This is a genomic window from Cupriavidus sp. 01L45 (genome assembly GCF_056399885.1).
In genome coordinates, this window is the sequence record NZ_JBFTSG010000009.1 from 56,794 (window position 1) to 108,533 (window position 51,740).

Below are 51,740 nucleotides of genomic sequence, written 5' to 3' on the forward strand. Positions count from 1 at the left end.
CGATTACGGCCGCGTGGCCATGGTGGCCAAGGGCGCCAAGCGGCCGCATTCGGCGCTGCGCCCGGTGCTTCAGCATTTTCAGCCGATCTCGCTGTCCTGGAGCGGCCGTGGCGAAGTCAAGACACTGACGCGCGCGGAGTGGGTCGGCGGCATGCTGCCGCTGGCCAGCGACGCCTTGCTCTCGGGGTTCTATCTCAACGAACTGCTGCTGCGTTTCTGCGCCCGCGAAGATGCGCACGTTGCCCTGTTCCGCCAGTACATGGCCACGCTGACCCGGCTTTCGCATGGCGAGCAGGCCGGCCTGGTGCTGCGCGGCTTCGAGCGCGTGCTGCTGCAGGAAACCGGCTTTGCGGTGGCCTTCGATGAATGCGCCAATTCGGGCGAGACGGTCGAGCCGGGGCAGGACTATGTCTACCAGCCAGAGCGTGGCGTACGCCGCGCGCAGGCCAGCGATCCGTCCTCGTGGCCGGTGGTTTCCGGGCAGACGCTGCTCGACATGTCGCAGGACGACTATCGACGGACACAAACTGTCACGCAAAGTCGTGCGCTGATGCGCTTCCTGCTGCATTATTATCTGCAAGGCGCGCCGTTGAAGACGCGCCAGATCCTGATCGATTTGCACTATCTCTGAGAATATCTCCGAGCCTTTCGAGCCCTCCCGCATGATTTTCCACGCGCATCCCGGCGTCATCGACCTTGGCGTCAATATCGACCACGTGGCCACGCTGCGCAATGCGCGCGGCACGGTCTATCCCGATCCGATCCAGGCAGCACTGCAGGCCGAGCAGGCCGGCGCCGACCTGATCACCCTGCACTTGCGCGAAGACCGCCGCCATATCCGCGACGCCGACGTGCATGCGCTGCGGCCGCTGCTGGCCACGCGCATGAACCTGGAGTGCGCGATCACCCAGGAAATGCTCGACATCGCCTGCACGATCCGTCCGCAGGATGTCTGCCTGGTGCCCGAGCGGCGCGAGGAAGTCACCACCGAGGGCGGGTTGGACGTAGCCGGGCGTTTCGAGCAGGTCAAGGCTGCCTGCCGCCAGCTTGCCGATGCGGGCATCCGCGTTTCGCTCTTCATCGATGCGCAGGCTGACCAGATCGAAGCGGCCGCCGCGTGTGGCGCGCCGGTGGTGGAACTGCACACCGGCCGCTATGCCGACGCGCATTCCGCCGGGGAGCAGGCCGCCGAGTTTCGCCGCGTCGCCGAAGGCGTCGACGCGGGCGTGCGGCTCGGGCTGGTGGTCAATGCCGGGCACGGCCTGCACTACACGAATGTGCAGCCGGTCGCGGCACTGCACGGCATCAAGGAGTTGAATATTGGCCACGCCATCGTTGCCCACGCGGTCTTTGTCGGCTGGCAGAATGCTGTGCGCGAGATGAAAGCCATCATGGTGGCGGCGCGCCTGGGCACCACCTATCCCCGTCCGGACGCCGCGGCGTGATCTACGGCCTCGGTACCGACATCATCCAGATCGACCGCGTGCAGGGCGTGATGGAGCGCACGCGCGGACGTTTTGCGGAAAAGGTGCTCGGGCCGCAGGAACTCCAGAAGTACCATGCACGCAAGGCGCGCTCCGAAAAGCGCGGGCTCGCGTTCCTGGCGACGCGCTTTGCCGCCAAGGAGGCCTTCTCCAAGGCCATCGGCCTGGGCATGCGCTGGCCGATGACCTGGCGTGCCATGGAACTGCTGAACCTGCCTTCCGGCGAGCCCTATGCGCATTGCCATGGCGAGCTCGACACCTGGTTGCGGGAACGCGGCCTCGTGGTCCGGGTCAGCGTCAGCGACGAACACGATTATGCGGTCGCCTTTGCGATCGCCGAGCCCGGCGGTGCCGACGTCCGCGCCGGCCTGCCGCTCGCCCCCAAGCCTAGCGAAGATTTCAAATGATCAAGAAGATTTCCGGCAGACGGCCGGGCCCGGTTGTACTCGATGTCAAAGGCAAGCACCTCGATGCGGACGATATCCGCCGCATTTCCCACCCGCTGACCGGTGGCGTGATCCTGTTTGCGCGCAACTTCGAGTCGCGCTCGCAATTGCAGGCGCTGACGCGCGAGATCCGTGGCGTGCGCGATGACGTGCTGATCTGCATCGATCATGAGGGCGGCCGGGTGCAGCGCTGCAGGACCGACGGCTTCACGCACCTCCCCGCAATGGCCCGGCTGGGCGCGCTGTGGGACCGCGACGTGCTGACGGCAACCAAGGCTGCCGTCAGCTGCGGCTACGTGCTGGCAGCAGAGTTGCGGGCTTGCGATATCGACCTGAGCTTCACCCCGGTGCTTGACCTGGACTACGGGCTCAGCGCTGTGATCGGCGACCGCGCCTTCCACGCCGACCCGCGCGTGGTGACGATGCTCGCCAACCACCTGACCCATGGCCTGCTGCTGGCCGGCATGGCCAATTGCGGCAAGCACTTCCCCGGCCACGGCTTTGTTGCCGCCGATTCGCATGTGGCGGTGCCGGTGGACGAGCGCGGTCTCGACGAGATTCTCGCGCAGGATGCGCGTCCTTACGAGTGGATGGGGATGGCGCTGTCCTCTGTGATGCCGGCGCATGTGATCTATCCCAAGGTGGATCCGCATCCTGCCGGTTTTTCGCGCTACTGGCTGCAGGACGTGCTACGCACCCAGCTTGGCTTCGAGGGCGTGATCTTCAGCGACGACCTGAGCATGGAAGGCGCAAGCGTCGCGGGCACGGTGACCGAAGCCGCGCGCGCGGCCCTTGGCGCCGGCTGCGACATGGTGCTGATCTGCAACCATCCTGAGCGTGCGGACCAGTTGCTCGGCGAACTCGATGTACGCATCGGCAAGGATTCGCAACGACGCATCCGCCGCTTGTTCGGACGCCGCAAGCCGCTGGACTGGAACAAGCTGATGCAGGAGCCGGAGTACGCCGCGGCACTGCGCGTGCTCAAGTCGCACGACCTGATCGCCTGATCCGCAAAAGGGGCAAGAGAATAAAAAAAAGGCAGCCTGGGCTGCCCTTTTTCGTTGCCATCCGCGTGGGGATGGCGGCGAACAAGCTGCGCTTAGTTGGCGCGGCTGCGGTATTCGCCGGTACGGGTGTCGATTTCGATCTTGTCGCCGATATTGCAGAACAGCGGCACTTGCAGTTCGAAGCCGGTGTTGATCTTGGCGCCCTTGAGCACCTTGCCCGACGAGGTATCGCCCTTGACGGCGGGTTCCGTGTAGATGATTTCGCGCACCAGCGTGGTGGGCATGTCCACCGAGATGGCCTTGTCGTTGTAGAACACCACTTCGACGTTCATGCCGTCTTCGAGGTAGTTCAGCGAGTCGCCCATGCTGTCCTGCTCGACTTCATACTGGTTGAAGTCGGTATCCATGAACACGTACATCGGGTCGGCGAAGTACGAGTAGGTGCATTCGCGGCGCTCAAGCATCACGACTTCGAACTTGTCGTCGGCCTTGAAGACGGCTTCGCCCGGGGCTTCCGTCAACAGGTTCTTGTACTTCATCTTGACCACGGCGGAGTTGCGGCCCGACTTGTTGTACTCAGCCTTCTGCACGACCATCGGGTCGGTGCCGATCATGAATACGTTGCCGACGCGGAGTTCTTGTGCGGTTTTCATCTGAACTAATTTCCTGAAAAAGAATGTCTCGGAATTYGGTATGGCGAAGGCGCGCTGCCGACGCACGGCGCTAGCGGTGTCCGTGCGCGCGACCCGTGCCCTTTACGCTAAGGCCCCGCGCCGCTCTTACCGTGGCGCATGCCAGGGCCGATCGCTTGCACAGGACGCATCCGTCTTCCGGCCCGGTCGCCATTAAATCAACCCGCTATTTTACCCGATTTTCGCAAAACGCCACCAGATTTGCCGCCAGGTCGCCAAGGTGCAGCAGGCTGCGCTGCCATTGCTCGGCGACACGGGCGAGCAATGGCAGATGCGCGCGCAGTCCGGGCCAGTCGGGTGATTCATCGTCCTTATTCCAGCTGTGCCAGAAGTTCGCAAGTGCAGCGGCCGCCTCCGGTTGGCCACTGCGTTCCATCCGTTGCACGATTAGCGTGAGGAAGGCATCGAGCTTGACCATATGCGCCGCGTCGGATTGCGGGTAGATCTGCCAGACAAAAGGCCGGCCAGCCCATTGCGCGCGCACGAATGAGTCCTCGCCTCGCACGAAGTTAAGGTCGCATAGCCACAGGAGTTCGTCGTAGTGCTCCTGGCGCAGGAAGGGCACGACTTGCACGGTCAGGCGGCCACTCCTGAAAACGGTGCCAGGCGCGCAATCGGCCTCGCCGAACCATTCGCTGGCCTGCCGCGCGGCCAGGCCCGCCGGCACCAGGCACTGGACCGGCTCCGAGCCATCGCGCCATTGGGTCAGCAGTGCGGGCAGGGCGGCATTGCGGTAGGCGAACAGGCTGACCTTCAGGGCGCCTTCGATGGGCTCGAAGCCAAGGCGGTGCCATAGCGAAGCCTGTGCGGCGGGGCTGGCGCGAAAGTGTTCCCGCTGCATGCCCAGCATGGTTTCGCGCAGCACTCCACCCGTGCCGGGCTCGAAGCCCGGGAAGAAGAAGTGCTTGACCAGCGGCAGGCGTGGATGCGGCGAGGCCATGCCGTGGTGTTCTCTCACCCAGGGCTCGGCGCTGAGGTATTCGAGGTTGAGCCATGCCGGCTTAGGCGCGCGCGCGGCCATGGCGGCAAGGAATGGCTCGGGCAGGTCGCATGCGAAGGCTTCGATGACCGCATCGTGCGGCGTGACGCCCGCAAAGCGGGCCGTGCTCTCCTGCGCGCTTTCCTGGTCCGGTCGCCGCCAGGGAAGGATCGTCACGCCGGCAAGCTCCTGCCGGGGCGCGCCTGTATCGAGGCCGGGGGCAAGGTGTGCAAAGCTGGCGAGATCATCCACCCAAAGGCGTACGGCGTGGCCATGCTCCTGTGCCAGTTGGCGCGCCAGCCGCCAGCAGACGCCGATATCGCCGAAATTGTCGATAACGGTACAGAAGATGTCCCAGGAACGGATGGCACGGTCGGGTTGGACAGGCATGGCGGCGTGAGTTGGCAAGGATTTGCTCTAAACTTGCGATTTTAGAGCCTGTTGCGCATGGCCCCGCTGGCCACGTGCGAAACGGGCCCCTCACGGCCAACTCCCTCCCGATGTCGCAGCAGGAACCCGAAACTCACGATCAAGGCGCGCCCGCCGCCGGTCAGCCCGAAGGACTGCCCGCGGCGCCGGGCGAAGCGACGCCCGAACCCGCACCCGAGGCGCTGGCGGAGGCGCCGTTCGATGCCAAGGCGGTGATCGCGCAATTGCCTGGCTTGCCAGGCGTCTATCGCTACTTCGACGCGAACGGCAATGTCCTTTACGTAGGCAAGGCACGCGACCTGAAGAAGCGTGTCGCCAGCTATTTCAACAAGACGCTGTTGTCGCCGCGCATCGCCATGATGGTGGCCAGGATCGTGCGCATCGAGACCACGGTAGTGCGCACCGAGGCCGAGGCGCTACTGCTGGAAAACAACCTCATCAAGGCGCTGGCGCCGCGCTATAACATCCTGTTCCGCGACGACAAGTCGTATCCGTTCGTCAAGCTGACCAGCCATCGCTTCCCGCGCATGGCCTATTACCGCGGCGCCACCGACCGCAAGCACCAATACTTCGGACCATTCCCGAGCGCCCATGCGGTACGGGAGAGCATGCAGATCCTGCAGCGGGTGTTCCAGTTGCGCACCTGCGAGGATACGGTCTTCACCAACCGCACGCGGCCGTGCCTGCTGCACCAGATTCATCGCTGCACCGGCCCATGCGTGGGCGCCATCAGCGAGGCGGATTACGCCCGCGACGTCAGCAACGCGGCGCGCTTCCTGCAGGGGCGGCAGAACGAGGTGCTCGAGGGCTTGCAGGCGAAAATGGAAGAGCATGCAGGGCGCCTGGAATTCGAGCAGGCGGCTGCGGTGCGGGACCAGATCGGTGCATTGTCCACCGTGCTCAAGCGGCAGGCGGTGGAGGAGGTCGGGCAGGCCAGCGACATCGACGTGCTTGCGGTAGCGGTGGAGGGCGGCCGCGCCTGCGTCAACCTGGCGATGATCCGCGGGGGGCGGCACCTGGGTGACAAGGCTTACTTCCCGGCGCACGTCGAGGAAGGCGCGATGATCGTCGAGGATGAGGACGAAGCCGCCGCGGGCGCAGCGGCCGAGGCTGGCGAAGAAAACGCGCCGGCGGCGGCCGGTCCCGCCGGTATTCCGGTCGAGCGCATTGCCGCCGAGGTGTTGTCCGCCTTCATGGCGCAGCACTATCTGGACCAGGCCGTGCCGCCGATCCTGGTGGTCAGTCACCTGCCGCCGGGCAAGGCACTGCTGGAGGCGCTGTCGATGCAGGCCGGGCGCAAGGTCACACTGGTCCGCCAGCCGCAGGGGCAGCGCCGGGCCTGGCTGGAGATGGCCCAGAAAGGTGCGGAACTGGCGCTATCCCGCCGCCTGGCGGAGCAGGGCAGCCAGCAAGCCCGTACGCGCGCGCTGGCGGACACGATCGGCATCGACATGGAGGACCTGGCGCTGCTGCGCGTTGAGTGTTTCGACATCAGCCATACCGCGGGCGAGGCGACGCAGGCTTCTTGCGTGGTCTTCCACCATCACGAGATGCAGAACGCCGAATACCGCCGCTATAACATCCAGGACATCACGCCCGGAGACGACTACGCCGCCATGCGCCAGGTGCTGACGCGGCGCTACCAGAAGCTGGTGGAGCTGATGGAGCAGGCGCAGCAGGGCGTCCCCGAAGGTCGGCAGGGCGACATGCCCGACGCGGCGGGCACGCCTGCCGCGTCGACGCTGATGCCCACTGTGGTCCTGATCGATGGCGGCAAGGGCCAGGTGGAGGTCGCGCGCCAGGTATTCGAAGAACTCGGCCTGGATATCGGCCTGCTGGTGGGCGTGGCCAAGGGCGAAGGCCGCAAGGTCGGACTGGAGACGCTGATATTTGCCGACGGCCGTCCGTCGCTGGAACTGGGGCAGGGGAGCGCGGCCCTGATGCTGGTGGCGCAGATCCGCGACGAGGCGCACCGCTTTGCCATCACCGGCATGCGTGCGCGCCGCGCCAAGGTGCGCACCACCTCGCGGCTGGAGGAGATCGAAGGCGTCGGCGCCCGCCGCAGGCAAAAGCTGCTCACCCGCTTCGGCGGCCTGCGAGGCGTCATTGCGGCTAGCATCGACGAACTGGCCAGCGTCGACGGCATTTCACATGCGCTAGCCGAGGAAATCTATCGGCAGCTGCATTGATTCGGTCAAATCCGAGGGCCGTGTGGCAGGAAATGCTCGGTTCCCGTTGAAATAGGCGACAATCTCAGGGTTGCCCATTGCCGTTGTCTCGTTTCGAGCCCCCATGCCGCTGAATATACCGATCCTGCTGACCTGGCTCCGTGTTGCCATGATTCCCCTCGTGGTGGGTGTCTACTACCTGCCCGAGGCATGGCTGCCAATGCATGCCAAGAACATGACGGCAGCAGGTTTCTTCATCATTGCAGCGGTCACCGACTGGCTGGACGGCTTCCTGGCAAGGCGCTGGAACCAGACATCGTCCTTTGGCGCTTTCCTGGATCCGGTCGCCGACAAGCTGATGGTGGCCGCGGCATTGCTGTCCCTGCTTGCACTGGGCCGGGTCGCCGACCTGATCGCGCTGGTGATCATCGGCCGCGAGATCACCATCTCGGCGCTGCGCGAATGGATGGCGCAGATCGGGGCCTCCAAGAGCGTCGCGGTGAATTTTCTCGGTAAGCTCAAGACCACTTTCCAGATGATCGCGATACCGCTGCTGCTCTTCAACGACAGTCTGCTGGGCATCGTCGACGCCTCGGTGCTGGGTGCGTGGATGATCTATGTGGCGGCTGTGCTGACCCTGTGGTCGATGTTTTATTACATGAAGCTGGCATGGCCGCAGATTCGCGAGCGCAGTGGCCTGAGTGGAGAAGCCACCGCACAAAAATGAAGATCCGGTGAAAAATATGCTTGACGAATGCTGCGGCGGTTTGCAATAATCCTGTTCTCGCTTCTGACGAAACAAACCGAACGAAGCGAAAAGCAGCAAGAACGCAGCGTGATGTGGTCAGTATCGGCGCAGAAGTAGCGTTTTAAGTAAGAAGTCAGCAGGATCCTGCGGGAGTAGCTCAGTTGGTAGAGCGCAACCTTGCCAAGGTTGAGGTCGCGAGTTCGAGCCTCGTCTCCCGCTCCAGGTTTCCGTTGCATCTGGAAATCGCGGTGCATACCGTAGGGTTCCAGATTGGCGCTCAGAGTAGTAAATGCGGGAGTAGCTCAGTTGGTAGAGCGCAACCTTGCCAAGGTTGAGGTCGCGAGTTCGAGCCTCGTCTCCCGCTCCAATCCCAAAGGGAAGCAGCGCTTCCCTTTTTGTTTGCGATAGTGGTGCGCAGGCGCGGCCCGGCAGGGTCAGGCGAATGCGGCTACAATCCCAGCAGCCGTCACCCGGCGGGGTGGCAGAGTGGTCATGCAGCGGCCTGCAAAGCCGTGTACGCCGGTTCGATTCCGACCCCCGCCTCCATACTAAAGCCCTGATTTATCAGGGCTTTTTCTTTTTCGGCCTACCTTTTGGTTTGCTCGAAAACAGTCTGAAATCCCCTCAAAACACCCTGTGCCACCCAAAAAAGGTGGCAATGCCACCCTGAATCGGCTAGGTTTGGGCGTGTACGCGAGATGTTGGTCGTGTACGCGAGTTCACCAAAACCGATCGAAGGGATAGCAAATGGCCATGGTTCGCGCCCGCGGCGCCAAGTTCGAATTGAGGGTGAAGCACCGACTTCTGCCGAAGCCATACACGGCCACATTCGAGACAGAGGCCGAGGCGCGCGAGTATGGCAACCGTCTAGAGTCGATGCTTGCCCAGGGGGTGGTGCCCCGCGAGGCCGTGGCGCTACCAAAGCGGCCCGGGACTGTGACCATCGGACGCTTGATCCGGGAATATCTCGATGCGGTTTCCGTGAGCGCTATGGACCGCGACCTTCTCGATCTGCTGACCATGTGGGTAGGGGCAAAGCGTCTCGATGACGTTCTGCAGTACAAATGGGCCGAAGAGTGGGTGCGCTCCCTGAAGATTGAGCGGAATCTCGCGCCAGGCACCATCCGCAAGCGCGTGGGTTGCCTGGCCCGGATGCTCGACTGGCACCTGAAGCGGGAGGCTGAGCATGGTGGTCAACCGCTGGCAAATCCCTTCCGCTTACTTCCGAAGAACTACTCGACCTACAACGAGCGCGAGCGCCAGTTGTTGCATGGCGACAAGAAGAAGGTGGTGAAAACGGATGTGGAGCGTGATCGACGTCTCCTTGACGGTGAGGAGACCCAGATTCTGGCCGCCATGAGTGGCGTTAAGCGAGAGGGGCGGGAGAGACCACTGCTGATGCCGGAGCGGGAGGCGATGATCGACCTCTTTCAATTGATCCTGAACACTGGGCTTCGGCTGCGGGAGGCGTATCGCTTGCGAGAGAGCCATGTGCGCCTGGACCTGCGCACCATCCACGTAGCTCAGAGCAAGACGGGTGCAGCCCGCGATGTGCCTATCGTTCCCGAGATCTACGACATGCTGGAGCGGCGACGCAAGGCGGCCCGCCTTCAGGGGCCCGCCACGCTCCTGTTTCCGTGGTGGTCTGGGCTGGACGACAGTGACGCGGAACTGAACCAGGTCACGAGCCGGCTAAGCCGCGCCTTTGGCCGGATCTTCAAGTATGCGGGCTGTGAAAACTTGACCGAGCACGACATGCGGCACGAGGCTACCTGCCGATGGGTGCTGATGCGAGATGGTGCCGGCGGGTGGATGTTCCGCGGCGAAGAGGTGATGCGCATCACGGGTCACAAGGACCCGCGAGTGTTCATGCGCTATGTGAGCCTGCGGGGCTCAGACCTTGCCGACCGGCTGTGGCTTAGTCCACAACCCGCACAGTCTGCGTGAGATCCATTGGCGGCTTTCGCCGGCCGCGGCCCTTTTGGGCGGGCTTCGTTGTCGGGATGTCCTCGTACGACTTGGGTGCAACGTTCTGCATTGCGCGTTGAGCGAGATACTCCCTCAGCGCGGAGACCGGGAAGCGCCATGAGCGGCCGTATTTGACGCCAGGTAGCTTGCCTGCAGCTGCCAGATCATTGACGTGCTGAGGCTCGCACCCGAGTGCCTCGGCCACCTGGTCGGCGGTCAGCGCCTCGATAAAGGCGATGGATGCAGTCATTGGCAGCCTCTCTGGGTCATCGCGCGGATTAGGGCAGCGCAGTGAGCCGCATAGTTTTTGTCGCTGACCACGGCATCCGAATCCCATTCGCTGGCCTGCTCGTCGCAAAGGCGCGCGGCCGTCTCGATCACCTCGGCCGCGGTGGCGGCGTCGTCGAAGACCAATGGCATTCCTCCGGCCCGCACGTGGACGGGGCCACTGCTTTTGGCTGCCGTGCCGGTGATCTCGTCGAAGAGGCTTGGACGCAGGGCAGCGTTGATCGCGGCATGCCCGTCGTGGTCGCTGCCGACCACGGCGGCGAGCTCGGCATAGGTGGGCAGGCCGCGGGTGCCGGCGCGGTACTCTTCCAGCATGGTACCTAGTGTTTGCTGTCGGGTTTGGCGGTTCACTTTGCACCTCCACGCAGGTACGCCTTGACCGCGGTTTCGAGGCGGCGCTTGGCATTGTGGGCGCCCCGCTTGGTGTGACCGACGGCCGCAAACTCGTTCTTAGTCGCGGCCATCATTGCATCCCACGCTGGCGAGTCACGCTCGATGCCAAAACCACATTCCCGCTTATGCGTGAGGTATGCCGCGTCGAGCGTGCGCTTAGCCTCGCGGACGTCATTCTCGAAGCCGTGCAGTTCGATTGCTTTGTCGGCGATAAGCAGAAGCGCTGAGATTTGGGCAGGGGTAATCATGCTGTCCTCCGATTCGGGAAGTCGATAACGGTGCCGGCGGCGCGCGGGCGTGCGCGTGGCTCGATGCGGCCGACGACCAGGTCGAGCGCTTCTAGGGCGATGCGCGGATCCTCCGCGTACGCGCCGACCACGCGCTCGCTATGTGTGCCGTCAGCATTCAAGGTGATAGTGATGCGATCGGGCTCCGTGCTGCCGGCTTCGGCCGTCGGCCGGGGCAGGGCGATGATCTTTGCTGTCTTCATGTCAGGCCCCAAGGAAGCGCCAGAAGGCGGCCACCAGGCGGCGCGCGGCTGCGCGGCGGCGGTTGTAATAGCGGGAGGCCACGAAGCCGCCCAAGGCGCTGCGGCGGATGTGCGGACGGATCATGGCTTGGCTCCGGCAAGAACGTTGGAGGCCTCGATGGCGGCCGAGTAGGCGTTGTCTTCCAGTTCGTCCAGTAGAGCGATCAACTCGGTCTGGATGCGATCGTCGAGGGCCTGGAAGTCACCCAGAAACATCAGGTTCGCCATACCAGTGACCCGTGCAACGCGGGCGCGAAGCCGGGCCGCCAGCTGCTCCTGCGCAATGGGTTTGCGCTCTTCTTCGCAGGGCAGAATGTAATTGGCAGTCATCGCGCACCTCCGGACTTCGGCTTGGTTGTGGGGTCGGGGCTGCTGCCTTCGCTCGATTGGGCCAGCAGATAACCCGCCTCTGAGCCAACGAAGACCATCGCGGCTGCATTCCGTGTGAGATTGGCGGCCGAGAACAGAAGACTGCTCACTGTGTCATCGTCGATGCCATGCGCGCCGCAGAGTCCCACGCGCGCGCCGGCGTCTGACAACAGGTCAGCGAAGCTGCGCAGCTCCACCTCGGCCTTCTCGCTCAGTCCGGTGAGCCATTGGAGATCTTCCTGACACAAACGCTTGCCTGAGACCATCCAGAGGTGGGTCAGCGCTTCCGAGCAATCAACCGCTTTGCGAGGCGTGCTCATTGCTTGCCACCCTTCCTTGCGTCGGACCCGAGGGTCATCAGCTCGAGCGCCAGCGGTTCCGTCAGGCTCAGGACGTGCGAGAGAAGGCAGCGAGTTGGTAGCTCGGCTTCATCCGCATCGTCGGGCAAAGCCACATGCAGAGTGGTGAGGATGTTATGGATTGCCCAGGCCTGCTCGGCTAGGTCGATGGTGGGTTTGGGCTCAGCCATGGCAGGCCTCCCCATCCAATTCGAAGAGGCCGGGGTAGGTCTCGCCCAAATCCTTGGCTGCCATTTTCAGCGTGACACCCATGCGTGGAGCGACATGGGGGAGGGGATGGGTCGGCGCTCGGCTGACGGTTTTTGCCTCTATGCTATTCTTCATTACGAGTGTTCCTTCTCAGGGGTTCACTTATTCGTCCGACGCCTCAACGGTTGCCGCCGTTGAGGCGTTTCCTTGTTTTGCTTGCGGCTCGCGTGGCTCACTTGGCGCAAGCATTTGCCGCCTCTTGGAGGCTGATGCCTTCCTCGATCAAGCTGCATAGGACGCTGCCAATAGCAGCAACGTCACGCTCTTCGATACTCTGCATTTCTTTGACCTGAGCCATGAACTGCGTGATGCTGCGTGCGTKGCTGAACCGCGCGGCAGCTTCGTCGCTCAGGCGCTGGAAGCCCGCGTCAGTGTTTATGCAAACCGCTGGGCTTTGGTTGAGGGGAATGGCGGTTTGTGCTGCCATGTGTTTCGCTCCGAAGTGGTGAGGTCGACGCGCTCAGTATAAACAAGAGTTTATTTGTGTCAACTATTGTTTATTTTGTTTGGTGCCGCTCTCAGAGGTCAGCCGGATATCGAACAGCGGAAGCTGTCGCGACTGGGAGGGCAATACGACGCTGCGCGCTTCCAGTCGTCGTAGCTGGGCCAGCGTAAGCGTGCCTGCCAGCACGTGCTGGACGAAGTCGACGCCGAGGGGAACGGAACTCTTCTTCATCTTGGCAAAGCTCGGGCTACCAGTTGCGGCGTTAATGTATGCGTAAGCCCGGGCAGGTGACATGCGGCACATCACCATCAACTCAATCGCTCCGTGATAAAGCGGACGACGATCAGCGACCGTGGAAATCTCCTCGCCGTCGCTAGGCAGGACGGCCTCGCGCGGCCTGAAGTAGGAGTCCTCCAGACGCTCGAAGACCTCCCATGCCTTGTCGGTTTCCAGCATCTTCGCGTGGCGGGCCGCGCCGCGCTCGGTCCAGAGGGTCAGGCTGCGGGTGTTCGCACTGACCGACTTTGGGTCGGTCAGTTGTTTAAGCTCACGCAGTGCGGCGCCTTCGAGCTTAAAAAAGTGCTTGCCATCCTCGAAGCGGTCGAGATTGCGCTCGTAGTTCTTCTGAATGTTGCTGATCTGCGTCCCATACAGCTTGGCCAGCAACTCGGTCGTGATGACCTTCGTCTGCTTCCACACGATGGGCATGAGCGTTTCCGGCGTGACCGCTCGGTCGGACGAGCGCCCGGTCATGCCTGCCCCTTTGCTGCTTTGGCCCTGTATCCGGCTGGGTTTGCCAGGAACGCGTCAATATCGCCGCGGCGCCAGCCAACGGCGCGCGGTCCGAGTTGGACGGGCGGTGGGAAGGTCTTCAGCTTGATGCGCAGGTAGATCGTGCTGCGGCTCAGCCCGGTCTCTTGTTCCACCTGCTTGCGGCGCAGGATGACGAGTGCTGCTTGGATTTGTGCGGCCATGTTTCACCTTTAGTGAATCGCCCCGGAACACACCGGAGTACATGGCCGAATTGAACGACGAGGAGTGACCCTGGGGGCAACACCCAAAGGGTTCAGGGTCGATAGTGAAAGAAACCCTCAGGGTTCCGCAAACCATTGCCTGGCTTGGATCTTAGCCCTAAGGGTTCGCCCGCGAGGGACATCCGGAGCAGCGAACCCTTAGGGTTGCCGATTTCATTTATTAGCGGCCGCGATTGACGGGGCAGGCCACCTTTTCTACCGCCCTACGCTGAGCATCGCTGGTTTCCGGRTACTCCGTGCTCAGCCAATCGAGGATGTCATCTGCCTTCGGCCATGAATCCTTTTCGCTTGGGTCCCAATTGTCGCCCCAGTACCTGCGCTGTACTGTGATGGCCATTCCCATGAGGAGGTCTGGGCGAGGAGGAACCCTAGGCAACAAGCGTTCGATTTCGCTTCTGGCGTCGACCAGTTGAGCTTGCAATTCGCCAACGCTAGCGCTCAGCGCCTTAGTGTTATCCACGCCCCTCTTGAGAATCTCATATCCAGCCTGGGTGGCTTCTCGAGCTGTCAATGCCTCATCGCGCTCCGTCTCTATCTGGCGAAGTCTAACGAGAAGCTCGGCATCGGTTGCGGGTGCAGCGGTAGGGACAGGAATCGGCCATTGGTGGCCAAGCGCGGAGCACCACGCCCTTATATCGGCGTGAGAGAGCATTTGCTCTGTCCCGCGGTTACTGCCCCAGGAACTGGCCTCGATGCTGCCGGCTTCAATTGCATCATCAAGAGTGTCCTGCCAGCCGTTGACCCAGGCTCGAGAGTCATCGTCCCAAAATCCAGATGTGTCAGTTGGATCGAACCCAGCGAGGATCTGCGCTGCATCCCTGAAGGAAATGCGGAAACGTCCAACATAAACCTTTATCCAGGCGGGTACAGGGGCGCGCCTGGATAAATATGGTGCGGGGGTTAGCAGGGAACTCGGATTCGGAAGCTCAGCGACGGCCAGATTGAATTCAAGCTTTTCCCGGAACCAGCCGAAGCTATCCGGATCGGCGTCCGGCTGGTCCAGTTCGAACCATGCGCTTTTGATGCCACCGGACTTGATTGTCTCAGTCAACAGTGCCAACAATGGGGCGCTATCGGAAATACCCCACACTGCTTGCTCAACGCCTGAGATGCAGGCGAGGTCACTCAAATGGATACCGTGGGCTATCAGGCCGGATGCGATCTCGACAAGTGAATCGCCGGTGAAAGCCGCTAGCTTATCTGCGGTTTCACGATAGCTGATGAAAGTTGCTCGCTTTGCCGCGGAGATGGCGGAGAACGAGCGAGGACTGTCTGCGCCCATAGCACTTCCCATGTGCAACCCTATGAATGAGGAGCCGCGCCATCCAGGTAGGGTGCCCGGTTTTCAATCCGTCGATCTAGGCGCGGCTTTGATTGTTGTTGGTGTAGTTCAGAACAGACCTACGCAGCCCCCTTTTCCTTTGCTACGAGGTACTCGGCGAAGCGCAGAAGTTCCAGCCTTCCGGACTGGCTCAAGGCTTCGAAGGCTGAGGCCAGTCGCCCTTGTTCCGCGTTCCCTTCCGGGCGCTCCGTGACCAACGCGCTATCCAATCCGGCTCCGATCTCGTCTGCGGAAAGCGATGTGAGATCGTCGCTGAGCAGGGATTCGAGACTGACCTGGAAGAGCTTCGCAAGTGCCGGGGCTAGGTTCGATCTCTTGCTATCTCGTTTTTCCAATGCATAGATCGGCTGATCGTCCTCTAGGCCGATTGCGCGCGCGACGGCGCCTCTGCTCATCGAGTGAAGGGTGCGGAGATGTTCGACGTTCTTTCCGAGTGCCATGGCGTCCACTGTATAAACATTTGTGTTCTAGCACTATAAACAAGAGTTTGATTTAGTGAAAACTATTGTTTATGATTTGCGTATGGAACCGAACCAAGACACCTCGCTGCAGACGCTCCTGCTCGCCATCAGCCTGTGCAAGACAAAGGCTGAGTTCGCTCGAAGGATCGAGCGGACACCTCAAGAAGTTTGGAACTGGGTGAACCGTGATAGGCGAGCGCCCGTAGACGCCTGCCCGTTCATCGTCGCAGCTTGCCGTCACTCGGAAGTGAAGCTTGAACTGCTGCGGCCCGATTACAAGGGTTGGGCTTTGCTGGCGAGCGTGTCGTTATGACTACCGCCATGTGCCTCGCCACGGCCTTCGGCGCCAGCCCCGAACTGCTGACCTGGATGGCCGTGCTCGCAGTTGGCTGGTTTGTGCTCACGCTGCTGGTTTTTCTGGCCGGACTCATTTGGATGCACCGTCGCCCCCGCCAGTCGCTCGGCACCAACATTGAGCCGCTGAGCCGGGGTCTGCGCGCGCAAGACCTCCGCGCCGATCCCCGTTACGAGCCCAAGCAGTTTAGGGGCAAGCGATGAAATCCTCCCTGAAGCACCTGACCATGCGCGCTTACTGCCATGGCCTGATCTCTCCGGCCACCGTCCTGCGCCTTTTCTCCCGCTTTGACCTGTGGAACGTATGACCCATCCGCACATCTTCATTGATCCCGATCTGCGCAGCCTCATTCCCCCGTTGACGGCAGACGAGTATGAGCAGCTCGAGCAGAATATCCTGCGGGACGGCTGCCGTGATCCCCTCGCGCTTTGGGATGACGTCCTGCTGGATGGCCACAACCGCTTCGAGATTTGCCAGAAGCATGGCATCGCATTCGGGACTGAGCAGGTGAAGGGGCTGGAAACCCTCGCCGATGCGACGCTCTGGATCGTCCGCCATCAGCTCGGACGGCGAAACATCAGCGATTTCGTGCGCGCGGAGCTGGCCCTGATGGCGAAGCCTGCGATTGAGCAGCAAGTTCGCGAGAGCCAGGCTACGTCCACCGGTGGTGTCGATCCCCAGCTTCGCCCAAATTTGGACGAAGCTGCTCCGACCCGCACGGACGTCGAGGTGTCGAAGCTCGCGAACCTGAGCAAGAACACCATCCGCAAGGTCGAGAAGATCAAAAAGGAGGCAGCGCCAGCGGTTGTCGAGGTGGTTCGGCGCGGCGGCGTATCGATCGACGCCGCGGCACAGGTCGCAGGTCTTCCGCAGGAACAGCAGGAAGAGATTGCCGCAGCAGGTCCGGCCGCAATCAAGATCGTCGCGGCTGAGCAGCGGACTGCCAGGCGTGCGGCGAAGGCTGCGGGCTTGCTAACGCCTGACCTGGGCGAAATCACAAGTCGCCTAGTCCAGCTCGAAGAAGTGCTAACCGAAACGATGTCGGAGAACGCCACGCTTCGCGCTGAAAACGAATCCCTGCAGCGCATCGTGGCCGCCGACGACAGGGTCGCGGCATCACTGGCCGAGCTGCGGGCCGCGCGCGCGGATGCGGCTGCCAGCCTCGAGCAGAAGGAGGCAGAGATCACCGCGCTGCGCGAGCGCAACAACGGGCTGATGAATGAGAAGAACGAGGCGGTGCGCATCGCCAAGGCCCTCCAACGCAAGCAAGGGAGGGCAGCGGCGTGAACCACGTTCTGTTCGAAGACACCCCGACCTATTCCAACGCCAAGTTTCCGGATCCTCGCGATTTTCAGACCCTGGCCCATGAGCGGCTGCGCGAAGGCCGTCGCGCTGGTCACAAGAATCAGCTGATCATGGCGCCCACCGGCGCCGGCAAAACCTACCTCGGCCTGCGCATTGCGCACGAGGCGCTGATCAAGGGCAAACGCGCGATCTTTGTATGTGATCGGACTACGCTGATCAACCAGACGAGTGAGGCGGCGGACCGCTACGGCCTCAGCGCGCATGGCGTGATCCAGGCCGCGCACTGGCGCTACGCACCAGACATGCCCTTTCAGATTGCCAGTGCTCAGACCCTGGCGCGGCGTGAGTGGCCGGACGCCGACGTGATTATCGTCGACGAAGCGCATACCCAGCTGAAGGCATGGACGGAGCACATCCCAAACTGCCGCGCGTCGGTCATCGGCCTCTCGGCTACGCCGTTCTCCAAGGGGCTGGCGAAGCTGTTTTCCAACCTGGTCAACGCCACCACGATGCATCAACTGACCGAGTCGGGCGTGCTGGTGCCCATGCGCGTGTTCAGCTGCAAAAAGGCGAACATGGCTGGCGCGGCCACGGTGGGCGGTGAGTGGACCGATGCCGCGGCTGAACAGCGCGGTATGGAGATTGTGGGCGATGTCGTCACTGAGTGGGTGAAGTTCGGGCAAGGCCGCAAGACGATCGTCTTCGGCGCGACGATCAATCACTGCGAGGAGCTGTGCCGCCAGTTCATCGACGCCGGCGTGATGGCCGCGGTCTTCACGTCGGACACGACGCCGGCCGAACGCCAGATGCTGCTGGCCGAGTACCAGAAGCCGGATTCGTCTCTGCGCGTGCTGATCAGCGTTGAGGCGCTCGCCAAGGGGTTTGACGTGCCGGACGTGGGTTGCGTCGTCGATTGCCGCCCTCTGCGCAAGTCGCTGAGTACCGCGATCCAGATGTGGGGGCGTGGCCTGCGCTCGTCGCCGGAGACCGGCAAGGAAGACTGCCTGCTGCTGGACCACAGCGGCAACATCCAACGCTTTCTGGACGACTACACCGATATTTTCTACAACGGTCTGGACGCGCTGGATGCTGGCGAGAAGCTGGATAAGGCAGTCAGGGACGAGCGCGAAGAGAAGGAAATCGTGGCCTGCCCGTCGTGCGGATACAAGCCTTTCGGACGTCGATGCATGGCGTGTGGGTTTGAGCCGAAGTCTGCTTCGCTGATCGAGGCGCTGCCCGGCGCGATGGAAGAGGTCGTGCTGGGCAAGAAGAAGCTCGCGGACAACAAGCAGCACCTGTACGCGCAGCTGGTCACGTACGCGCGCTCGCATAGCCTGCCGGAAAAGCAAAAGGGGCGGGCGGCGAACCTCTTCAAGGACATCACCGGCGAGTGGCCGCCGAGCACCTTCAATTTCGATCGGACCGTCAACGTGCCCATCGAGCGGAACACGGCCAACAAGATCGCGTCACTGAAGCTGGCGTTCATCAAGGGCCGGGCCAAAGGGCACGCCCATGCTTAGGTTCAGCGACTTCGCAGATGCACATGGCGTGCTGGTTGGCGACCTGCACGCCAGCGACCGGATCCGGCGTTGCGCGACGGCCCTGCATCCGCGCAAGAAGAACGGCGCCTATTTCTGGGACGGCYACCGCGGCTGGGTGCAGGCATGGGACGGCGATGGCGTCGTGCGCTGGTTCAACGATCCCGATGCCAAGCCCTGGACCGATGCCGAGAAACGCGCCTGGGCGGAGAAGCGTGAAGCCGAACGCGCCCGTCTGGTGCGCCGCCAGCAGGAAGCCGCCCGGCGTGCCGCTGAGATGGTCGCCAGCGCGACGCCGGGCCGGCATGGCTACCTGGATCTGAAGGGACTGCACGCGTGCACGGGGCTGGTACTGCCGGATGAATCGCTGATCGTGCCGATGCGCAACCTTGCGACGAACGCGCTACAGGGCGCACAGATCATCCGATGGCTGGCCGAGGAGCGGGTCTGGGAAAAGAAGATGCTGCCGGGCACCGTGGCTAAGGGCGCAGTGCTGCGGCTGGGCCCGCCGCGCGCGCTAGAGACGATTCTCTGCGAGGGGTACGCCACCGGCCTGTCGATCGACGCCGCGGCACGGCAGATGCGCCTCAATGCCACCGTGCTGGTGTGCTTTTCCGATTCGAACATGGTTCACGTCGCGCCTTCGGTGAAGGGACGCAAGGTCACGTTCGCTGACAACGACGCGTCTGGCGCCGGCGAGCTGGCCGCAAAGGCGATCGCGGTGCCGTACTGCATGAGCGACCGAGTCGGCGAGGACGCCAATGACCTGCACGCGCGCGCTGGCCTGATGTCCGTCTGCAAGCTTCTGATGGCCGTGCGCCGGGAGGCCGCGCCGGCATAGCGAGACAGGCAGTACAGCACCTCGCTGGTCGGAGTTGGCTTAACGGCAGCGGCGAGGGAAGACCCCCTACTGTGGGAACAGACAAGGAAGCAGGGGTAAGGGTGGCGAAGCTAGCGCCCGATTGTCGAACGGCTGGCGGGTCATGTTACGCCGATGGAGCAGCGACATGTGAAGGCCTACCCGGGAAGGGCTAGGTCTGTCCACCTCAAGAGCAGGCAGTAGGTAGTGGTGTTGTCCTGCTGAGTATCTAGAGGGTACGCGAGGCTCCGGCGGCCGGGAGGAAGGGAATGAATGCGACGACGGCGCGGCCAGCGCCATCAGATGGGCAATTCAAGGTGCCACGGCAGTTCGCGGCCGACTTCGCATATCTGGCGGATCGGTACCGCTGGGATGCGGACGAGATCGCAGAGCTCAAAGACCACGTGCGGCGCCACGGCGCGCCAATGCTGCGCTACTGGACCGTGCTGGCTGCGGCGCACCGGGCTGGATACGAGGTAATGATTCCTGGCGGGTTTGAAACCCTTGAGCATTTCTGCCTGCGCACAGGGCGGCCTGGCCCGGCGCTGCCGACCGTGACGGTCGAGGTGGCCCATGGCTGAGCCGCAACAGTTCAGGCTTGTTCACGACGCAGCGCGTGCGGGCGCTCGGCGCGCGATTGATTCGGCGCCAGCCGGCTTCGTCGTCACGGTCAGCCCGCCGAAGCGATCGGCCGAGCAGAACGCCAAGTTCCACGCCATGTGCTCGGACGTTGCCCGCCAGGCGCGATTCATGGGGCGCAAGCTGACCCCGTTGCAGTGGAAGACGCTGTTTGTTTCCGGTCACACGATCGCCACCGAGGGGCATGCGGACATGGTGCCGGGCCTGGAAGGCGAGTTCGTCAACATCCGGGAGAGCACGAGCGAAATGACGGTGCCGCGCAAAGCCAGCCTGATCGAATACACGGTGGCGTGGTGCGCCAGCAATGGCATCCAGCTGTGCGAGGTGGCCGCGCGGGGCTACGAGGAACTGGCGCCGGCGGCGAGGGGGCGGAAGTGACGTTCGGCCGCAAAACACCGATGAAGCGCGGCGCACCGCTGCAGCGCCGCTCGCCATTGCGCTCGAGCGCCTGGCTGAAGCAGACCGCCGGGCTGGTGCCGAGCACATTCAAACGCAAGACGCCCGCCCGTCGGCCGCTGGCCCAGCGACGGCTCGCGCTGGCCTGCAAGGGCGAACCCTGCTACCTGCTGTTGCCCGGCGCGCCGCACCACGATCCGGCGACGGTGGTGCCGGCTCACTCGAACCAGCAGGCACATGGCAAGGGCATGGGCATCAAGGCTGACGAAAATTTCACGGTTCCCGCCTGTGCCTGGTGCCACGCCGAAGTCGATAGCGGTTCGTCGCTGACGAAGGGCCAGCGGCGGGCGTACTGGGATGACGCGTATCGCCGCTGGCTGCCGGTACGCACGACGAAGCTGGCCGGCGGCGAGCCGCAAAACACAGAAGAAGGAGAAGGGCAGTGACGGAACACCACTTCGAGGCCGAGCAGGCCATGTTCATGGATGCCGGCCAGGCCATCCAGTTTGCCTTCCTGATGGAAGAATACGAGAGCTCGCCCGAGTGCATGACCTGGCAGGCGATCCGCAAGGTGCTGCAGATGCTCGGCCTGCGGAAGCGCCTGGAGGAGATGACGGGCCGCACTGGCACCGTCAACTTCAAGGGGCTGCAGCCGCTGGAGATCCGCGGGCAGTGCCAGATGATCCGTTCAAGCATCATTCACCGGCTTCATCCTGCCGAAGCCGCTGTGCTGATCGCGCGGCACACGCATAACCCGCTGGCGAAGGCCAAGGCCATCACCTACCTCAGCGAGTACGTGTTCCCCGCTGCGGCGGGCACGAACGGCGGTCAGCGGCTCGCGTTCGACTACTTCGTGCTGCGCTGCTTCCCCACGCGCAACATGGAAGCCGGCGAGCGCGCCGACATCGCCGAGCGCCTGGGTCTGAAGCCGAAGTCGTCCGCCGCCTACGTGCGCACGGCGCGCCGGCGCATCAGGGAGTTGGGCGTCCGCGCCGATCAGCGTATGCAGGCTGTCTTCGCGGAGGAGGGGCTGATTGATGCGAAAGCCTAAGATTGCTGCAGGTGGGCTGCTGTGGCGCGTGGATCCGACCCAGCAGGAGGCGGGCCCGGCCGACACTGCCAACGAGCCGGATGCTGCGTTTCTGGTGAACCGGATGGTGGAGAAGGGTGTCGCCAAGCGGGCGCCGCTGAAGCGTAGGCGCGTTGCACAGTACGCCAGCAAGCGGGCCGAGCGCGATCGCCTGGAAGCCGAGGAGGCGGCGCGCAACGTCATGCGGCATCGCGTTGCCGCTAACGAGAAGCGCTACCCCGAGATCATGGGGCAGGTACGCACAGCTGAGTTCTTGACCTGGTACGAGCGCACGGCCGGCGAGCAGTGGGATCCGAACTTCGAGGCAGACGTGGAGGAGATCCGTTTCCGCGTGCTGTTGGCTCAGCAACGGGAATCATCGCAACGGGTTTGACACAGCGAAGAAATTAGTGCAATATTGATTCCGTCCGAAAGTCCGTTAAGCGACTTCCGAAGAGGGCCCGCTCGGTGCAAGCCGCGCGGGCTTTTGTTTTTGTATGAGCGAACGATGGCAGGCTGATAGAATCAGTGTCTCTCTACATATCAGCGCAAACCGCGCATTTTGCGATGGCCGGCTTTTACCCACCCGAGTTCTCACCTAATAGAGTACGAAACGCGGGAAAAAGCATCGCCGCAAATACTGCCACGGTCGACGACTGGTACGTCATGCTGAACTGGCGGAACAGTCACGCCTATGTTCTAAACACGTTTCAGAACAATCTGCGCCGRCACATCGGTACGCGTCCTGTTACGCTCGCTCAGCGTTTGAAGCGAAAGAACACGATCATCGACAAGCTTCGCACGGGCCGCGCGCGAGATCTGTCCACCATGCATGACTTAGCGGGGTGTCGTCTGATCTTTGATTCAGTCGACGCACTCAACGATTTCCGGCGAGTGGTGCATGGCTCGCGTTCTCAGCACAAGTACGTCAGCGAAGGACGGTACGATTATTTGGATGCACCGAAAGCGACCGGCTATCGAGGTCGTCATGATGTCTTCTCATACCAAGTGGAGTCGGAAAAGGGGAGGATCTACAACGGGTTGCGCGTTGAGGTTCAGTATCGAACTAAGGTGCAACACGCTTGGGCAACTGCAGTAGAGATCAGTGACTTCATTGAAAACGCTAGAGTTAAGTTCGACCAAGGCGTCGACGTGGAGCGGGAGCGGTTCTTTGTCCTGGCCAGCGAGATTCTGGCTCGCCAGTATGAAAATATGCGCGGTCCTTGCCCAGATCTAACCGACAACGAACTGCGCGAAGAGCTCCTTGCGATTGAGGACAATACACGCCTGCTGCACCGACTTGCCGTAGTGGATATGGAGAAGGTGGCGATCCCAGGTGGGAAGAATGTTGTGTTGCATTTCGCTCATGACCGTCTCGTCGCCGAGTCATTCCGGTCGACGATGCAGGCGCTGAATCGTCGCGATGAGATCGAGGCAGATCATCCCGACGATGACGTGGTCTACGTTCGCGCATCGACCACCTGGGAAGTCTCTACGGCCTTCAAGAACTATTTTAAGGACACGAAGGAATTTGTTGACTTGATGGTAGGTGCTGGCATCGTGGCGTGATTTTCCGGCGTGTTATTGAGGTAGGGGAGGCCCCGCCATGCGCGGGCCTTTTATTTTCAGCTTGCCTTACGCATAAAGTTAGAATGGATCTCCTACATTTGAGGGGAGGTCGTTTTGAACATCTATGAAACGGTATGCCAGGGATTGGCAACCTCGGTGAATGCCGCGGAGACAACTGCTGAGCAGTTGCGCAGACGTGCATTGGAGCTTCACGATGGAGTTATCCAGGCACTTGAGTGCGACCCCGAATGCGTCTGGTTAGCTAATGGCATGGATAGCGGCCGCTACGAGCCTGTTGAGCAGCCAGTCGGACTGGACGGATTTTCCGGTGAAGGAAGACTCAAGTTTGGACTGCTTGTTCGTATGCAGACTGGGTCTGGCTTGTTGGATGTCGTCGTTAGATGCACGGTCACGGCCGAGCGCGGCAATTACTCCGGCGAGGCGGGCGGAGCCGAATATATCGTACCGAGCCAAAAAGAGCACCTCGCCGCTCACATTGCGCGGGTCATCGGCCATAAGCTCCGTACCTGGCGCCCATCCCTGGGCGAGGTCGTTAGCGGCGAATTCAAGCAGGTTCTGCTGTAGCACGGCTTCTGGCTGCTCCGCCAGGGAAGCTGTATCGACCCCGCCTCGGCGGGGTTTTTTGTTGCGGCAGGCTTATCGGCGTATCCGAAGCGCGGCCTTCCACGTCTCCTCGGCCTTCCGGCCGATTCGCCCGCCATGCGTGGGCTCTTCTTTTTCAGGGATCTCCATGGCCAACGTGATGACAGTGCCGGGCCCGTTTGCGCTCGCCTTGATGAAGGCGTTGGGTTTGCCCGCCCGCACCAGGTCGTTCGAACTGCGCTGTGCCGTCAACGAAGTGGTGACGGTCAAGTGCGAGTACCACCCGGATGAAAGCACTGCCGCCGGGTTTGACCCGCAGCCGCTCTTGGCCGAGTACCGTCTTGTCTCCAAGGCCGATGGCGCTTGCGAGGCTGCGGGCCAGTCTGCTGGCGTAGCGGTCCCTAACGTCACGAAGATGGATCTCGCCCCTGGTGACACGGTGGTGCTGAAGGTGAAGGACCACCTCAGCATCGAGCAGAAGCAGCGGGTGCACCAATACGTTGCATCATGCCTGCCGGTTCCGGTGAGTGTGGTGGTCATTGACGGCGGCGCGGACATCACCGTCCTGTCGCCGCAATCGCTATGAACGCGGGAAAGAGGCGCATCCCAATGCTGGGTGCGCGGGTGCCCATGGCTAAGGCCAGGGCTACCACGATGGCGCCGACCCTCAGTGAAGCCCGGATGGCAGGCCGTGCGCTACAGGCGCGCCGGCTGCGCATCTGGACGAAGAGCCCGACCTGTGCGGTGTGCGGCCGGCTGACCAGCTATCCCTCGGGCTTCGAGCTGGACCACCGGGTGCCGTTGCATCAGGGTGGGCCGGACGCGGACGAGAACTGCCAGGTGCTGTGCAGTGGGGATGACGGCTGCCACCGCAAGAAGACAGCGCAGGACTTGGGGCACCGACCGAAGCGAGGAGCGTGACATGCCGAAGGCAAACAGCACCGCTGCCAACCTCGTGACATTCGAGGTAGCTGTGAGCATCTGGGGTGACCCAGACGTGAGCCTGGCCAACGACACCACGCGTGCCTGCTTCTTCGCCGTGTGGGCCATGGCAATCGCCGAGATGGACGAGGCGTTGGACCACGAGAGGGCAAGTCGGGCCAAGGACAGGCGCGCCGGGCTGGTGCGTCGCGTGCTCAGCCGGCTGCGTGGTGGGCAGAAGCGATAGGAGGGCCGTGGCTGCGTCCACCCGGTCGGGGTCATCAGTGCCCCGCGCGCAGCGAGATCGTGGCGTGGCGGCCCGCTGGCACCGGGGGGGGGGGGGGTGAATCTTCGGGGGTCGACCGGCCGGAAACCACATGTTCCCTCACGCGCAGAATTTTTCCCCATTTCGGAGGTTTGTTAATGGCTTTAACAGGCAAGAAGCGGTTGTTTGCCGACGCCGTTATTGCCGGCAAATCCAACAGGGACGCGGCAATCGCAGCGGGGTACAGCGCAAAGACGGCATCGGCGGCAGGGTCTCGCCTTGTTAAAGACCCCAAGGTGGTCGAGTACCTGAAGGATCGCCGGAAAGATGGGCGGAAAGGGCCGCTTGCCGCTGCATCGCCGGCACCGAAGCCGCCGCCTTCGTTTGACCTGGGCGCCGCCCTTGCGCATAGCGACCCCAAGACATTTCTCATGGCGGCAATGAATGACCTGGAGCTCGATCCGCGCCAGCGCATCGACGCCGCCAAGGCGCTGATGCCGTTCGTGCACCAGAAGTTGGGCGAGGGCGGCAAGAAGGATCAGCAGAACGAGGCGGCAAAGAAAGTGGCGAGCCGGTTTTCGCCGGCTGCGCCTCCGAGATTGGCGGCGGCTGGTGGTAGGAAGGTATGACCATGGCATGGACGACATCCTGCATCGACTGGGAAAGTCGGCTGGTGGAAGGACGGTCGATCATCCCGCCGCCGATCTTCCCAGACCAGGCAGAACAGGCCGTCGCCATCTTCAAGGAGTTGCGCGTTGTCGACCTGCCGGGCAAGCCGACGTTCGGCGAGTGCAGTGAGCAGTGGGTGTTCGACTTCGTGGCCGCCATCTTCGGGGCCTATGACGCAGAGACCGGCAAGCAGCTCATCCGCGAGTACTTCCTGCTGATCAGCAAGAAGAACACGAAGTCGACGATTGCTGCAGGCATCATGCTGACCGCGGTGATCCTGTGCTGGCGCGAGGAAGAGGAGCATCTGATCCTGGCGCCGACGAAGGAAGTGGCAGACAACAGCTTCAAGCCGGCGGCCGGGATGATTCGGGCGGACGAGGAGCTGGCGGCTCTGTTCCATATCCAGGACCACATTCGGACGATCACGCACCGGGTAACGCGCGCCTCGCTGAAGGTGGTGGCCGCCGACACCGACACCGTATCCGGTAAGAAGTCGGGCCGCATCCTCGTGGACGAGCACTGGCTATTCGGTAGCCGGGCCAACGCCGAAGGCATGTTCATGGAAGCCACCGGCGGCCAGGTGTCGCGGGATGAGGGATGGGTGATCTACCTCACCACGCAGAGCGATGAGCCGCCGGCCGGGGTTTTCAAGGAGAAGCTGAGTTATTACCGAGACGTTCGCGACGGGAAGATCGAGGACCGCAAGTCCCTCGGGGTGATCTACGAATTCCCGCCAGCCATGATCGAATCCAAGGCTTACCTGGATCCGGCGAACTTCTACATCACGAACCCGAACATCGGGCGCTCGGTAAGCGCTGAATGGCTAGAGGACCAGCTCCGGAAGAATCGGACCAAGACGGACGGCGCGTTCCAGCAATTCCTGGCGAAGCACCTGAACGTCGAGATCGGCCTAAATCTCCGGTCTGATCGCTGGGCCGGCGCCGACTTCTGGTTGGCGCGGGGAAATCGGTGTCTGACGCTGGAGGAGCTTCTGGGCCGGAGCGAGGTGGTCGACATCGGTATCGACGGCGGCGGGCTGGACGACTGGCTTGGCTCGGCCGCGGTGGGGCGCGAACGCGGCACTGGCCGCTGGTTGCACTGGGGCCGGGCGTGGGCCCATCCGTCGGTGCTGGAGCGCCGGAAGTCCGAAGCGCCGCGGTTCCTCGACTTCGCAAAAGACGGCGACCTGGTCATCGTCGAGAACATCGGCGACGACGTGGAGCAACTGACCGCAATCGTGGTGCAGGTCTATGCCTCCGGCCTGCTGGACAAGATCGGCGTGGATCCGAGCGGGGTCAATTTTGACGACGACCTGGTCACTGCTGGCATTCCCGAGGACATGATCCTCGGTGTTTCGCAGGGCTGGAAGCTGGGCGGCACCATCAAGACGGTGGAACGCAAGCTGGCAGAGGGCACCTTCGAGCACGGTGACCGGCCAATGATGGCTTGGTGCATCGGCAACGCCAGGGTGGAGCAACGCGCCAACAGCATCCTGATTACCAAGCAGGCCAGCGGAACGGCCAAGATCGACCCGCTCATGGCCTTGCTCAATGCGGTCCACCTGATGAGCCTGAACCCTGGGCCCAGGGGGCGCTCCTTCTGGGATGAACCCGAATGAACCGACTCACTGAATTTCTGAAAGCCGCAGCAGCTCGGGTTGCTACGCGCGCGCCCGCCCTGAAGGCCGCTGCCGCGCTGATCGCTTCGTGGCTTCCCGACTCGCTGATGGCGTTCGGTGCATGGTCGGTCGCGTACGGGGCCGGGATGATTTACGCGCCGGCCGGGCATATCGTTGGCGGCACGCTGGCGATTGCCGGTGGCGTGCTGCTGGCTCGAGGAGCGCGGTAATGGGGATCCTTTCCAGGGGTCTCGAGCGGCGAGCAACGGAACTGACCTACGACCAGGTCGCTGACTTCATTGATGGCGTGAGCGGCGGTAAGGTCGCTGGCGTGTCGGTGAACGAGAAGACAGCGCTGCAGGTGGCGACCGTCCTCGGATGCGTCAAGGCGATCGCGGACGGCTGCGCCACGCCGAATCTGCACGTCTACCGCGAGACCGAGGACGGCGGCCGGAAGAAGGCCACCAACATCCCGGAATACCGGCTGCTGGCGCGCAGGCCCAATGAGTGGCAGACCTCGTTCGAGTGGCGCCGGCAAATGACCATCCACGCCGCGCTTACTGGCGCGGCACTGTCGATCAAGGTGCGCGGGAACAATCGCCGCGTGCAGGAGCTGATCCCGATCCAACCGGGCCAGTGGGACGTCCGCCGGGTGTCGCGGTACGAGGTTATGTACCGCTGCTGGGACGAGTTCGGGATGATCGGCGAGTTCGGGCCTGATGACGTCTTCGTCCTCAACGGCCTGCAGTGGGACTGGGTCAAGAGCATGAACGCCGTGATGCTGGCGCGCTCGGCGATTGGCCTTGCCATCGCCACCGAGAAGAGCCAGGCGGCGATGCACGCAAACGGTCTGCGCCCCAGCGGCACGTACACGGTGGAAGGCACGTTGGACCCGGATCAGCACGCGCGGCTGACCGCTTGGATCAAGAAGCAGGGCGGTCCGGAGAACGTTGGCAATCCGATGATCCTCGATCGCGACGCCAAGTGGTACAGCACGGCCATCTCTGGCGTGGACGCGCAGCACGTCGAGACGCGCCGGCTGCAAGTGGAAGAGATCTGCCGCGGCTATGGCGTTTTTCCGATCATCGTTGGCCACGCGGACAAGACCGCGACCTTCGCCAGCTCCGAGGCGTTCTTCGCTGCGCACGTCAAACACACGCTGGCGCCCTGGCACCGAGCCTGGACGCAGCGCATGGACGAGATGCTGCTCGATGGCTCGGGCCCGCTGTATGCGGAGTTCGATACGCGCTACCTGATGGCTGGATCGATGAAGGACCGTGCCGTGTGGGCGCGGACCATGGCCGAGATGGGCATTTACACGCGCAACGAGATTCGCGACGAAGACGGCAAGGAGCCGCTGCCGGGCCTCGATAAGCCGCTCACGCCGATGAACATGAACAGCGGCACCCAGCAAGGAAAAACCAATGAAGACACGGGCAACGCTTGAACGCCGCAGCGCGGCCGGTGGGCGCCAGGTCCGTTCCTATGCCTTCGAGATCAAGGCTGTCAGCGACGACGGCACGATCGAGGGCTACGGTTCGGTCTTTGGCGTGCGCGACAACTATGACGATGTCGTCGCGGCTGGCGCATTTGCAGCGTCACTCAAGGCTCACAAGTCCGCCAGCACCATGCCGGCCATGTTGTGGCAGCACGACGCCAACGAGCCAATCGGCGTCTGGACCGAGATGGTCGAGGATGCGACGGGATTGCGCATCAAGGGCCAGCTGGCCCTCGACACCACCCGCGGCAAAGAGGCGCATGCCCTGCTGAAGCTGCGCGCCCTGAACGGGCTGTCCATCGGCTTCATCTCCAAGCAGTGGGCGTACGACCGGGAAACCGACGTCCGCACGCTGACAGAAATCGACCTGTGGGAAGTTTCCCTGGTCACCTTCCCCGCCAACGAGAAGGCGCGGGTAACTGATGTCAAGGCCGCCGCCGCCGATCTGGCGGCCCCCAAAGATGCTGAGCGAATCCTGCGTGATGCCGGATTCAGCAAGGCCGACGCAACGGCATTCGTGTCGCGCGTCATGCGGATGGGAGAAGAGCGGAGTGATTCCGTGGATTCGACCGCGCAGGCACTGAAGGCGGCCAAACGGCTGCTGTCCTCCCTGAACTCCTGACCATAGGTAAAAAAGATGAACCAAATGCACCGCGATTTCGGCGCCTTCCGCGCCAAGCTGCTCGCCATGACCGCCATCGGCCTGGTGGGCGCCCTCGAACTCCGCGAGGATCCGACTATCGCGTCGGTGGCGGAGACGATCAGCGCGATCGCCACTTCCTTCGAGGAATACAAGAAGACAAACGATCAGCGCATCGAGGCCATCAAGAAGGGGCAGTCGACTGAAGCCCTGGACGCCAAGCTCGCCAAGATGGACGAGCATATGAGCGGCCTGTCCGAGCAGAAGAGCCGCCTCGAGAAGATCGAACTGAAGCTCGCGCGCCCCGGTGCCATGAGTGGCGGAGGGCGCCAGGATCAAGATGAGACAGCCGAAGTGGCCGAGTACCGCCAGGCACTGGGGGACTGGATTCGCAAGTCGAACGACTTCGATCGCGAGGCAAAACTGAAAGACGCGGCCGGTTCGATCGTCGCCAAGTCGAATGCCGGCCCGCGCGAGCGCCGCGCGGCCCAGGTCATCACCTCGACGGGATCCGCCGGCGGCTTCGCGCTGCCCGAGATCATCGAGCGCCAGATCACGCGCCTGACGATCGACATTTCGCCGATCCGCCAGCTCGCCACTGTTCGCACGGTGGGCAGCCCGGACTACAAGGAGCTGATCGACATCGGCGGCGCCGCGTTCGAATGGCTGGGCGAAGGCGACGCCCGGAACCAGACCAACACGCCCGACCTCTACGAGGTTGCGCCGACCTTCGGTATGGCGTCGGCCAAGCCGCAGGCCTCCGAGGAATCCCTCGACGACCTGTTCTTCGATGTCGAGGGCTGGCTGGTCGACTCTGCCAGCGAAGCCATCGGCGGCGGGGAGGGCGCGGCCTTCATCAACGGCAACGGCGTGAAGAAGCCGACCGGCATCCTGGCTGGCCCGGCGCCGCTGGCGACCGCGGACGCTTCGCGCGCATTCGGCACGCTGCAATACGTGGCATCGGGTCAGGCGGCAGCCATGCCGACCAGCGCCGACCTGTTCTACGACCTGGTGTATTCGCTGCGCGCGCGGTACCGCGCCAACGCGAACTGGCTGACCAGCAAGCTGGTACTGGCCGCCATGCGCAAGTACAAGGACTCGACCGGCCAGTACCTGTGGCAGCCGTCTGTTGCCGCCGGGCAACCGTCGCTCTTCATGGGCTACGGTGTGACCGAGGCCGAAGACATGCCGGCCGTTGCCGCGAATGCCTTCCCTTGCGCCTTCGGCGACTTCAAGGAGGGTTACCTGATCGTCGATCGCGTGGGCATGCGCATCACCCGTGACGAGATCACCACGCCCGGCTTCGTGAAGTTCTACGTGCGCAAGCGCGTGGGCGGCAAGCTGCGCAACACCCAGGCGATCAAGCTACTGAAAATCGCGGCTTCCTGATCCGGCGTAACCCTACAGACGGCGGCTCTCTGGGCCGCCGTCTTGCATTGGAGATGACATGCTACTAATCGTACTGATTGCGTTTTCCTGGGCTCATCGCGGGTGCATTGTTGAGGCGTTCGAGGTGGGTCAGGTAATCAAAACCGAGGACGAGGACCTGATTCGCGTTTCGCTCGCCGAGGGCTGGACCGAAGACGGCAACGCCAAGGCGCGCGCCGAGGCAGAGGAGCGTGCGCGGCGAGAGGCGATCGCGCGCGCCGCAGCGGAAGAGCAGGCCCGGCAGGATGCGGAAGCCGCCGCTGCAGCTGAGGCGCAGGCCAAGGCGGATGCGGAAGCCCGCGCCGCTGCCGAGGCCGCGGCCAACGAGGCCGCGAAGACCGAAGAGCAGAAGGCCGCGAAGGCCGCCGAGAACAAGGCCAGAAAGGCCGCGCCGGAAAACAAGTAAGCCATGGGCCTGCGACGCACCACACAGCCAGCGGGAGAGCCGGTCTCGCTGGAAGAGGCCAAGCTGCACCTGCGCGTGGATCACGATGACGAAGACGTTCGGATCGAGTCCCTGATTCTGACAGCGCGCATGGCGGCGGAAAAGCGTCTACAGCGCACACTGCTGCTTTCGGGCTGGACGCTCACCTGTGACGACTTTGGCGCACTCTACGAACTGCCCATGGCCCCCTTGGTCGCCGTCACCAGCATCGGGTATGCGGATTGCGCGGGCGCGCCCCAAGTGCTGTCGCCCACGGCCTATTGCGTCGATCCGACGAGCGAGCCAGGCCGTGTGGTGCGCGTCGGCCCATGGCCGTGCACGGCCCGGCAGCCGGCGGCGGTGACCGTGATCTACACGGCGGGCTACGCCGCGGCCGCTGACGTGCCGGAGCCGATTCGGCAGTGGATCCTGTTGGCGGTGGGCGACCTGTATGCCRATCGCGAGGCATCTGCGGAGCGGCCACAGGTGCCGCAAGACTTCGCGGATCGCCTGTTGGACCCGTACAAGATCTGGGGGTAGTTATGGAAGCGGGAAAGCTCAATCGGCGCGTGCAGATCTTGCGTGCGCAGAAGCAGCGCGAGCCTGGCGGGCAGGAGGTAAAAACCTGGGTGCTGCTGGCAAAGGTCTGGGCATCGATACGGCACAAGGGTGGTCTCGAAACCATCCGTGCGGAAGCCGAGGCCTCGATCGTTCAGGCCAGCATACGCATCCGCCGGCGCGCGGACGTTGACGCCACCATGCGTGTGCAGCACGGCGCGGATGTCTACGAGATTCGCGCCGTGCTGCCGGACGAGGTTCGCCGCGATTACGTTGACCTGGTGTGCGAACTGGGGGCTAGCCGTGGCTAAGGTCCAGATCCGTGGCATCCGGGCAGCGCAGGAGCGGCTGAAGACGTTGCCCGACGACGTGGCCGAGCATGCATTGCGGTCATCGGCATATGCGGGCGCGGACCTGTTGAAGGATGAGGTGATCGCGCGGGCGCCTCGCAAGTCCGGGCGCCTGAAGCGCTCGATCTACACGAAGCACCTGGACGAGCACTCTGGCCGCGACAAGCAGGCCTATCGGGTGGGTGTTCGCCGCGGGCGAAAGCGAAAATCCGACAAGGACGATGGCCCGGACGATACGGCCTTCTATGCGGCCTGGGTTGAGTACGGGCATTGGCATGTCCCGCCGAAGGGCGATGCGACGTCGTGGAAGACGCACCGCGCGGCCCATGCAGGAAAGAAGTGGGTGCCGGCAAAGCCGTTCATACGACCGTCCTTCGAAGCTAAACGGGCGGAAGCGGTGCGCGCAATGAAGGAGCGGCTGAAGCTGCGCCTGAACGAAATTCTCTCGGGTAAGAAATGATCAATGCCGACATCGACAACGCGCTGTCGCCGCTGGTGGCATCCCGCGTCTTTCCCGATGCTGCCGACCATGGCACGCCGCTCCCTTACATCACTTATCAGCAGGCGGGCGGGCGCGACGCCACCACAGTGGACGGTCCCGCCGACCTGAAGAACGCCCGGGTCCAGATCAACGTCTGGGCGAAGACCCGCAACGAGGCTGACAGCCTGATGAACCAGGTTGTCGATGCGCTCGCGGCGGCCCCTCTGCTCGGCGTGCCGATCGGCGCACCGGTCAGCGACTACGAGTCCAGCCTGGACCTGCGCGGTTCCATGCTCGATTTTTCCATCTGGTACAAGCCATAACAGGAGCACCATATGTCTACCGCAATCAGCGCCCAGGGCTCGAAGCTGGAGATCTCCAGCACGGCGGGCGCAGCCAAGACCATCACGGCCATCGCACTCGGCTTCCCGACCATCCTGACCATGGCCGCACATGGCATGTCCAACGGCGATGTCGTGACGCTGGCCGGCCTGACTGGTGCTGACGCCGCACTACTGAACGGCCAGACGGCCGTCGTCAAGAACAAGACAACCAACACCATCGCCGTCGACATCGATACCACCGGCAAGACTGTCACCGCAGCCGGTAACGCTACGCCGCTGACGTGGGTCAAGATCAAGAATCTGATCAGCTTCAGCGGCTTCGACGGCCAGGCCGGCGAGTTGGACGTCACCGACATGGACAGCACGGCAAAGGAATTTCTGCTCGGCCTGCAGGACTTCGGCACGTTCAGCTTCGACGTGAACAAGGACTTCACCGACGCCGGCCAGGTCGCGCTCGATGCCGCCAAGCAGGCGAGCAGCGTCAAGTCGTTCAAGTTGACGCTGCCCAACGGGCGCACCGCGACTTTCAGTGCCTATCCCAAGAATAGCCCGCTGTCCGGCGGCGTCGACGCGGTCCTGAAATCCAGCGGCATCCAGCTGCGCATCACTGGAGGCGTGACCTTCGCATGAGCCTGCTCACCAAAGACGCGATCTTCGGCGCGTCAGACATCGTTTCCGAAGACGTGCCGGTGCCGGAGTGGGGCGGTTCGGTGCGCGTTTGTGTCATGTCGGGCCTTGCGCGGGACGTATTTGTCAGCGGCGGGGGCAAGTCGGATGCTGGGTTCAGCGATTTCCAGGCGCGCTTGCTGGTGGCCACGGCGGTGGACGCCGCCGGCGACCGGATCTTCGAGCCGGCCGACGTGGAGCGGCTGCAGGCCAAGTCCCGCACGGTGCTGGACCGTTTGACCGCCGCTGCCATGCGCCTGAATGGCATCGGCCACCAGGCGCAGGAAGACATCGCAAAAAACTCCGACGCCGCCCTGAGCGGCGACACTGGCTCCGCCTCTCCCTCGATCTCGGAATCCCCGTCCGGCGACTCCAGCAAGAGCTGACCAGCTACGAGTTCGCCGAGTATGTGGCGATCTACGAGTTGGACCGCCGCGGCGGGCATTACGACGACCTACGCGCCGGTGCGATCGTGTCAATGATCGGGAATGTGAATCGGGACGCCAAGGCACATCCTGAGCCGTTCGGCCCGCTGGACTTCATCCCGTGGAACGAGCACCACGGCACCATCGCCGAACCGGTCTTGCTCGAGGATACCGAGGAGCAGTCGGCTCTGATCCTGCGCACCATGTTCCCCGGGATGGTGGATGCAGAGTGAGGCGCAGTCATCGCGCCGTAGTACAAGGCAGCCTTCGGGTTGCTCATTTTATGGGCGGAAGAAATGAGCGAAGTACTGAACGCGGACCGGATCTCCCTGGTGGTGGAGGCAGATTCCGAGAAATTCCGCGCCGATATGGGAAAAGCCGCGCAGGCGGTCCAGCAGTTCGGCACCCAAGCAGCGACGGCGGCAGGTAAGGCGGAGAAGGACCTGACGTCGATGGGCGACGCCGCGACACGAACGTCGGCCGCCAACGAAGCCGCCGCGGCACGCTTCCTGGCTTCGCTCGAGCGTCAGGCGGCCACCATTGGCCGCTCTAAGTCCGAGATCGCGGCGTGGCGCGCAGAACAGCTCAACGTGGCCCAGGCGGCGGCCCCGTGGATCGACCGCATGAAGCAAGCTGAGTCTGCTTTGAATGGTGTCGGCGTGTCATCGCGCCAGACGGCCGCGGCGATGCGCCAGGTGCCGGCCCAAATGACCGACATCGTTACCCAGCTGGCTGGCGGCCAGAATCCGCTCCTGATTCTCACGCAGCAGGGTGGGCAGCTGAAAGACATGTTCGGTGGCATCGGCCCGGCCGCAAAAGCCATGGGCACCTACGTCCTTGGCTTAGTCAATCCGTTCACGATTGCGGCCGCTGCCGCAGGCGTCATGGCCCTGGCCTTCTATAAGGGATCGGAAGAGGCATCCGAGCTGAACAAGAGCCTGGTGCTCACCGGCAACTATGCCGGCCTGACCGCGAACCTGTTCGATAACACCGCGCGCGCCATTGCGGATGCCACCGGGCGCGGCATTGGCCCCGCACGTGAGGCGCTGCAGGCGTTGGCGGGGTCCGGCCGGCTGAGTGGCGAGGCGCTGTCGGTTCTTGGCGAGGACATGCTGAAGATGGCGGCGCTGTCCGGGAAGTCCCTCGACGACATTGCCGCGGACTACGCCAGGATGCCAGACGGCGTTGCCAAGTGGGCCGAAGAGCACAACAAGAGCATGCACTACATGACTCTTGCGCAGTACGAGAACATCAAGGCGCTCGAGGACGCCGGCAGGACGCAGGAAGCAGTGCTGGAGAACGCAAAACTCCTGCATGCCCACCTTCAGACGAAGGGCGTGGAGAGCCTGGGCTATCTGGAGCGCGCGTGGCGTGGCGTTAAGAACTCGATCAGCGAGGCCTGGGATGCCATGAAGGCGTTCGGCCGTGAATCCACTGCTGGCGGCCAGGCCGATGAGCTGAACAAGAGCATGGCGTTCGTTCAGCAGCAGATCGATTCCCGCAAAGCCAAGGGTCTGAATACGGACCGGCTGGATGCCGCCATGGCGCGGATGCGTGGCGAGGCGGAGTCGCTGCAGCGCATGCAAATCGAGCAGAACCGGCTCGCCGAAGCCGGTGCGCGGTTCCAGCGCGAGCAGACCGCCGCCATCGAGGCCTCCGGCAAGCTCGACAAGATCGACGAGCAGACCGACAAGCGGAAGGCACTGAACAAGGCGCTGGAGGAAAACAAGCGCCTGGAAGCGGACATCCGCAAGGCCAACCCAAACGATGAGCGCGTTAGCGCGGCCGCGATCGCCGCGCGCGAGGCTGCGACTCGGAAGAAGCATCAAGAGAAGGGCGTTGGAGGCGGCGCACAGAATGCGCTGGGCGGGGATCTGGAGATGCTGCGCGGGCTTGCCAAAGAGCGCGAGCTGATGCAGAAGCAGGAGCAGTCGACGCTGGAGAAGCTTCGCGCGATGGATTTCTTCTCACAGGAGGAATACATCCATCGCAGCTACGAGGCGAAGCGTGCGGGGCTGGAGGACCAGCTGAAGCTGGCTGAGAAGGAGGCGGATGCCGCCGGCGGGCGGAAATCGCTTGCGGAGCGTCAACGTTATGCAAACCAAGTGAAGGAGTTGCAGCAGCAGATCAGCAACACCTTCGCCGAGGAGGCGGCCGACGTCGAAAAGTACCAGGAGAAGATCCGTGGCGCCGTATCGTCCACCGAGCTGAAGATTAAGAACTACAGCGCCACGCGCGAGTTGCAGACTCAGCGCCAATTCAGCGTGGTCGGTATGGGCGACAACGCGCGGCAACTGGTTGACCAACTCAACCAGGTACAGGACCAGTTCCGGCGCATGCAGGACGAATTCACGGAGAGCGTGAAGAAGGCTGGCGGCGCCAACGCGCTCGACTCGGACGCATACAAGGCCGAGATCGAGCGCATCAACGGCCTGATGAACACCCAGATGGAGCAGGAGCGCGCGTGGCAGGCCGAGAGGTTGACCATGCAGGGCGACTGGACCAACGGCGCGAATCGTGCCCTGCAGAACTATCGCGATAGTGCGGCCAACGTGGCGGACCAGACGGCGGGTATGTTCTCCGGCGCCTTCAAGGGTATGGAGGATGGGATCACCAATTTCGCGATGACAGGCCAGATTCGCTTCGGGGATATGGCTAAGTCAATTATTGCGGACCTGATCCGCATTCAGGTGCGCGCGCAGCTTTCCGGGTTGTTCCAAATGGGGATGAGTGCCTTGAGGGGGGCCGTAGGGGGTGGGGCTATGCAGTCTTCATTCGGAGGAATCCAAGGCAGCACAGATATGGCGGGTATCCCTGTCGACATGAGCAACCCGGTAGGTATCACGATGCACGCCAATGGCGGCGCCGCTTACTCCGGGACTCCATACATCGTCGGTGAGCGCGGGCCAGAGTTGTTTGTGCCAAGTGGATCCGGAACTGTAGTGCCGAACAATGCCTTGAGGCCGGCGAGCGCTGGTTCATTCGAGGTCAGTATCCCGCAGACGATCCATATCGACAGCCGCTCGGACCAAGCTTCGATCATGCAGGCCATGGCGGCGGCGAAGAATGCGGCGATTGGGGAGATCAAGGCCAACCTGATGCGCGGTGGCGATATGACTAAGCTGGTGGGGAGGTAGTAATGGCAATACTCGACTGGCCCATTGATGTTGTGCCTGCCAAGGCGACATGGGGACTCCAGTCCAACACGGAGACCTTTACGTCGCCATTGAATCGCGCAGTGCAGACTGTGGAGCGCCCTGGCGCCAGGTGGAGGGTCACGCTGGAATTCCCACCAATGAACGAAGTGAACCGTGGACGCCTGGAAGGGTTTCTAGCCGCTCTGGGAGGTATGGCCGGGCGCTTCACATTGTGGCCGCATCAGCGCCCTGCAGCAGCCATCCTGGCTATGCCGAGGGATGCATCACTGGTTTTGGACTTTTTGGCTCAGTCGTATCAGGTCGACGGCCTGCCGGTGGTGAATGGCGCCTTGTCGAACTTCAAGCTCCTGCCGACGAAGTTCTGGCCGGCAAACACACTAGTGCTGCGCGCGGGGGAATTTCTGTCCGCAGGTGGGGAGTTGAAGATGGTGACAACCGACGTTACCAGCGACGCTGCTGGTCTTGCCTCGGTGCCGGTGGCTCCAGCCTTCCGCAATGCTCCGGCGGATGGGTCTGCTATCACGCTTGACAAGCCAAAGACGACCATGATGCTGTCAAGCGACGAGTACTCGGTGTCGGTGATGCCCGGCCGGATTTCGGAGGTGGTTGTCATCAGTGCTGTGGAGATGTTCTAGATGGCGCGCAATCTTGACGGGGGCACTGTAGCGGCGGTTACTGCCGGGCATGTCCCTTACCTATTTTTTGTGCAGCTCGACTTTTCCCAACAACTGCGCGTATGCAGCGCCGGGTACAGCATTGATTGGAACGGGGCGACGTGGCTTGGGATTGGGACGCTGGGCAACATCGAGCCGATTCAGGAGCAGGCGAGCCTGGAAGCGACAGGAGTACGCCTGACCCTCTCTGGCGTGCCGTCCGATCTGGTTGCCATCTCTCTTGCAGAGCAGTACCAGGGGCGCCCATGCCAGATTTGGTTTGCGCCACTGCGCGAGGATCTGCAACTCGCGGTTCAGCCAATCCGCCTCTTCTCCGGGCGTATGGACACCATGGCAACGGAGGTCGGTGACACGGCGACGATCACTGTATCCGCAGAATCCCGCATGGTTACCTGGGATCGCGCAAAGGTGCGTCGCTACAACAACGAGGACCAGCAGAGCCGATACCAGGGCGACCGGGGTTTCGAGTTCGTGCCGCAGATGGTCGAGCGAAATTTACAGTGGGGGCGCTGATGCAGCGTTTGGAAGATTGGCCGACTCGCCTTGCCGAGTTCATCGAAGCCCGCCACGAGCGGGTTTTTTCATGGGGAGATTCAGATTGCTCGCTGTTTGTCTGCGACGCTATCGAAGCCATGACGGGCGCCGACCCGGGGGCGCGCTGGCGCGGTCTCTATTCGAGCGAGAAGGGTGCACGGCGTGTGCTGCGCGACAACGGAGGTGTCTCTGGAATCGCGTCGCTTGTACTGGGCTCGCCGGTGCCGGTAGCGCTGGCTGGACGGGGCGATGTGGTGCTAGTCGACACCCCGCACGGCGAGGCATTGGCGCTGTGCTTGGGTGGCCTTATCGCTGCGCAGGGGCAGGAAGGGATCGAGTTTCACCCCATGACGGCGGCGAAAGCCGCATGGAAGGTATAGGAGAGCGATATGCCAGCAATACCAGCAGCGGCATTAGCTTCAGCAGCCTTCGCAGCCGCAGGCGGCGTAGCAGCCGGCACCGCAGCTGTCGTTGCGGCCACGATCGCATACGGTGTCGCGTACGCAGTCGTTTCCTTGGCAGTCTCGTTCGCCATCGGTTCCTTGATGGGCGCTGTCTTCAAGCCGCGCACCCAGAACGGGTTCGCCGCCGAAGCCCAAGGCCGCACGCAGATCGTCCGCTCCAACGTCCAGCCGCGCAACATGATCTACGGGCGGGCGATGACGTCTGGCCCGCTCGTGTTCGCGGCCAGCACCAACGGAAGCGACAAGGCCAACCAGTTCATGCACCTGGTGATCGCGCTGGCCGACCACGAGTGCGATGCCATCGAGGAGGTGTATCTCGGCGAGGACGCTGTTGGCGGTCTGGACGGGTTCGGCTACGCAACAGGCGGCAAGTTCAGTAAGTCTTGGGGGGAATCCAGAACCAAGAGCTTCCCCGTTGATCCTCATGCGACATCGATGACGGTGTCAGTCGGGGAGGCGGTACGCAGCATATCGTCGGTCGTGGTTGGGGTCTCGAATGGGGAGTATGAGAACCAGTACACGGTCAATGACGTGTCGTGGAGCCAGGGCAGCGATGTCGTGACCGTGCGCGGTCTACCGGACGGTGCAACGGGTATCTCGATCACATTCGAGGCGTTGCGATCGAGGGCCTATGTCCGGATCAAGAAGCATCTCGGTGCGACCGATCAGGATGCCGATAGCGACCTGGTGAACGAGGTGCCCGGTTGGACCTATCACCATCGCCTTCTCGGGGTCTGCTACGTCTATGTGCGGCTGGAGTATGACGCCGACATGTTCCCCAATGGTTTGCCGAACATCAAGGCCGTGGTGCGCGGCAAGCGCGTGCTGGACCCGCGGGATGGCACGGTGTCCTGGTCGAATAACTGGGCGTTGTGCGTCTACGACTACTTGCGGGATGAGCGTGGCTTTGGCTGCACGGATGCAGACATCGATGTGGCATCGGTGATCAACGCAGTTGGTGTCAGCAACGAGAGCGTGGCGGTCGCCGGCGGGTACCAGTTACGGTACCGCTGCGATGGCATTGTGATGAGCGACAAGTCTCCGCGCGACAACCTGACCGAGATGACGACGGCGGGCGCTGGCGCGGTGGTGATTTCCGGCGGGGTGTTCCGTGTGTTCGCTGGCGCATACGACATCCCGACGGTCACGCTGACGGAATCGGACCTGCGCGGCTCGATCAAGGTGCAGCCGCGCATCTCGCGCAAGGACCTCTTCAATCGGGTCAAGGGAACCTTCGTGGACCCGTCGAAATACTGGCAGCCGGGCGACTTCCCGGCTGTGGGCAATTCGTTGTATTCGGCGCAAGACGGCGAGGTGATCGATCGCGACATCGAGCTGCCATACACCACCGACAGCGTCGCGGCCCAGCGGCTGGCGAAGATCATCCTGGAGCGATCTCGTCAGGGGATCGTGGTCGAGTTCCCGGCCAAGTTGACAGCCTTCCAGCTCACGGCCTACAGCACAGTCAAGCTGACGCTCGCGAAGTTCGGCTGGGCCAACAAGGTCTTCCGGGTGATGTCCTGGAAGATGAGCGCCGACGGCGGCATCGACCTGGTGCTGAACGAGGAAGCTGCGGCAGTCTATGACTGGAACATGGGTAACGCCACGACGGTCGACCCAGCGCCGGATACCAACCTGCCGAACCCGTTTCTCGTGGAGAACCTCGGTCAGATCCGCATGGATTCGGGCGAGGAACAGTTGATCGTCAGCCAGAGCGGTGTGGTGACGTCGCGCATCCTGGTGTCGTGGCCGGCTGTGCAGGAAGCGTCGCTGGCGCAGTCCGGCCGCATCGAGTTGCAGTACAAGCGCGCAGACCAAGCCGACTGGATGATGCTGGCCCCGCTGACGGCGGATACCACCAGTACTTACCTTTCGCCGGTCGAGGACGGCATGCCATACCAGGTGCGCGGACGGCTGGTCTCGGCGATCGGCGTGCGCAGCAAGGATTGGGCGTACTCGCCAGTGCATACGGTGGTCGGAAAGCTGGCGCCACCGGCGGATCTCACAGGCCTGTCGCTGACTGTGCTGAACGGCTTCGCCAATCTGACATGGGACGTGGCGCCCAACCTGGACGTGCGCAACGGTGGGCAGGCGCGGATCCGGCACACGACGGACCTGGTGCAGGCGAGCTGGGGCAGCGCGATCGATATTGGCGGCTACATCTCCGGCGCAGCGAACTCTGCGCAGTTGCCTTTGCTGGAGGGGGTATATCTCGCCAAGTGGATCGACTCAACCGGGCATGAGTCGCCGACGGCTGCCGCTGTGATTACCACCGCGCCCTCTCTGCTTGACCTGAACGTGGTGGCCACGATCATGGAGCACCCGGCGTTCTCTGGGGCGAAGAGCGGGGTGGTATTCGACCCGGCGGCAAACGGCATCAAGTTGGTCGGGCTCGGGCTCATTGACGATCAGGGGCTGATCGATGCCGGCGGGCTGTGGGACACGCAACCCGCGATTGATGGGCTCGGCCTGATCGATGACGTAGTCGGAAATGGTGGGTGGGGGCTGATCGACTCGCTGGGGGGTATCGCGAACAGCGGCACCTATACGTTCGCGGGATCGCTGGATCTCGGCGTCGTCGAGAAATCCAGGCTCACGGCCACCATCGATTCGGTGTCCTTCGATACAGATGACCAGATCGACTCGCGGCTGAATCTGATCGACACGTGGGGGTCAGTAGACGGGAATCGCATCAACGATACCGCAGTGTCGCTGTATGTGCGGACCACGTCGGATGACCCGGGCGCGTCGCCGATCTGGTCCGAGTGGCAGCGTTTCTCGATGGGCGACTACGAGGCCCGGGCGTTCCAGTGGAAGGTGATTCTGGAAAGCCAGTCGTCGACGCACAACGTGGCTGTCACAAGCCTGACGGTTGGGGTCGATATGCCAGATCGCATCGAACATGGCCATGACGTCATTTCAGCGGCAGGGCCGCAGGCGATCGTGTTCAGCAAGCCGTTCCGGATCGTGCCGTCCATTGGCATAACGGCACAGAACGGTGTGCAGGGTGACTACTTCAACATCACCAGCAAGTCCGAAGCGGGCTTCACCGTCAACTTCTTCACCAGCGCGGGCACGCCAGTCTCCAGGCGGTTCGACTGGGATGCCAAAGCCTACTAACTCCGAGAGGTAAGCATGTCTCAACACGACCTGGTTCTCGACAACCAGACGGGGGCGCTTTTTCGCGCGGACCTGAACGCCGCACTGAAGGCGATTGCAGAAAACCAGGGCGGCTCCGTTGCGCCGACCACGACCTATGCGTATCAGTTCTGGGCTGACGCGGGGGCGGGCCTGCTCCGAATGCGGAACGCTGCCAATACCGCATGGGTCACTATCGGGCTGTTGGGTGTGCCGAATTTCGGCCACATCCTGCCAGGCGCCGTCTTTTACCACGGCAAGAGTGCAGCGCCATCGGGCTACCTGAAGTGCAATGGCGCGGCAGTATCGCGTACGACCTATGCAGACTTGTACGCGGAGATCGGCACCACCTTCGGCGCGGGTGATGGCTCGACGACGTTCAACCTTCCCGAGCTGCGCGGCGAGTTCCCGCGCGGCTGGGACGACAGCCGTGGCGTCGACGCTAGCCGGGTCTTCGGTAGCGCACAGGCGCAGGGCGAGCGCGCTCACTACCACACGATCCAATACAACGTGTATGGGCTTGGTGGCGGCGGCTCGAATATCACCATCGTGAACACGAACACGGACGGCGCCACGATTACCGGCGGAGAAACGCGACCTCGCAACGTCGCGCTGCTGGCCGTGATCAAATACTGAGGACCGATATGAACATCCACAACTATCACCCGATCACTGGCGAGTTCCTTGGCGCCGGCCTGGCCGACGAAAACCCGCTCAAGCCGGAGGATCCGATCGTGCCGGGTTATGCCACGCCGCATGCACCGCCGGCCGCCGGCGCGCGCCGCGTCGCGCTGTACCTGGGCGCGGACCTGCGGCCACCGCAGAACTGGCCGGACGGTGCCTGGACACTTGCGCCCGACTACCGGGACGAGCCGCTATTCCGCACGGCCGACGGCTCGCCGTTCGTGCTCGGGGCCGAGTACTCCGGCCTGGGCGACCTGCCGGCATTCCTGACCGACGAGCCGCGCCCGTCGCCCGCGCACAAGTGGGCCGACGAGGAATGGACGTTGGACGTGGCGCTGGAGACCGAGCAGCTCGCTGCTTCTGTGCGTGCGAGACGTGACGCGTTGCTGGCCGAGGCAGACCGGCTGATCGCGCCCCTGATGGACGGCTTCGTGCTGGGCGAGCTGGATCCGGCTGACGAGGTTCTGCTGAAGGCTATGAGCCAGTACCGCAAGGCCCTGCGCGCGGTCACGAGCCAGGCAGGATTCCCGCGCACCATCGACTGGCCGGTCAAGCCGGCGTAAAGCCGCACCAACATCGCATAGAGCCGCCTCCGGGCGGCTTCATTGTTTCTGGAGATCTCCATGCCGCCGAACGACAAGTTTGCGAGCAGCGCCAAGGCCATTACCGGGCCGTCCGAAACCTATTTCGCGATCACCCCAAGCGACACAGTCGACTTTGCCGAGATCGCCAACAGCATCCGCGTCGGCACCGGTGGCGACGTCGTCGCAGTGCGCCCGGACGGGACTTCGGTCACTTTCAAGAATTGCGCGGCCGGTGAGGTCCTGCCGATCCGGGCACGGCGCGTCAATGCGAGCGGCACCACCGCACTCGACCTGGTGGGCCTATGAGACTCGGTCTCGGATTGTCAGTGGCTTGCCGCAAGCGCGCTGGCGCGTACGACGGCGATGACGTTAGGTTCGGGACGATGCTGCTGGACTTCACGTCCGCCAACGAGCCGACGATGGTTCTTGATTTTGCCGCCAACGTGTATCGCGCGTGGGTCGATGACCCGAGCTGGCCGTATGGAACCACGGGCGTATTCAAATCGAAGGGATAAAGGATGCTTTTCAATCGAAATTTCGCCGACCTGATCACCTTCACGCGGGCCTCGGCCGGATGGAGTTACAGCCCCGGCGGGGTGCTCGTGCAGGCAGCGGCCAACGCGCCGCGCTTGGACTACGATCCCCTGACGCTTGCGGTGCGAGGGCTGCTGATCGAGGAGCAGCGGACGAATCTGCTCTGGCCGAGTATGTATGGCACCGCTAGCGCGCCCACCTACTACACGATCACGAATGCCGCTTCTCTGGTGTCGGGGCAGCAGGCAATTCGCTTCGTCATGAAGGGCGTAGGCGGCCCCAATTCGCCAACGACGGGCGGCACGCAGTTCACGGCTACTGGCGCAATGTGCCAATGGTCAATTGTTGAGGCCGACCCAGCCTCGGTGGCTGGCGCTGTCACGCGGCTGGTGTTCTACAAGACGTCTGGAACCCCCGGCGTTTGGGGTGGGGTCAACCTGGATCTCACGACTGGTGTAGCGACGCTCGCCAGCGGGACTGGAACGGTCACGTACGGCGTTTCCAAGCTGTCCAACGCGGGCCCCAACGGCGGAGCGGTCTACCTGCTCTGGACTGCCACCACCAATGCCGGAGGGGAGACGCTGAATGCGTACCCGTACACGATCACCGACGGCTCTGCATCTGGTACAGGAAAGTCCGTGATCGTGCACCACTTCCAGATGGAGGCGGGAAGCCTACCGTCATCGCCGATCGTGACGACGACGGCCCAAGCCACCCGCGCCGCCGACAACGCGACCATCACCGACCTGAGCAAGATCGCCTACAACCAGACCGAAGGCACGCTCATATCGAAGTTCATTGTTCCGCCGGCGGCGAGCACCGCGCAAGGCATTTTCAATGTGAACGATGGGACGATCGCGAACCGCTTCATCGCCTACGTGCTCTCCGGCGGATTGCGCATCATGTCGGCGGTCAGCAACGTGCCATTAACTATCAATGCCGGGGCTCTCCCTACTGCCGGCTCTGCGGCGAAGATCGCCATGGCGTATAAGGCGAATGATTTCGCCGTCTCTGTCAACGGCGGGGCGGTTACGATGGGCTCGACACTTGGACTTGCAACAGGAATGTCCATGCTCCGACTCGGCGGGACAAACCATGCTGCAGGATCGGAGGCTTTTAACTCCTGTCTTCAGCGTTTGGATTACATCCCGGTGCGCAAGACGAACGCCGAACTGCAAACTCTTTCCGCGTGAGGTGACTATGTTCCATGACTACTACCTGCGCGGTCCCGACCGCGACACTACGCGCGCGGCGCTGCTGGCCGCCGGCCTGACGGTCGAATACACCGAGGACGGCGAGCCGGTGCGTATGCCCGCCGAGGGCGTCAACCTCTCGACCATCGGCACGATCTACGAGGGTGGCGAGTGGGATGCCGACGGCAACGTGATCACGCCGCCGACGGCTGTGCCCGGGTGGCATGTGAACCTGCGGCTGGAGCGCCCACTATCCGCCGGCGAGACGGCGGCGCTGGGAAGCATCGTCGTCGCACCGGAGCCAGGCACACCGTATCGTGTGTGGGCATGAAGGAGAGAGCTATGGACGATCAAGACTTGTCACACGCTCAGCGCCTGCTACTGCAACTGTGGATCCCTGTATCGGAGCGCCTGCCGGAAGAGGGGCAGGCCGTGCTCGCCGTGGGGCCGGTCCATGACACGTATAGCGACTATGGCGGTTGGGGGCAGGTGGAGGTGATGCCGGTCAGGTACAAGACCGATAAGCGAGACGGCCAGGCTCGCTTCTTCTTTCTGTATCGTCGCGATTATGTCTGGGACGTATGCGATGCAACCCACTGGATGCCGCTTGCGGTGCCGACTGAGGACGCCGCCGAAAGCATCAAAAAGGCGTTGGCGTAGCCAAAGGCGGTAGCACAGTGAGTCTGCAAAAAAAGACCGGCTGAGACGGGAAATCGTTGCCGGTCTTGCACAGAAGTCAATGCACAAAAGGAGCGCAGCAGGCGCCGCGCGGCACGAATTAGATCAAAATAGTATTTGATATACAACATTTAATTTGTAAGAGTTGCGTGACTAAGTGTCCCTAAATGCAGTCAATGCCCGCCGCGTGCGGGCTTTTCCTTTTCTGGAGTCCGCATGGACCAACAAGCTTTCCRGGCCGCCGCGGGCCTGTCGCCGGCGCTCGCCGCGCGCTGGTGGCCACACATCGAGCCGGCGCTCTTCGAGTTCGGGATCCTGTCGCCGGCGCGTGTGGCCGCGTGGATCGCGCAGACCGGCCACGAGTCACTGGGCTTCTCGCTCACGCGCGAGCTCTGGGGCCCGACGCCGGCGCAGATGCGCTACGAGCGCGACCTGTCGGCGCCGTGGCCGCCGGCGGATCGGGCCAGCCGCAACCAGAAGCCGTTCGAGCTGGGCAACAGCCAACCGGGCGACGGCAAGCGTTTCATGGGCCGGGGCCTTATCCAGATCACCGGGCGCGCGAACTACCGCACGTGCGGCGCTGCGCTCGGCTTCGACCTGCAGGCCACACCAGCCATGCTCGAGGGCGATGCGCTGGCCGCGCGCTCGGCGTGCTGGTTCTGGCATTCGAGGGGACTGAACGCGCTGGCGGATGCAGGGGCGTTCGAAACCCTGACCCGACGGATCAATGGTGGCATCAACGGGCTTGCCGACCGCCAAGAGCGCTGGGCGCGCGCAAAGCAATTCATCAAGGGATAACGGGGAGGGTTAAATGCAAGAGCACGAAAAGAGCCTGGCAATGCTGGTCGTAATGGGCGCGATGATCGCGCTGGGGAAGCTGCTTGTGAGCGATGAACACCTGACCTTCCGGCTAATCATTGGCCGGGCGCTGCTGGGCGCGGCCACGTCGATGATTGCCGGCGTGGGTCTGATCCAGTTTCCGGAGCTGCCGCCGCTGGCGCTCTACGGCATCGGCAGCGGCCTTGGCATTGTGGGTTCGCAGTACATCGAGGTATGGCTGAAGCGCAAGCTGCGCCAGGGGGCGGCGAAGTGAGCGCGCTATCGAAAGTCCTGCGGCAGCCCACAGCCGGCTGCCTTTCCTTCTGGTGCCCCGGCTGCGGCCAGTCTCACCAGATTCAGCATGGCAACGGGCCGGGCCCGCGCTGGGGCTGGAACGGTGACGTGGAGCGCCCGTCATTCACGCCCAGCGTGCTGGTGCGCAGCGGCCACTACGTGCCCGGGCATGAGACCGGCCGCGACTGCTGGTGCGCCTACTACGCCGAGCACCCGGACGAAGAGCGCGATTTCGAGTGTGGCGTGTGCCACAGCTTCGTGACGGATGGCCGCATCCAGTTTCTGGGCGACTGCACGCACGCGCTGGCCGGGCAGACTGTGCCGCTGGCCGAATTTCCGGAGGGTTGGGGATGCTGATGCCGACGATTCCGTGGCGCGCCTGCGGCGTGGCGGCGCTGCTCGGCGCCGTGCTGGCGGTGGTGCTGGCCTACCTGCTGTATTTCGCGCCGCGTGCGGACGCCGCCGCCAAGGCGCTGCAGGCTGCAACCGAACGCACCGGCCGCGTGCAGGACGCCAACGCGCGGTGCGCCGCCGACGTGGACAAGGCCAACGGCGCCGTGGCGGCGCTGAAGGCGGCGGCGGACGAGCGCGCGAGCCGGGTAGCTGCGGCACTGGCCCAGGCCGAGAGCCGCGCCGCCGCGGCGGAGGGTAAGGGCACCGAACTGGCGCGCCGGCCGCCGGGCAAGCCGGCCGACCTGTGCGGCTCGCTCGACGAGCTGCTGACCGAGGCGATCAAGGAACGGAGGGCCGGGCGATGAAGAGCATTCTGGTGCTGGGCACGCTGCTGGCCGGCTGCGCTGGCGCGCCGCAGGTGATCACGCAGACGAAGACGGTGGAGGTGCCGGTGGCGGTGCCGTGCAAGGTTCCGCAGGTCGCACGGCCGGCCTGGGCACTCGAGCAGGTGGACCCGGATGCCGACGTGTTCACGAAGGGGCGGGCGGCACTGGTGGAGGTGCGGCAGCGGGCGGCCTATGAGGTGAGGCTGGAGGCGGCGGTGGCTGCCTGCCAGTGACGTAGTCGCAGACCTGCGCGCTACTCTGGTTTTTCACGGGTGGCGAGTATGGTGCGAATGTCCTGCTCATACCTACCTGCGACGCGGGCACTCAACCAACGAAGGGCAAAGAAAGTGGCAACGGTTAGGGCAAATGCAAGCCCAAGCCCGGTTGATTGTGCTACGGGCAGAGGGACCGACGCAGTCCATGGAATGAGCGAAGTGTATTGCACCGAAAAAGCAACCACGATAAGGCAGCCCCCAAATACGTAGTCTGCCTTTTGTGCAGCTAGAGCCTTGGTCATATGGGGGTTCCAACCCCAGTAGGTGCCAGATAGTTCTGCCATGTTGGCTGGGCTCTGCTTGACAACGCCCACGGCGAAAAATATAGAACCAAGTATGCCGATGCATGCGGACAGAATTTGTAGCGCAAAAGAGAGCGTCATATGGGCTATGGTCCTATTTTTCCGTCGTGGTACGTGATGCCCTCGGAGCTGGCGCGCCATCCATCAACTCTGCGGGATATGGTCGCATGAAGCTGCGCGCCCGCTCCTGATCCCGGCAGGTCAGCCAGTCGTCCCATTCCGCCGTGGGCACGATCACGATCATGCGCTTTTCCTTGCCCGGAGCGTGGAAGCGGTTCATCAGCGGGTGCTTGTCCGAATTCATGGTCAGCATGGTGAGATCAGGGCAACCTCGGCTTCCCTGCACAGGACCAAACCACGCAGCACGCGCCCGCCGCCCCTGACGCACTTTCTGAACTCCACAGGCGCATCGTCCCACCGCCCCACGTTGACCCGCTTGCGCAGCGTGCGCATGCTGCCGGCGCCGAGGTACCCGGCCTAGCGTTGTGGGGTGGGGGAGGAAATCGAAGCTGGTAAAATCTGATGTGAATGCGCCTTAATGCGCATGCCAGGATTCGTCATGGGCACTGACAAGATTTGTCACGATGCGCCTGATACATCGAGTTACAACTGACACACTTTGTCATAATGATGCGGTTTTCGACCAGATTTGGCCTGGCACGAGGGTTGCATATAAGGTTTGCGCAGCAAATTGCTGCCTACAAATAATTGGGGGTCAATCTTATGAAAAAAGCACGGATGGGAATCAAGCGGGTACAAAAGGGCTTCACGCTGATCGAACTGATGATCGTGGTCGCGATCATTGGTATCTTGGCGGCGATCGCGATTCCGCAGTATCAGGACTACGTGACGAAGTCTAAATGGCAGAACAACATTGCCGATCTGGCCGCTCTCAAGACTGCAGTTTCCCAATGCCTTCAGGTCAATGCTGGTGATGGATCGTTGTGTGATACTGCTGCGGAGCTGAATATTAATTCTCTGCCGACGCCCAAGTACGCGACCGGCGCTGTTGCTCTGACTGGCACGGCAGCCACTGCCGGCCCTCCCGCAGTTCCGGGTAAGGTGAATGTTAAATTCACCGGAAAATCTGAGGTAGGCAGCTATATCTACGAGGCAGATTGGGCTCCGGACGCAACCGGAACCCAAGTTTCGTTCAGTAAGATCGGTACTGACAGCATTCCTACGAATATTATGCCGGCTACCAACCGCTAATCACACCTGAGTATTGGCTTGTGAGCGCCTTCGGGCGCTTTTTTCATTTCCGGAGAAGTATGTTGTCCTTGCCCACTACGACTGAGATGATCGCGTCGCTCGATGCAGAACTGGTGGATTTCCTTGGCGAGCGCATGAGGCTCGCGGCAACGCTGGCGGCTGCGCGCACGCCGGACGAGATTGAGCAAGAAGTGCAACGGATGCGTACCCTGGCCACGATCTACGGTGCGCCCCTCGGCCTTGTGGAGCAGGTTGCTCGCTTGCTCTTCGCGGCAGAGGCGCCAGCGGACAAGGGCTGAATGTAAAAAGGCCCGCTATTGCTTCATGAACCATTGGGGGTCGTGTTCCGCGGCGCGCCTGCCGACGAATTGGCACTGAAGTATCTTAAAACAAGGGAAAGCGAGCAGGACACAAAAGGCCCATTGTTGCGTGGCGCACACAGCCAGCTCACGCGGGGCGCGCTACGGGGTGCATTGCGGTAAATCATTGATTTATAAAACGACGGGCGGCCTGCAAAGCCGTGTTCGCCAGTTCAACTCTGATCGCCGCTTAGATCGTTAAGCACTTAGCGCTGCCCTAATCGGTGGCGCTTTTGCTTTTTAGCGAACCAAGTGGCGGCACTCGCTGGTAAATAGGGCGAAGTCTCCCCGGGGTTCCTGTGCTCCTAAAGGGACAAGCTTGTCTGGCCGCGTGAACTCGTCCTCCTGCTCCCTCTTTTCGCCCCATCGACTGTCTGGCAAATTCCGTCTTGCTCGTTCCTGTTCCCCCTCCCCGCGCTGCTCGTCCCGCATGCCAGCACCGTTGCCTGGGCTCTAGCGGCACCTCCTGGCGCTGTCAGTTCATTGCTTCCTTTTGTCGCCTATCATTCGCTATTTTTAGGACTTATCCTATTATCGTCGTTTATTTTCTGTTTTCTGGCATTTTTGCTTCAGCAAATGCCACCGGATGCCGTAAAGACGGAGGTAAGACCCGTTCAAAAGACGGTTCGCCGGATCTGAAGTCTTCGCAAGCGCGCTTCGAAAGTAGATTTGTCTGGGCTTGTGGGTGGTTTGGCGCGGCAGGAGCCGTGCACGCGACCCGTGGGCGTCATTTCAACATCCTCCTTTCCAGGAATCGGTGCCCGCCCTGTGGCGGGCGCCGGCTATGCGTAATGAATATCACTCAACGCCTGCTGGCCACCTTGTCGCTGGCCTTGTTCGCCATACTTGCCCTCGGTGTCGGCGGCATCTGGCAACTCCGCGCATCGCAGGAGCGCTTTTCCTACTTCAACGACAACACGCTGGTCAGCGTACGCACGCTGGATGACCTCTGGGCCAATGTCAACGGCATGCGCGTATCGCTCTACGCCTATGCCCTGTCGGACGAGGCGAGCGGGCGCGCGGAAGCCGTGGCGGCTTTAGCGAAGGCTGACCAGGCTTTCGATACGATTGTTGCCACCTACGAACGCAACGACATCTCGGATGAGAAGGACCGGGCGCTGCTGGAAGCCGACCGGGCCGCGGTGAAGCGGTACCGGGTGGAGCGGGAGCGTTTCCTGGAGAAGTCTGCGGAGGGCGATGCCGAGGCGGCGCGGGGCATGTTGCTGGGTGGCTCGCTCTTCAAGGCCGCGACGGCGCTGGGCACGGCCATCAACGAACACGTTGCCTACAACGCCGCCTTGGGCAAGCAGGTGGCCGAGAACAACCGCAAGGCGTACGAACTGGCGCTGACGGTGTTCTGCGCGATTATCGGGGCCGCCTTCGTGATCACCGGCGCGATGGGTTTTTCGCTCTATCGCCGAATCCACGGCAGCCTGGCGGAGATCGAGCAGACCTTGCACTACGTCAGCGAGTCGCTCGACCTTGGGCGGCGCGCATCGGTGCGGCACAACGATGAGATCGGGCGGACGGCGATTGCCTTCAACGAATTGATCGAGCACGTCGCCTCGGCGCTGTCGGAGGTGCGCATGTCGACCGATTCGGTGAGCACGGCGGCCCATCAGATCGCCGCCGGCAATGCGGACCTTTCCTCGCGCACGGAACAGCAGGCGGCAGCGCTGGAGCAGTCCGCGGCGAGCATGGAGGAGCTGGCGGTGACCGTGCGGCAGAATGCCGAAAACGCGCGCCAGGCCAGCGGCCTGGCGGACAATGCCGCCGACGTGGCGGTGCGCGGCAGCACGGCGGTGCAGCAGATGGTGGATACCATGGGTGTGATCAGCACGAGTTCCACCCGCATCGCCGAAATTACCTCGCTGATCGAAGGCATTGCCTTCCAGACCAACATCCTGGCGCTCAATGCCGCCGTGGAAGCGGCGCGTGCCGGCGAACAGGGGCGCGGTTTCGCGGTGGTGGCGGGCGAGGTGCGGAGCCTGGCGCAGCGTTCATCCAGCGCGGCCAGGGAGATCAAGGACCTGATCGATACCGCGGTCA

At 62.9% G+C, this 51,740-nt stretch carries 75 protein-coding genes and 3 tRNA genes (2 of these 78 only partly in view); 59 read left to right on the forward strand and 19 right to left on the reverse strand.

Going from position 1 to position 51,740, the window contains the following annotated elements; all coding sequences use genetic code 11:
- The 4 genes in view from recO to nagZ are tightly spaced (at most 31 nt apart) and all read left to right on the forward strand, a layout consistent with a single transcriptional unit that may run on beyond the window.
- Positions 1-631: the 3' portion of a DNA repair protein RecO gene (gene recO / locus AC1DT6_RS08190; protein ID WP_441629828.1), read on the forward strand. The gene continues 248 nt to the left of window position 1, outside the view; 631 of the gene's 879 nt are visible here — the last part of the coding sequence; its start codon lies off the left edge, out of view; its stop codon occupies positions 629-631.
- Positions 632-662: 31 nt separating this feature from the next.
- Positions 663-1,445 carry a pyridoxine 5'-phosphate synthase gene (gene pdxJ / locus AC1DT6_RS08195; RefSeq protein ID WP_441629830.1) on the forward strand — a complete coding sequence of 261 codons (783 nt, stop codon included), beginning with the start codon at positions 663-665 and terminating at the stop codon, positions 1,443-1,445.
- Positions 1,442-1,891, forward strand: a complete 450-nt coding sequence (gene acpS, locus AC1DT6_RS08200; RefSeq protein WP_441629832.1) for a holo-ACP synthase — start codon at positions 1,442-1,444, stop codon at positions 1,889-1,891. The genes pdxJ and acpS overlap by 4 nt, the downstream gene beginning before the upstream one ends.
- A complete protein-coding gene (gene nagZ / locus AC1DT6_RS08205; protein ID WP_441629834.1) occupies positions 1,888-2,937 on the forward strand; it encodes a beta-N-acetylhexosaminidase in 1,050 nt (349 codons plus the stop codon). The genes acpS and nagZ overlap by 4 nt, the downstream gene beginning before the upstream one ends.
- A 92-nt stretch (positions 2,938-3,029) precedes the next feature.
- On the opposite strand, the gene efp is transcribed toward nagZ, so the two are convergent.
- Together efp and earP are read right to left on the reverse strand one after the other, a co-directional pair.
- Positions 3,030-3,590, reverse strand: coding sequence for an elongation factor P (efp, locus tag AC1DT6_RS08210; protein WP_045235571.1), 561 nt, complete (start codon positions 3,588-3,590; stop codon positions 3,030-3,032).
- Between the two features lie 205 nt (positions 3,591-3,795).
- Positions 3,796-4,998, reverse strand: coding sequence for an elongation factor P maturation arginine rhamnosyltransferase EarP (earP, locus tag AC1DT6_RS08215; protein ID WP_441629837.1), 1,203 nt, complete (start codon positions 4,996-4,998; stop codon positions 3,796-3,798).
- A 110-nt stretch (positions 4,999-5,108) separates the two neighbouring features.
- Between earP and uvrC the strand changes: the two genes are divergently transcribed.
- From uvrC to AC1DT6_RS08245, 6 genes are all read left to right on the forward strand, one after another.
- Positions 5,109-7,226, forward strand: a complete 2,118-nt coding sequence (gene uvrC / locus AC1DT6_RS08220; RefSeq protein ID WP_441629839.1) for an excinuclease ABC subunit UvrC — start codon at positions 5,109-5,111, stop codon at positions 7,224-7,226.
- Between the two features lie 103 nt (positions 7,227-7,329).
- The gene (pgsA, locus tag AC1DT6_RS08225; protein ID WP_441629841.1) at positions 7,330-7,932 is read left to right on the forward strand and encodes a CDP-diacylglycerol--glycerol-3-phosphate 3-phosphatidyltransferase; all 603 of its coding nucleotides are present in this window, start codon (positions 7,330-7,332) and stop codon (positions 7,930-7,932) included.
- 167 nt (positions 7,933-8,099) lie between these two features.
- Positions 8,100-8,175, forward strand: a tRNA-Gly gene (locus AC1DT6_RS08230).
- Between the two features lie 69 nt (positions 8,176-8,244).
- Positions 8,245-8,320, forward strand: a tRNA-Gly gene (locus tag AC1DT6_RS08235).
- A gap of 105 nt (positions 8,321-8,425) precedes the next feature.
- Positions 8,426-8,499 (forward strand) — tRNA-Cys (locus tag AC1DT6_RS08240).
- Positions 8,500-8,706: 207 nt separating this feature from the next.
- Positions 8,707-9,900, forward strand: a complete 1,194-nt coding sequence (locus tag AC1DT6_RS08245) for a site-specific integrase (protein WP_477114589.1) — start codon at positions 8,707-8,709, stop codon at positions 9,898-9,900.
- Here the strand turns inward: AC1DT6_RS08245 and AC1DT6_RS08250 are convergent.
- The 14 genes from AC1DT6_RS08250 to AC1DT6_RS08315 all read right to left on the reverse strand — a co-directional run bounded on the left by AC1DT6_RS08250 (position 9,872) and on the right by AC1DT6_RS08315 (position 15,369).
- Positions 9,872-10,171 (reverse strand): helix-turn-helix domain-containing protein, encoded by a 300-nt coding sequence (locus AC1DT6_RS08250; protein WP_477114590.1) that lies wholly within the window; start codon positions 10,169-10,171, stop codon positions 9,872-9,874. The two genes, AC1DT6_RS08245 and AC1DT6_RS08250, sit on opposite strands and share 29 nt — an antisense overlap.
- A complete protein-coding gene (locus AC1DT6_RS08255) occupies positions 10,168-10,524 on the reverse strand; it encodes a hypothetical protein (protein ID WP_477114591.1) in 357 nt (118 codons plus the stop codon). Before AC1DT6_RS08255 ends, AC1DT6_RS08250 begins: the two co-directional genes overlap by 4 nt.
- Before the next feature lie 32 nt (positions 10,525-10,556).
- Positions 10,557-10,850: a hypothetical protein gene (locus AC1DT6_RS08260; protein ID WP_477114592.1), complete on the reverse strand. Its 294-nt coding sequence runs from the start codon at positions 10,848-10,850 to the stop codon at positions 10,557-10,559.
- Positions 10,847-11,092 (reverse strand): hypothetical protein, encoded by a 246-nt coding sequence (locus tag AC1DT6_RS08265; protein ID WP_477114593.1) that lies wholly within the window; start codon positions 11,090-11,092, stop codon positions 10,847-10,849. Before AC1DT6_RS08265 ends, AC1DT6_RS08260 begins: the two co-directional genes overlap by 4 nt.
- A 1-nt stretch (position 11,093) precedes the next feature.
- Positions 11,094-11,216: a hypothetical protein gene (locus AC1DT6_RS08270; RefSeq protein WP_441629853.1), complete on the reverse strand. Its 123-nt coding sequence runs from the start codon at positions 11,214-11,216 to the stop codon at positions 11,094-11,096.
- Complete coding sequence (locus AC1DT6_RS08275; RefSeq protein WP_477114594.1) at positions 11,213-11,461, reverse strand: hypothetical protein; 249 nt, start codon at positions 11,459-11,461, stop codon at positions 11,213-11,215. The genes AC1DT6_RS08270 and AC1DT6_RS08275 overlap by 4 nt, the downstream gene beginning before the upstream one ends.
- On the reverse strand, positions 11,458-11,820 hold the full coding sequence (locus AC1DT6_RS08280; RefSeq protein ID WP_441629857.1) for a hypothetical protein: 363 nt from the start codon (positions 11,818-11,820) through the stop codon (positions 11,458-11,460). The genes AC1DT6_RS08275 and AC1DT6_RS08280 overlap by 4 nt, the downstream gene beginning before the upstream one ends.
- Positions 11,817-12,029, reverse strand: coding sequence for a hypothetical protein (locus AC1DT6_RS08285; RefSeq protein ID WP_477114595.1), 213 nt, complete (start codon positions 12,027-12,029; stop codon positions 11,817-11,819). Before AC1DT6_RS08285 ends, AC1DT6_RS08280 begins: the two co-directional genes overlap by 4 nt.
- Positions 12,022-12,183, reverse strand: coding sequence for a hypothetical protein (locus tag AC1DT6_RS08290; RefSeq protein ID WP_477114596.1), 162 nt, complete (start codon positions 12,181-12,183; stop codon positions 12,022-12,024). The genes AC1DT6_RS08285 and AC1DT6_RS08290 overlap by 8 nt, the downstream gene beginning before the upstream one ends.
- Positions 12,184-12,280: 97 nt before the next feature.
- Positions 12,281-12,535, reverse strand: coding sequence for a hypothetical protein (locus tag AC1DT6_RS08295; protein WP_477114597.1), 255 nt, complete (start codon positions 12,533-12,535; stop codon positions 12,281-12,283).
- Between the two features lie 63 nt (positions 12,536-12,598).
- Complete coding sequence (locus AC1DT6_RS08300; protein WP_477114598.1) at positions 12,599-13,261, reverse strand: ORF6N domain-containing protein; 663 nt, start codon at positions 13,259-13,261, stop codon at positions 12,599-12,601.
- A gap of 41 nt (positions 13,262-13,302) precedes the next feature.
- Entirely contained in the window at positions 13,303-13,527 is a 225-nt protein-coding gene (locus AC1DT6_RS08305) for a helix-turn-helix transcriptional regulator (RefSeq protein WP_477114599.1), read from the reverse strand.
- Positions 13,528-13,747: 220 nt separating this feature from the next.
- Entirely contained in the window at positions 13,748-14,869 is a 1,122-nt protein-coding gene (locus tag AC1DT6_RS08310) for a hypothetical protein (RefSeq protein ID WP_477114600.1), read from the reverse strand.
- 119 nt (positions 14,870-14,988) lie between these two features.
- A complete protein-coding gene (locus tag AC1DT6_RS08315) occupies positions 14,989-15,369 on the reverse strand; it encodes a helix-turn-helix transcriptional regulator (protein ID WP_477114601.1) in 381 nt (126 codons plus the stop codon).
- 55 nt (positions 15,370-15,424) lie between these two features.
- Between AC1DT6_RS08315 and AC1DT6_RS08320 the strand changes: the two genes are divergently transcribed.
- From AC1DT6_RS08320 to AC1DT6_RS08545, 46 genes are all read left to right on the forward strand, one after another.
- Positions 15,425-15,703: a YdaS family helix-turn-helix protein gene (locus AC1DT6_RS08320; RefSeq protein WP_477114602.1), complete on the forward strand. Its 279-nt coding sequence runs from the start codon at positions 15,425-15,427 to the stop codon at positions 15,701-15,703.
- Positions 15,700-15,948 (forward strand): hypothetical protein, encoded by a 249-nt coding sequence (locus AC1DT6_RS08325; protein ID WP_477114603.1) that lies wholly within the window; start codon positions 15,700-15,702, stop codon positions 15,946-15,948. Before AC1DT6_RS08320 ends, AC1DT6_RS08325 begins: the two co-directional genes overlap by 4 nt.
- Positions 15,949-16,048: 100 nt before the next feature.
- Positions 16,049-17,032, forward strand: a complete 984-nt coding sequence (locus AC1DT6_RS08330) for a hypothetical protein (protein WP_477114604.1) — start codon at positions 16,049-16,051, stop codon at positions 17,030-17,032.
- Positions 17,029-18,570 (forward strand): DEAD/DEAH box helicase, encoded by a 1,542-nt coding sequence (locus AC1DT6_RS08335; protein ID WP_477114605.1) that lies wholly within the window; start codon positions 17,029-17,031, stop codon positions 18,568-18,570. Before AC1DT6_RS08330 ends, AC1DT6_RS08335 begins: the two co-directional genes overlap by 4 nt.
- Before the next feature lie 28 nt (positions 18,571-18,598).
- Positions 18,599-19,429: a toprim domain-containing protein gene (locus tag AC1DT6_RS08340; protein ID WP_477114606.1), complete on the forward strand. Its 831-nt coding sequence runs from the start codon at positions 18,599-18,601 to the stop codon at positions 19,427-19,429.
- Between the two features lie 287 nt (positions 19,430-19,716).
- On the forward strand, positions 19,717-20,028 hold the full coding sequence (locus AC1DT6_RS08345) for a hypothetical protein (RefSeq protein WP_477114607.1): 312 nt from the start codon (positions 19,717-19,719) through the stop codon (positions 20,026-20,028).
- Positions 20,021-20,464 carry a recombination protein NinB gene (locus tag AC1DT6_RS08350; RefSeq protein WP_477114608.1) on the forward strand — a complete coding sequence of 148 codons (444 nt, stop codon included), beginning with the start codon at positions 20,021-20,023 and terminating at the stop codon, positions 20,462-20,464. Before AC1DT6_RS08345 ends, AC1DT6_RS08350 begins: the two co-directional genes overlap by 8 nt.
- Complete coding sequence (locus AC1DT6_RS08355; RefSeq protein WP_477114609.1) at positions 20,461-20,928, forward strand: nuclease domain-containing protein; 468 nt, start codon at positions 20,461-20,463, stop codon at positions 20,926-20,928. The genes AC1DT6_RS08350 and AC1DT6_RS08355 overlap by 4 nt, the downstream gene beginning before the upstream one ends.
- Positions 20,925-21,533: a hypothetical protein gene (locus tag AC1DT6_RS08360; protein WP_477114610.1), complete on the forward strand. Its 609-nt coding sequence runs from the start codon at positions 20,925-20,927 to the stop codon at positions 21,531-21,533. Before AC1DT6_RS08355 ends, AC1DT6_RS08360 begins: the two co-directional genes overlap by 4 nt.
- A complete protein-coding gene (locus tag AC1DT6_RS08365) occupies positions 21,520-21,945 on the forward strand; it encodes a hypothetical protein (RefSeq protein WP_477114611.1) in 426 nt (141 codons plus the stop codon). The genes AC1DT6_RS08360 and AC1DT6_RS08365 overlap by 14 nt, the downstream gene beginning before the upstream one ends.
- A 134-nt stretch (positions 21,946-22,079) precedes the next feature.
- Positions 22,080-23,120, forward strand: a complete 1,041-nt coding sequence (locus tag AC1DT6_RS08370) for a hypothetical protein (RefSeq protein WP_441629891.1) — start codon at positions 22,080-22,082, stop codon at positions 23,118-23,120.
- Positions 23,121-23,234: 114 nt separating this feature from the next.
- Positions 23,235-23,705, forward strand: coding sequence for a hypothetical protein (locus AC1DT6_RS08375; RefSeq protein ID WP_441629893.1), 471 nt, complete (start codon positions 23,235-23,237; stop codon positions 23,703-23,705).
- A gap of 166 nt (positions 23,706-23,871) precedes the next feature.
- The gene (locus tag AC1DT6_RS08380; protein ID WP_477114612.1) at positions 23,872-24,309 is read left to right on the forward strand and encodes a hypothetical protein; all 438 of its coding nucleotides are present in this window, start codon (positions 23,872-23,874) and stop codon (positions 24,307-24,309) included.
- A gap of 68 nt (positions 24,310-24,377) precedes the next feature.
- Positions 24,378-24,644, forward strand: coding sequence for an HNH endonuclease signature motif containing protein (locus AC1DT6_RS08385; protein WP_441629897.1), 267 nt, complete (start codon positions 24,378-24,380; stop codon positions 24,642-24,644).
- A gap of 1 nt (position 24,645) precedes the next feature.
- Positions 24,646-24,891 (forward strand): hypothetical protein, encoded by a 246-nt coding sequence (locus AC1DT6_RS08390; protein ID WP_441629899.1) that lies wholly within the window; start codon positions 24,646-24,648, stop codon positions 24,889-24,891.
- Positions 24,892-25,067: 176 nt separating this feature from the next.
- Positions 25,068-25,538 (forward strand): terminase small subunit, encoded by a 471-nt coding sequence (locus AC1DT6_RS08395; RefSeq protein ID WP_441629901.1) that lies wholly within the window; start codon positions 25,068-25,070, stop codon positions 25,536-25,538.
- A gap of 2 nt (positions 25,539-25,540) precedes the next feature.
- Positions 25,541-27,196: a terminase large subunit gene (locus AC1DT6_RS08400; RefSeq protein ID WP_477114613.1), complete on the forward strand. Its 1,656-nt coding sequence runs from the start codon at positions 25,541-25,543 to the stop codon at positions 27,194-27,196.
- Positions 27,193-27,426, forward strand: coding sequence for a hypothetical protein (locus AC1DT6_RS08405; protein ID WP_477114614.1), 234 nt, complete (start codon positions 27,193-27,195; stop codon positions 27,424-27,426). Before AC1DT6_RS08400 ends, AC1DT6_RS08405 begins: the two co-directional genes overlap by 4 nt.
- Positions 27,426-28,643: a phage portal protein gene (locus tag AC1DT6_RS08410; protein WP_441629908.1), complete on the forward strand. Its 1,218-nt coding sequence runs from the start codon at positions 27,426-27,428 to the stop codon at positions 28,641-28,643. Before AC1DT6_RS08405 ends, AC1DT6_RS08410 begins: the two co-directional genes overlap by 1 nt.
- Positions 28,621-29,316, forward strand: a complete 696-nt coding sequence (locus AC1DT6_RS08415) for an HK97 family phage prohead protease (protein WP_477114615.1) — start codon at positions 28,621-28,623, stop codon at positions 29,314-29,316. The genes AC1DT6_RS08410 and AC1DT6_RS08415 overlap by 23 nt, the downstream gene beginning before the upstream one ends.
- A 15-nt stretch (positions 29,317-29,331) precedes the next feature.
- A complete protein-coding gene (locus AC1DT6_RS08420; protein WP_477114616.1) occupies positions 29,332-30,723 on the forward strand; it encodes a phage major capsid protein in 1,392 nt (463 codons plus the stop codon).
- Positions 30,724-30,847: 124 nt separating this feature from the next.
- Positions 30,848-31,168: a hypothetical protein gene (locus tag AC1DT6_RS08425; RefSeq protein ID WP_477114617.1), complete on the forward strand. Its 321-nt coding sequence runs from the start codon at positions 30,848-30,850 to the stop codon at positions 31,166-31,168.
- Positions 31,169-31,171: 3 nt separating this feature from the next.
- Positions 31,172-31,726: a head-tail connector protein gene (locus AC1DT6_RS08430; protein ID WP_477114618.1), complete on the forward strand. Its 555-nt coding sequence runs from the start codon at positions 31,172-31,174 to the stop codon at positions 31,724-31,726.
- A 2-nt stretch (positions 31,727-31,728) separates the two neighbouring features.
- Positions 31,729-32,055, forward strand: coding sequence for a phage head closure protein (locus AC1DT6_RS08435; RefSeq protein ID WP_477114619.1), 327 nt, complete (start codon positions 31,729-31,731; stop codon positions 32,053-32,055).
- Positions 32,048-32,554, forward strand: coding sequence for an HK97 gp10 family phage protein (locus tag AC1DT6_RS08440; RefSeq protein ID WP_477114620.1), 507 nt, complete (start codon positions 32,048-32,050; stop codon positions 32,552-32,554). Before AC1DT6_RS08435 ends, AC1DT6_RS08440 begins: the two co-directional genes overlap by 8 nt.
- A complete protein-coding gene (locus AC1DT6_RS08445; protein WP_477114621.1) occupies positions 32,551-32,898 on the forward strand; it encodes a DUF3168 domain-containing protein in 348 nt (115 codons plus the stop codon). The genes AC1DT6_RS08440 and AC1DT6_RS08445 overlap by 4 nt, the downstream gene beginning before the upstream one ends.
- Before the next feature lie 12 nt (positions 32,899-32,910).
- Complete coding sequence (locus AC1DT6_RS08450; protein WP_441629921.1) at positions 32,911-33,549, forward strand: phage tail tube protein; 639 nt, start codon at positions 32,911-32,913, stop codon at positions 33,547-33,549.
- Entirely contained in the window at positions 33,546-33,971 is a 426-nt protein-coding gene (locus AC1DT6_RS08455; RefSeq protein ID WP_441629932.1) for a hypothetical protein, read from the forward strand. Before AC1DT6_RS08450 ends, AC1DT6_RS08455 begins: the two co-directional genes overlap by 4 nt.
- Complete coding sequence (locus tag AC1DT6_RS08460; RefSeq protein ID WP_477114634.1) at positions 33,968-34,243, forward strand: phage tail assembly protein T; 276 nt, start codon at positions 33,968-33,970, stop codon at positions 34,241-34,243. Before AC1DT6_RS08455 ends, AC1DT6_RS08460 begins: the two co-directional genes overlap by 4 nt.
- 63 nt (positions 34,244-34,306) lie before the next feature.
- Positions 34,307-37,147 carry a phage tail tape measure protein gene (locus tag AC1DT6_RS08465; RefSeq protein WP_477114622.1) on the forward strand — a complete coding sequence of 947 codons (2,841 nt, stop codon included), beginning with the start codon at positions 34,307-34,309 and terminating at the stop codon, positions 37,145-37,147.
- 158 nt (positions 37,148-37,305) lie between these two features.
- Positions 37,306-37,803, forward strand: a complete 498-nt coding sequence (locus AC1DT6_RS08470; protein WP_441629925.1) for a hypothetical protein — start codon at positions 37,306-37,308, stop codon at positions 37,801-37,803.
- Positions 37,804-38,355: a hypothetical protein gene (locus AC1DT6_RS08475; protein ID WP_477114623.1), complete on the forward strand. Its 552-nt coding sequence runs from the start codon at positions 37,804-37,806 to the stop codon at positions 38,353-38,355.
- Positions 38,355-38,756 carry a DUF6950 family protein gene (locus AC1DT6_RS08480; protein WP_441636940.1) on the forward strand — a complete coding sequence of 134 codons (402 nt, stop codon included), beginning with the start codon at positions 38,355-38,357 and terminating at the stop codon, positions 38,754-38,756. The genes AC1DT6_RS08475 and AC1DT6_RS08480 overlap by 1 nt, the downstream gene beginning before the upstream one ends.
- 9 nt (positions 38,757-38,765) lie before the next feature.
- Positions 38,766-41,960, forward strand: coding sequence for a phage tail protein (locus AC1DT6_RS08485; RefSeq protein WP_477114624.1), 3,195 nt, complete (start codon positions 38,766-38,768; stop codon positions 41,958-41,960).
- Positions 41,961-41,975: 15 nt separating this feature from the next.
- A complete protein-coding gene (locus tag AC1DT6_RS08490) occupies positions 41,976-42,614 on the forward strand; it encodes a phage tail protein (protein ID WP_441636936.1) in 639 nt (212 codons plus the stop codon).
- A gap of 8 nt (positions 42,615-42,622) precedes the next feature.
- Positions 42,623-43,225 carry a phage tail assembly chaperone gene (locus AC1DT6_RS08495; protein WP_441636934.1) on the forward strand — a complete coding sequence of 201 codons (603 nt, stop codon included), beginning with the start codon at positions 42,623-42,625 and terminating at the stop codon, positions 43,223-43,225.
- Between the two features lie 60 nt (positions 43,226-43,285).
- A complete protein-coding gene (locus tag AC1DT6_RS08500) occupies positions 43,286-43,552 on the forward strand; it encodes a spike base protein, RCAP_Rcc01079 family (RefSeq protein WP_441636932.1) in 267 nt (88 codons plus the stop codon).
- A gap of 77 nt (positions 43,553-43,629) precedes the next feature.
- Positions 43,630-43,761, forward strand: a complete 132-nt coding sequence (locus AC1DT6_RS08505; protein WP_477114625.1) for a hypothetical protein — start codon at positions 43,630-43,632, stop codon at positions 43,759-43,761.
- Between the two features lie 3 nt (positions 43,762-43,764).
- Entirely contained in the window at positions 43,765-44,973 is a 1,209-nt protein-coding gene (locus AC1DT6_RS08510; RefSeq protein ID WP_477114626.1) for a phage head spike fiber domain-containing protein, read from the forward strand.
- Between the two features lie 7 nt (positions 44,974-44,980).
- On the forward strand, positions 44,981-45,304 hold the full coding sequence (locus AC1DT6_RS08515; protein WP_477114627.1) for a hypothetical protein: 324 nt from the start codon (positions 44,981-44,983) through the stop codon (positions 45,302-45,304).
- A gap of 11 nt (positions 45,305-45,315) precedes the next feature.
- Entirely contained in the window at positions 45,316-45,633 is a 318-nt protein-coding gene (locus tag AC1DT6_RS08520; protein ID WP_441636924.1) for a DUF551 domain-containing protein, read from the forward strand.
- A 234-nt stretch (positions 45,634-45,867) separates the two neighbouring features.
- Positions 45,868-46,449, forward strand: a complete 582-nt coding sequence (locus AC1DT6_RS08525; RefSeq protein ID WP_477114628.1) for a glycoside hydrolase family 19 protein — start codon at positions 45,868-45,870, stop codon at positions 46,447-46,449.
- Positions 46,450-46,462: 13 nt separating this feature from the next.
- Positions 46,463-46,744 carry a phage holin family protein gene (locus AC1DT6_RS08530; protein WP_309405163.1) on the forward strand — a complete coding sequence of 94 codons (282 nt, stop codon included), beginning with the start codon at positions 46,463-46,465 and terminating at the stop codon, positions 46,742-46,744.
- On the forward strand, positions 46,705-47,121 hold the full coding sequence (locus AC1DT6_RS08535; protein WP_477114629.1) for a ubiquitination-like system serine protease family protein: 417 nt from the start codon (positions 46,705-46,707) through the stop codon (positions 47,119-47,121). Before AC1DT6_RS08530 ends, AC1DT6_RS08535 begins: the two co-directional genes overlap by 40 nt.
- The gene (locus tag AC1DT6_RS08540; RefSeq protein ID WP_477114630.1) at positions 47,121-47,522 is read left to right on the forward strand and encodes a hypothetical protein; all 402 of its coding nucleotides are present in this window, start codon (positions 47,121-47,123) and stop codon (positions 47,520-47,522) included. The genes AC1DT6_RS08535 and AC1DT6_RS08540 overlap by 1 nt, the downstream gene beginning before the upstream one ends.
- Positions 47,519-47,776 (forward strand): hypothetical protein, encoded by a 258-nt coding sequence (locus AC1DT6_RS08545; protein WP_477114631.1) that lies wholly within the window; start codon positions 47,519-47,521, stop codon positions 47,774-47,776. Before AC1DT6_RS08540 ends, AC1DT6_RS08545 begins: the two co-directional genes overlap by 4 nt.
- A gap of 20 nt (positions 47,777-47,796) precedes the next feature.
- On the opposite strand, the gene AC1DT6_RS08550 is transcribed toward AC1DT6_RS08545, so the two are convergent.
- The 3 genes from AC1DT6_RS08550 to AC1DT6_RS08560 are packed head-to-tail and all read right to left on the reverse strand — an operon-like array spanning position 47,797 to position 48,573.
- Positions 47,797-48,201 carry a hypothetical protein gene (locus tag AC1DT6_RS08550; protein ID WP_441636914.1) on the reverse strand — a complete coding sequence of 135 codons (405 nt, stop codon included), beginning with the start codon at positions 48,199-48,201 and terminating at the stop codon, positions 47,797-47,799.
- 13 nt (positions 48,202-48,214) lie between these two features.
- Positions 48,215-48,433, reverse strand: a complete 219-nt coding sequence (locus AC1DT6_RS08555; RefSeq protein WP_441636913.1) for an SOS response-associated peptidase family protein — start codon at positions 48,431-48,433, stop codon at positions 48,215-48,217.
- Positions 48,427-48,573: a glycoside hydrolase family protein gene (locus tag AC1DT6_RS08560; protein ID WP_441636911.1), complete on the reverse strand. Its 147-nt coding sequence runs from the start codon at positions 48,571-48,573 to the stop codon at positions 48,427-48,429. The genes AC1DT6_RS08555 and AC1DT6_RS08560 overlap by 7 nt, the downstream gene beginning before the upstream one ends.
- 270 nt (positions 48,574-48,843) lie before the next feature.
- Here AC1DT6_RS08560 and AC1DT6_RS08565 point away from each other — a divergent pair, with 270 nt between their 5' ends.
- The 3 genes from AC1DT6_RS08565 to AC1DT6_RS08575 form a co-directional block, all read left to right on the forward strand.
- A complete protein-coding gene (locus AC1DT6_RS08565; RefSeq protein WP_477102371.1) occupies positions 48,844-49,332 on the forward strand; it encodes a pilin in 489 nt (162 codons plus the stop codon).
- A gap of 68 nt (positions 49,333-49,400) precedes the next feature.
- Complete coding sequence (locus AC1DT6_RS08570) at positions 49,401-49,631, forward strand: hypothetical protein (RefSeq protein ID WP_441632561.1); 231 nt, start codon at positions 49,401-49,403, stop codon at positions 49,629-49,631.
- 851 nt (positions 49,632-50,482) lie between these two features.
- Positions 50,483-51,740, forward strand: the 5' portion of a protein-coding gene (locus AC1DT6_RS08575; protein WP_441632563.1) for a methyl-accepting chemotaxis protein. Its footprint extends 287 nt past the window's final position; 1,258 of the gene's 1,545 nt are visible here — the first part of the coding sequence; it begins with the start codon at positions 50,483-50,485; its stop codon lies beyond the right edge, outside the window.

What these genes read in the sequence shown, in the direction of transcription:
- AC1DT6_RS08275 (WP_477114594.1), bottom strand. Translation starts at nt 11,461, where the DNA reads ATGACTGCCAATTACATTCTGCCCTGCGAAGAAGAGCGCAAACCCATT.
- AC1DT6_RS08455 (WP_441629932.1), top strand. Translation starts at nt 33,546, where the DNA reads ATGAGCCTGCTCACCAAAGACGCGATCTTCGGCGCGTCAGACATCGTT.
- efp (WP_045235571.1), bottom strand. Translation starts at nt 3,590, where the DNA reads ATGAAAACCGCACAAGAACTCCGCGTCGGCAACGTATTCATGATCGGC.
- AC1DT6_RS08480 (WP_441636940.1), top strand. Translation starts at nt 38,355, where the DNA reads ATGCAGCGTTTGGAAGATTGGCCGACTCGCCTTGCCGAGTTCATCGAA.
- AC1DT6_RS08410 (WP_441629908.1), top strand. Translation starts at nt 27,426, where the DNA reads ATGGGGATCCTTTCCAGGGGTCTCGAGCGGCGAGCAACGGAACTGACC.
- AC1DT6_RS08260 (WP_477114592.1), bottom strand. Translation starts at nt 10,850, where the DNA reads ATGATTACCCCTGCCCAAATCTCAGCGCTTCTGCTTATCGCCGACAAA.
- AC1DT6_RS08550 (WP_441636914.1), bottom strand. Translation starts at nt 48,201, where the DNA reads ATGACGCTCTCTTTTGCGCTACAAATTCTGTCCGCATGCATCGGCATA.
- AC1DT6_RS08245 (WP_477114589.1), top strand. Translation starts at nt 8,707, where the DNA reads ATGGTTCGCGCCCGCGGCGCCAAGTTCGAATTGAGGGTGAAGCACCGA.
- AC1DT6_RS08540 (WP_477114630.1), top strand. Translation starts at nt 47,121, where the DNA reads ATGCCGACGATTCCGTGGCGCGCCTGCGGCGTGGCGGCGCTGCTCGGC.
- AC1DT6_RS08465 (WP_477114622.1), top strand. Translation starts at nt 34,307, where the DNA reads ATGAGCGAAGTACTGAACGCGGACCGGATCTCCCTGGTGGTGGAGGCA.
- AC1DT6_RS08290 (WP_477114596.1), bottom strand. Translation starts at nt 12,183, where the DNA reads ATGAAGAATAGCATAGAGGCAAAAACCGTCAGCCGAGCGCCGACCCAT.
- AC1DT6_RS08395 (WP_441629901.1), top strand. Translation starts at nt 25,068, where the DNA reads ATGGCTTTAACAGGCAAGAAGCGGTTGTTTGCCGACGCCGTTATTGCC.
- AC1DT6_RS08435 (WP_477114619.1), top strand. Translation starts at nt 31,729, where the DNA reads ATGGAAGCGGGAAAGCTCAATCGGCGCGTGCAGATCTTGCGTGCGCAG.
- AC1DT6_RS08560 (WP_441636911.1), bottom strand. Translation starts at nt 48,573, where the DNA reads ATGCGCACGCTGCGCAAGCGGGTCAACGTGGGGCGGTGGGACGATGCG.
- AC1DT6_RS08400 (WP_477114613.1), top strand. Translation starts at nt 25,541, where the DNA reads ATGGCATGGACGACATCCTGCATCGACTGGGAAAGTCGGCTGGTGGAA.
- AC1DT6_RS08280 (WP_441629857.1), bottom strand. Translation starts at nt 11,820, where the DNA reads ATGAGCACGCCTCGCAAAGCGGTTGATTGCTCGGAAGCGCTGACCCAC.
- AC1DT6_RS08495 (WP_441636934.1), top strand. Translation starts at nt 42,623, where the DNA reads ATGAACATCCACAACTATCACCCGATCACTGGCGAGTTCCTTGGCGCC.
- AC1DT6_RS08515 (WP_477114627.1), top strand. Translation starts at nt 44,981, where the DNA reads ATGTTCCATGACTACTACCTGCGCGGTCCCGACCGCGACACTACGCGC.
- AC1DT6_RS08350 (WP_477114608.1), top strand. Translation starts at nt 20,021, where the DNA reads ATGGCTGAGCCGCAACAGTTCAGGCTTGTTCACGACGCAGCGCGTGCG.
- AC1DT6_RS08285 (WP_477114595.1), bottom strand. Translation starts at nt 12,029, where the DNA reads ATGGCTGAGCCCAAACCCACCATCGACCTAGCCGAGCAGGCCTGGGCA.
- uvrC (WP_441629839.1), top strand. Translation starts at nt 5,109, where the DNA reads ATGTCGCAGCAGGAACCCGAAACTCACGATCAAGGCGCGCCCGCCGCC.
- AC1DT6_RS08330 (WP_477114604.1), top strand. Translation starts at nt 16,049, where the DNA reads ATGACCCATCCGCACATCTTCATTGATCCCGATCTGCGCAGCCTCATT.
- AC1DT6_RS08445 (WP_477114621.1), top strand. Translation starts at nt 32,551, where the DNA reads ATGATCAATGCCGACATCGACAACGCGCTGTCGCCGCTGGTGGCATCC.
- AC1DT6_RS08405 (WP_477114614.1), top strand. Translation starts at nt 27,193, where the DNA reads ATGAACCGACTCACTGAATTTCTGAAAGCCGCAGCAGCTCGGGTTGCT.
- AC1DT6_RS08420 (WP_477114616.1), top strand. Translation starts at nt 29,332, where the DNA reads ATGAACCAAATGCACCGCGATTTCGGCGCCTTCCGCGCCAAGCTGCTC.
- AC1DT6_RS08325 (WP_477114603.1), top strand. Translation starts at nt 15,700, where the DNA reads ATGACTACCGCCATGTGCCTCGCCACGGCCTTCGGCGCCAGCCCCGAA.
- AC1DT6_RS08520 (WP_441636924.1), top strand. Translation starts at nt 45,316, where the DNA reads ATGGACGATCAAGACTTGTCACACGCTCAGCGCCTGCTACTGCAACTG.
- AC1DT6_RS08475 (WP_477114623.1), top strand. Translation starts at nt 37,804, where the DNA reads ATGGCGCGCAATCTTGACGGGGGCACTGTAGCGGCGGTTACTGCCGGG.
- nagZ (WP_441629834.1), top strand. Translation starts at nt 1,888, where the DNA reads ATGATCAAGAAGATTTCCGGCAGACGGCCGGGCCCGGTTGTACTCGAT.
- pgsA (WP_441629841.1), top strand. Translation starts at nt 7,330, where the DNA reads ATGCCGCTGAATATACCGATCCTGCTGACCTGGCTCCGTGTTGCCATG.
- AC1DT6_RS08305 (WP_477114599.1), bottom strand. Translation starts at nt 13,527, where the DNA reads ATGGCCGCACAAATCCAAGCAGCACTCGTCATCCTGCGCCGCAAGCAG.
- AC1DT6_RS08365 (WP_477114611.1), top strand. Translation starts at nt 21,520, where the DNA reads ATGCGAAAGCCTAAGATTGCTGCAGGTGGGCTGCTGTGGCGCGTGGAT.
- AC1DT6_RS08535 (WP_477114629.1), top strand. Translation starts at nt 46,705, where the DNA reads ATGGCTGAAGCGCAAGCTGCGCCAGGGGGCGGCGAAGTGAGCGCGCTA.
- AC1DT6_RS08510 (WP_477114626.1), top strand. Translation starts at nt 43,765, where the DNA reads ATGCTTTTCAATCGAAATTTCGCCGACCTGATCACCTTCACGCGGGCC.
- AC1DT6_RS08500 (WP_441636932.1), top strand. Translation starts at nt 43,286, where the DNA reads ATGCCGCCGAACGACAAGTTTGCGAGCAGCGCCAAGGCCATTACCGGG.
- AC1DT6_RS08250 (WP_477114590.1), bottom strand. Translation starts at nt 10,171, where the DNA reads ATGACTGCATCCATCGCCTTTATCGAGGCGCTGACCGCCGACCAGGTG.
- AC1DT6_RS08300 (WP_477114598.1), bottom strand. Translation starts at nt 13,261, where the DNA reads ATGCCCATCGTGTGGAAGCAGACGAAGGTCATCACGACCGAGTTGCTG.
- AC1DT6_RS08345 (WP_477114607.1), top strand. Translation starts at nt 19,717, where the DNA reads ATGAATGCGACGACGGCGCGGCCAGCGCCATCAGATGGGCAATTCAAG.
- AC1DT6_RS08390 (WP_441629899.1), top strand. Translation starts at nt 24,646, where the DNA reads ATGCCGAAGGCAAACAGCACCGCTGCCAACCTCGTGACATTCGAGGTA.
- AC1DT6_RS08385 (WP_441629897.1), top strand. Translation starts at nt 24,378, where the DNA reads ATGGCGCCGACCCTCAGTGAAGCCCGGATGGCAGGCCGTGCGCTACAG.
- AC1DT6_RS08315 (WP_477114601.1), bottom strand. Translation starts at nt 15,369, where the DNA reads ATGGCACTCGGAAAGAACGTCGAACATCTCCGCACCCTTCACTCGATG.
- AC1DT6_RS08555 (WP_441636913.1), bottom strand. Translation starts at nt 48,433, where the DNA reads ATGCTGACCATGAATTCGGACAAGCACCCGCTGATGAACCGCTTCCAC.
- AC1DT6_RS08255 (WP_477114591.1), bottom strand. Translation starts at nt 10,524, where the DNA reads ATGCTGGAAGAGTACCGCGCCGGCACCCGCGGCCTGCCCACCTATGCC.
- pdxJ (WP_441629830.1), top strand. Translation starts at nt 663, where the DNA reads ATGATTTTCCACGCGCATCCCGGCGTCATCGACCTTGGCGTCAATATC.
- AC1DT6_RS08380 (WP_477114612.1), top strand. Translation starts at nt 23,872, where the DNA reads ATGGCCAACGTGATGACAGTGCCGGGCCCGTTTGCGCTCGCCTTGATG.
- AC1DT6_RS08505 (WP_477114625.1), top strand. Translation starts at nt 43,630, where the DNA reads ATGCTGCTGGACTTCACGTCCGCCAACGAGCCGACGATGGTTCTTGAT.
- AC1DT6_RS08265 (WP_477114593.1), bottom strand. Translation starts at nt 11,092, where the DNA reads ATGAAGACAGCAAAGATCATCGCCCTGCCCCGGCCGACGGCCGAAGCC.
- AC1DT6_RS08490 (WP_441636936.1), top strand. Translation starts at nt 41,976, where the DNA reads ATGTCTCAACACGACCTGGTTCTCGACAACCAGACGGGGGCGCTTTTT.
- AC1DT6_RS08485 (WP_477114624.1), top strand. Translation starts at nt 38,766, where the DNA reads ATGCCAGCAATACCAGCAGCGGCATTAGCTTCAGCAGCCTTCGCAGCC.
- AC1DT6_RS08545 (WP_477114631.1), top strand. Translation starts at nt 47,519, where the DNA reads ATGAAGAGCATTCTGGTGCTGGGCACGCTGCTGGCCGGCTGCGCTGGC.
- earP (WP_441629837.1), bottom strand. Translation starts at nt 4,998, where the DNA reads ATGCCTGTCCAACCCGACCGTGCCATCCGTTCCTGGGACATCTTCTGT.
- AC1DT6_RS08450 (WP_441629921.1), top strand. Translation starts at nt 32,911, where the DNA reads ATGTCTACCGCAATCAGCGCCCAGGGCTCGAAGCTGGAGATCTCCAGC.
- AC1DT6_RS08530 (WP_309405163.1), top strand. Translation starts at nt 46,463, where the DNA reads ATGCAAGAGCACGAAAAGAGCCTGGCAATGCTGGTCGTAATGGGCGCG.
- AC1DT6_RS08470 (WP_441629925.1), top strand. Translation starts at nt 37,306, where the DNA reads ATGAACGAAGTGAACCGTGGACGCCTGGAAGGGTTTCTAGCCGCTCTG.
- AC1DT6_RS08565 (WP_477102371.1), top strand. Translation starts at nt 48,844, where the DNA reads ATGAAAAAAGCACGGATGGGAATCAAGCGGGTACAAAAGGGCTTCACG.
- AC1DT6_RS08270 (WP_441629853.1), bottom strand. Translation starts at nt 11,216, where the DNA reads ATGATCCGTCCGCACATCCGCCGCAGCGCCTTGGGCGGCTTCGTGGCC.
- AC1DT6_RS08415 (WP_477114615.1), top strand. Translation starts at nt 28,621, where the DNA reads ATGAAGACACGGGCAACGCTTGAACGCCGCAGCGCGGCCGGTGGGCGC.